This is a genomic window from Giesbergeria giesbergeri (assembly GCF_054779375.1).
Genome location: NZ_BAAGYJ010000006.1, coordinates 1 through 56,625, shown reverse-complemented (window position 1 = coordinate 56,625; position 56,625 = coordinate 1). Strand labels below are relative to the sequence as shown.

General features: G+C 57.8%; 55 protein-coding genes and 1 tRNA gene (1 of these 56 only partly in view). 15 read left to right on the top strand and 41 right to left on the bottom strand.

Annotation, left to right across the window (positions count from 1 at the left end; all coding sequences use genetic code 11):
• Together ACYVB2_RS11110 and ACYVB2_RS11105 are read left to right on the top strand one after the other, a co-directional pair.
• Window positions 1–167, top strand: partial view of an ABC transporter substrate-binding protein gene (locus tag ACYVB2_RS11110; protein ID WP_382432904.1) — the 3' end only. Its footprint begins 850 nt before the window's first position; only the last 167 of its 1,017 coding nucleotides appear in the window; its start codon lies off the left edge, out of view; its stop codon occupies window positions 165–167.
• A 12-nt stretch (window positions 168–179) separates the two neighbouring features.
• Window positions 180–1,403, top strand: a complete 1,224-nt coding sequence (locus ACYVB2_RS11105; protein WP_382432902.1) for a GGDEF domain-containing protein — start codon at window positions 180–182, stop codon at window positions 1,401–1,403.
• A 24-nt stretch (window positions 1,404–1,427) separates the two neighbouring features.
• Here the strand turns inward: ACYVB2_RS11105 and ACYVB2_RS11100 are convergent, their stop codons facing one another.
• Both ACYVB2_RS11100 and ACYVB2_RS11095 read right to left on the bottom strand, forming a co-directional pair.
• On the bottom strand, window positions 1,428–3,236 hold the full coding sequence (locus tag ACYVB2_RS11100) for an MFS transporter (RefSeq protein WP_382432900.1): 1,809 nt from the start codon (window positions 3,234–3,236) through the stop codon (window positions 1,428–1,430).
• A 129-nt stretch (window positions 3,237–3,365) separates the two neighbouring features.
• On the bottom strand, window positions 3,366–4,430 hold the full coding sequence (locus ACYVB2_RS11095; protein ID WP_382432898.1) for an RNA-guided endonuclease InsQ/TnpB family protein: 1,065 nt from the start codon (window positions 4,428–4,430) through the stop codon (window positions 3,366–3,368).
• Between the two features lie 95 nt (window positions 4,431–4,525).
• Between ACYVB2_RS11095 and ACYVB2_RS11090 the strand changes: the two genes are divergently transcribed.
• Window positions 4,526–5,257, top strand: a complete 732-nt coding sequence (locus ACYVB2_RS11090; RefSeq protein WP_382432896.1) for a helix-turn-helix domain-containing protein — start codon at window positions 4,526–4,528, stop codon at window positions 5,255–5,257.
• Between the two features lie 127 nt (window positions 5,258–5,384).
• The gene (locus ACYVB2_RS11085; RefSeq protein ID WP_382432894.1) at window positions 5,385–5,609 is read left to right on the top strand and encodes a YdcH family protein; all 225 of its coding nucleotides are present in this window, start codon (window positions 5,385–5,387) and stop codon (window positions 5,607–5,609) included.
• A 92-nt stretch (window positions 5,610–5,701) separates the two neighbouring features.
• On the opposite strand, the gene ACYVB2_RS11080 is transcribed toward ACYVB2_RS11085, so the two are convergent.
• From ACYVB2_RS11080 to rplN, 25 genes are all read right to left on the bottom strand, one after another.
• Entirely contained in the window at window positions 5,702–6,979 is a 1,278-nt protein-coding gene (locus tag ACYVB2_RS11080; RefSeq protein ID WP_382432892.1) for an FIST signal transduction protein, read from the bottom strand.
• 28 nt (window positions 6,980–7,007) lie between these two features.
• Window positions 7,008–7,781: a PhaM family polyhydroxyalkanoate granule multifunctional regulatory protein gene (locus ACYVB2_RS11075; protein ID WP_382432890.1), complete on the bottom strand. Its 774-nt coding sequence runs from the start codon at window positions 7,779–7,781 to the stop codon at window positions 7,008–7,010.
• A gap of 82 nt (window positions 7,782–7,863) precedes the next feature.
• The gene (locus tag ACYVB2_RS11070) at window positions 7,864–8,352 is read right to left on the bottom strand and encodes a copper chaperone PCu(A)C (RefSeq protein WP_382432888.1); all 489 of its coding nucleotides are present in this window, start codon (window positions 8,350–8,352) and stop codon (window positions 7,864–7,866) included.
• Window positions 8,353–8,433: 81 nt separating this feature from the next.
• Window positions 8,434–8,841, bottom strand: a complete 408-nt coding sequence (locus ACYVB2_RS11065) for a hypothetical protein (protein WP_382432886.1) — start codon at window positions 8,839–8,841, stop codon at window positions 8,434–8,436.
• A gap of 19 nt (window positions 8,842–8,860) precedes the next feature.
• Window positions 8,861–10,921 (bottom strand): exodeoxyribonuclease V subunit alpha, encoded by a 2,061-nt coding sequence (recD, locus tag ACYVB2_RS11060; protein WP_382432884.1) that lies wholly within the window; start codon window positions 10,919–10,921, stop codon window positions 8,861–8,863.
• Between the two features lie 26 nt (window positions 10,922–10,947).
• Window positions 10,948–14,646 (bottom strand): exodeoxyribonuclease V subunit beta, encoded by a 3,699-nt coding sequence (gene recB / locus ACYVB2_RS11055; protein ID WP_382432882.1) that lies wholly within the window; start codon window positions 14,644–14,646, stop codon window positions 10,948–10,950.
• The gene (recC, locus tag ACYVB2_RS11050; RefSeq protein WP_382432880.1) at window positions 14,643–18,128 is read right to left on the bottom strand and encodes an exodeoxyribonuclease V subunit gamma; all 3,486 of its coding nucleotides are present in this window, start codon (window positions 18,126–18,128) and stop codon (window positions 14,643–14,645) included. Before recC ends, recB begins: the two co-directional genes overlap by 4 nt.
• A 124-nt stretch (window positions 18,129–18,252) precedes the next feature.
• A tRNA-Met gene (locus ACYVB2_RS11045) sits at window positions 18,253–18,329 on the bottom strand.
• 28 nt (window positions 18,330–18,357) lie between these two features.
• Window positions 18,358–18,756, bottom strand: a complete 399-nt coding sequence (gene rplQ, locus ACYVB2_RS11040; RefSeq protein WP_382432878.1) for a 50S ribosomal protein L17 — start codon at window positions 18,754–18,756, stop codon at window positions 18,358–18,360.
• 98 nt (window positions 18,757–18,854) lie between these two features.
• On the bottom strand, window positions 18,855–19,850 hold the full coding sequence (locus ACYVB2_RS11035; RefSeq protein WP_382432876.1) for a DNA-directed RNA polymerase subunit alpha: 996 nt from the start codon (window positions 19,848–19,850) through the stop codon (window positions 18,855–18,857).
• A gap of 110 nt (window positions 19,851–19,960) precedes the next feature.
• Window positions 19,961–20,584: a 30S ribosomal protein S4 gene (gene rpsD / locus ACYVB2_RS11030; protein WP_382432874.1), complete on the bottom strand. Its 624-nt coding sequence runs from the start codon at window positions 20,582–20,584 to the stop codon at window positions 19,961–19,963.
• A gap of 94 nt (window positions 20,585–20,678) precedes the next feature.
• Window positions 20,679–21,083 carry a 30S ribosomal protein S11 gene (rpsK, locus tag ACYVB2_RS11025; RefSeq protein WP_382432872.1) on the bottom strand — a complete coding sequence of 135 codons (405 nt, stop codon included), beginning with the start codon at window positions 21,081–21,083 and terminating at the stop codon, window positions 20,679–20,681.
• A gap of 18 nt (window positions 21,084–21,101) precedes the next feature.
• A complete protein-coding gene (rpsM, locus tag ACYVB2_RS11020) occupies window positions 21,102–21,467 on the bottom strand; it encodes a 30S ribosomal protein S13 (RefSeq protein ID WP_091457140.1) in 366 nt (121 codons plus the stop codon).
• 23 nt (window positions 21,468–21,490) lie between these two features.
• Window positions 21,491–21,604 carry a 50S ribosomal protein L36 gene (gene rpmJ, locus ACYVB2_RS11015; RefSeq protein WP_011793797.1) on the bottom strand — a complete coding sequence of 38 codons (114 nt, stop codon included), beginning with the start codon at window positions 21,602–21,604 and terminating at the stop codon, window positions 21,491–21,493.
• A 161-nt stretch (window positions 21,605–21,765) separates the two neighbouring features.
• Complete coding sequence (gene secY / locus ACYVB2_RS11010) at window positions 21,766–23,085, bottom strand: preprotein translocase subunit SecY (protein ID WP_382432868.1); 1,320 nt, start codon at window positions 23,083–23,085, stop codon at window positions 21,766–21,768.
• 22 nt (window positions 23,086–23,107) lie between these two features.
• Window positions 23,108–23,539: a 50S ribosomal protein L15 gene (gene rplO / locus ACYVB2_RS11005; protein ID WP_382433075.1), complete on the bottom strand. Its 432-nt coding sequence runs from the start codon at window positions 23,537–23,539 to the stop codon at window positions 23,108–23,110.
• Between the two features lie 10 nt (window positions 23,540–23,549).
• Window positions 23,550–23,732 carry a 50S ribosomal protein L30 gene (gene rpmD, locus ACYVB2_RS11000; protein WP_091457148.1) on the bottom strand — a complete coding sequence of 61 codons (183 nt, stop codon included), beginning with the start codon at window positions 23,730–23,732 and terminating at the stop codon, window positions 23,550–23,552.
• 14 nt (window positions 23,733–23,746) lie between these two features.
• The gene (gene rpsE / locus ACYVB2_RS10995; RefSeq protein ID WP_382432866.1) at window positions 23,747–24,265 is read right to left on the bottom strand and encodes a 30S ribosomal protein S5; all 519 of its coding nucleotides are present in this window, start codon (window positions 24,263–24,265) and stop codon (window positions 23,747–23,749) included.
• 17 nt (window positions 24,266–24,282) lie between these two features.
• Window positions 24,283–24,648, bottom strand: a complete 366-nt coding sequence (gene rplR, locus ACYVB2_RS10990; protein ID WP_382432864.1) for a 50S ribosomal protein L18 — start codon at window positions 24,646–24,648, stop codon at window positions 24,283–24,285.
• Between the two features lie 11 nt (window positions 24,649–24,659).
• Window positions 24,660–25,193: a 50S ribosomal protein L6 gene (gene rplF, locus ACYVB2_RS10985; RefSeq protein WP_382432862.1), complete on the bottom strand. Its 534-nt coding sequence runs from the start codon at window positions 25,191–25,193 to the stop codon at window positions 24,660–24,662.
• Between the two features lie 25 nt (window positions 25,194–25,218).
• Complete coding sequence (rpsH, locus tag ACYVB2_RS10980; protein ID WP_300077652.1) at window positions 25,219–25,614, bottom strand: 30S ribosomal protein S8; 396 nt, start codon at window positions 25,612–25,614, stop codon at window positions 25,219–25,221.
• A gap of 20 nt (window positions 25,615–25,634) precedes the next feature.
• On the bottom strand, window positions 25,635–25,940 hold the full coding sequence (gene rpsN, locus ACYVB2_RS10975; protein WP_382432859.1) for a 30S ribosomal protein S14: 306 nt from the start codon (window positions 25,938–25,940) through the stop codon (window positions 25,635–25,637).
• Window positions 25,941–25,948: 8 nt separating this feature from the next.
• Entirely contained in the window at window positions 25,949–26,488 is a 540-nt protein-coding gene (rplE, locus tag ACYVB2_RS10970; RefSeq protein ID WP_460536552.1) for a 50S ribosomal protein L5, read from the bottom strand.
• 10 nt (window positions 26,489–26,498) lie between these two features.
• The gene (gene rplX / locus ACYVB2_RS10965) at window positions 26,499–26,819 is read right to left on the bottom strand and encodes a 50S ribosomal protein L24 (protein ID WP_382432855.1); all 321 of its coding nucleotides are present in this window, start codon (window positions 26,817–26,819) and stop codon (window positions 26,499–26,501) included.
• Between the two features lie 10 nt (window positions 26,820–26,829).
• A complete protein-coding gene (gene rplN / locus ACYVB2_RS10960; RefSeq protein WP_382432853.1) occupies window positions 26,830–27,198 on the bottom strand; it encodes a 50S ribosomal protein L14 in 369 nt (122 codons plus the stop codon).
• A 283-nt stretch (window positions 27,199–27,481) separates the two neighbouring features.
• Between rplN and proC the strand changes: the two genes are divergently transcribed.
• Window positions 27,482–28,315 carry a pyrroline-5-carboxylate reductase gene (gene proC / locus ACYVB2_RS10955; RefSeq protein ID WP_382432851.1) on the top strand — a complete coding sequence of 278 codons (834 nt, stop codon included), beginning with the start codon at window positions 27,482–27,484 and terminating at the stop codon, window positions 28,313–28,315.
• 60 nt (window positions 28,316–28,375) lie between these two features.
• Here the strand turns inward: proC and ubiA are convergent, their stop codons facing one another.
• The 4 genes from ubiA to ACYVB2_RS10935 form a co-directional block, all read right to left on the bottom strand.
• A complete protein-coding gene (gene ubiA / locus ACYVB2_RS10950) occupies window positions 28,376–29,248 on the bottom strand; it encodes a 4-hydroxybenzoate octaprenyltransferase (protein ID WP_382432849.1) in 873 nt (290 codons plus the stop codon).
• Between the two features lie 147 nt (window positions 29,249–29,395).
• Window positions 29,396–30,958: a CYTH and CHAD domain-containing protein gene (locus tag ACYVB2_RS10945; protein WP_382432847.1), complete on the bottom strand. Its 1,563-nt coding sequence runs from the start codon at window positions 30,956–30,958 to the stop codon at window positions 29,396–29,398.
• A gap of 1 nt (window position 30,959) precedes the next feature.
• Window positions 30,960–31,460, bottom strand: a complete 501-nt coding sequence (locus ACYVB2_RS10940) for a Dps family protein (protein ID WP_382432845.1) — start codon at window positions 31,458–31,460, stop codon at window positions 30,960–30,962.
• 78 nt (window positions 31,461–31,538) lie between these two features.
• Entirely contained in the window at window positions 31,539–32,504 is a 966-nt protein-coding gene (locus ACYVB2_RS10935; protein ID WP_382432843.1) for a LysR substrate-binding domain-containing protein, read from the bottom strand.
• Between the two features lie 339 nt (window positions 32,505–32,843).
• Here ACYVB2_RS10935 and htpG point away from each other — a divergent pair, with 339 nt between their 5' ends.
• The gene (htpG, locus tag ACYVB2_RS10930) at window positions 32,844–34,802 is read left to right on the top strand and encodes a molecular chaperone HtpG (RefSeq protein WP_382432841.1); all 1,959 of its coding nucleotides are present in this window, start codon (window positions 32,844–32,846) and stop codon (window positions 34,800–34,802) included.
• An 80-nt stretch (window positions 34,803–34,882) separates the two neighbouring features.
• Here htpG and ACYVB2_RS10925 read toward each other — a convergent pair whose 3' ends face one another.
• Both ACYVB2_RS10925 and ACYVB2_RS10920 read right to left on the bottom strand, forming a co-directional pair.
• Complete coding sequence (locus tag ACYVB2_RS10925) at window positions 34,883–37,342, bottom strand: adenosylcobalamin-dependent ribonucleoside-diphosphate reductase (protein ID WP_382432839.1); 2,460 nt, start codon at window positions 37,340–37,342, stop codon at window positions 34,883–34,885.
• A gap of 115 nt (window positions 37,343–37,457) precedes the next feature.
• A complete protein-coding gene (locus tag ACYVB2_RS10920; protein WP_460536544.1) occupies window positions 37,458–40,145 on the bottom strand; it encodes a sensor domain-containing protein in 2,688 nt (895 codons plus the stop codon).
• A gap of 55 nt (window positions 40,146–40,200) precedes the next feature.
• On the opposite strand from ACYVB2_RS10920, the gene purU reads away from it, so the two are divergent.
• A complete protein-coding gene (purU, locus tag ACYVB2_RS10915) occupies window positions 40,201–41,049 on the top strand; it encodes a formyltetrahydrofolate deformylase (protein ID WP_382432835.1) in 849 nt (282 codons plus the stop codon).
• Window positions 41,050–41,072: 23 nt separating this feature from the next.
• Here purU and ACYVB2_RS10910 read toward each other — a convergent pair whose 3' ends face one another.
• The 4 genes from ACYVB2_RS10910 to ACYVB2_RS10895 all read right to left on the bottom strand — a co-directional run bounded on the left by ACYVB2_RS10910 (window position 41,073) and on the right by ACYVB2_RS10895 (window position 44,773).
• Window positions 41,073–42,350, bottom strand: coding sequence for a DUF445 domain-containing protein (locus tag ACYVB2_RS10910; RefSeq protein ID WP_382432833.1), 1,278 nt, complete (start codon window positions 42,348–42,350; stop codon window positions 41,073–41,075).
• Window positions 42,351–42,393: 43 nt separating this feature from the next.
• The gene (locus tag ACYVB2_RS10905; protein ID WP_382433073.1) at window positions 42,394–42,678 is read right to left on the bottom strand and encodes a BTH_I0359 family protein; all 285 of its coding nucleotides are present in this window, start codon (window positions 42,676–42,678) and stop codon (window positions 42,394–42,396) included.
• Window positions 42,679–42,776: 98 nt separating this feature from the next.
• Window positions 42,777–43,991: a DUF3108 domain-containing protein gene (locus ACYVB2_RS10900; RefSeq protein WP_382432831.1), complete on the bottom strand. Its 1,215-nt coding sequence runs from the start codon at window positions 43,989–43,991 to the stop codon at window positions 42,777–42,779.
• Entirely contained in the window at window positions 43,988–44,773 is a 786-nt protein-coding gene (locus ACYVB2_RS10895) for an IclR family transcriptional regulator (RefSeq protein ID WP_382432829.1), read from the bottom strand. The genes ACYVB2_RS10900 and ACYVB2_RS10895 overlap by 4 nt, the downstream gene beginning before the upstream one ends.
• A 102-nt stretch (window positions 44,774–44,875) precedes the next feature.
• Between ACYVB2_RS10895 and ACYVB2_RS10890 the strand changes: the two genes are divergently transcribed.
• The 6 genes from ACYVB2_RS10890 to ACYVB2_RS10865 all read left to right on the top strand — a co-directional run bounded on the left by ACYVB2_RS10890 (window position 44,876) and on the right by ACYVB2_RS10865 (window position 50,019).
• Window positions 44,876–45,889: a fumarylacetoacetate hydrolase family protein gene (locus tag ACYVB2_RS10890; protein ID WP_382432827.1), complete on the top strand. Its 1,014-nt coding sequence runs from the start codon at window positions 44,876–44,878 to the stop codon at window positions 45,887–45,889.
• Window positions 45,890–45,959: 70 nt separating this feature from the next.
• Window positions 45,960–46,937: a Bug family tripartite tricarboxylate transporter substrate binding protein gene (locus tag ACYVB2_RS10885; RefSeq protein WP_382432825.1), complete on the top strand. Its 978-nt coding sequence runs from the start codon at window positions 45,960–45,962 to the stop codon at window positions 46,935–46,937.
• 209 nt (window positions 46,938–47,146) lie between these two features.
• Complete coding sequence (locus tag ACYVB2_RS10880) at window positions 47,147–47,635, top strand: YiaA/YiaB family inner membrane protein (RefSeq protein WP_382432823.1); 489 nt, start codon at window positions 47,147–47,149, stop codon at window positions 47,633–47,635.
• Window positions 47,636–47,672: 37 nt separating this feature from the next.
• Complete coding sequence (locus ACYVB2_RS10875) at window positions 47,673–48,143, top strand: hypothetical protein (protein WP_382432821.1); 471 nt, start codon at window positions 47,673–47,675, stop codon at window positions 48,141–48,143.
• A gap of 14 nt (window positions 48,144–48,157) precedes the next feature.
• Window positions 48,158–48,961: a DUF2145 domain-containing protein gene (locus ACYVB2_RS10870; protein WP_382432820.1), complete on the top strand. Its 804-nt coding sequence runs from the start codon at window positions 48,158–48,160 to the stop codon at window positions 48,959–48,961.
• A gap of 20 nt (window positions 48,962–48,981) precedes the next feature.
• Window positions 48,982–50,019 carry a double zinc ribbon domain-containing protein gene (locus tag ACYVB2_RS10865; RefSeq protein ID WP_382432818.1) on the top strand — a complete coding sequence of 346 codons (1,038 nt, stop codon included), beginning with the start codon at window positions 48,982–48,984 and terminating at the stop codon, window positions 50,017–50,019.
• Window positions 50,020–50,040: 21 nt separating this feature from the next.
• Here the strand turns inward: ACYVB2_RS10865 and ACYVB2_RS10860 are convergent, their stop codons facing one another.
• The gene (locus ACYVB2_RS10860) at window positions 50,041–51,819 is read right to left on the bottom strand and encodes a methyl-accepting chemotaxis protein (protein WP_382432816.1); all 1,779 of its coding nucleotides are present in this window, start codon (window positions 51,817–51,819) and stop codon (window positions 50,041–50,043) included.
• Window positions 51,820–52,142: 323 nt separating this feature from the next.
• Between ACYVB2_RS10860 and ACYVB2_RS10855 the strand changes: the two genes are divergently transcribed.
• Window positions 52,143–53,129 (top strand): tripartite tricarboxylate transporter substrate-binding protein, encoded by a 987-nt coding sequence (locus ACYVB2_RS10855; protein ID WP_382432814.1) that lies wholly within the window; start codon window positions 52,143–52,145, stop codon window positions 53,127–53,129.
• Between the two features lie 78 nt (window positions 53,130–53,207).
• Here ACYVB2_RS10855 and ACYVB2_RS10850 read toward each other — a convergent pair whose 3' ends face one another.
• Window positions 53,208–53,546, bottom strand: a complete 339-nt coding sequence (locus tag ACYVB2_RS10850) for a DUF1840 domain-containing protein (RefSeq protein WP_382432812.1) — start codon at window positions 53,544–53,546, stop codon at window positions 53,208–53,210.
• 88 nt (window positions 53,547–53,634) lie between these two features.
• On the opposite strand from ACYVB2_RS10850, the gene ACYVB2_RS10845 reads away from it, so the two are divergent.
• The gene (locus ACYVB2_RS10845) at window positions 53,635–53,943 is read left to right on the top strand and encodes a polyhydroxyalkanoic acid system family protein (RefSeq protein ID WP_382432810.1); all 309 of its coding nucleotides are present in this window, start codon (window positions 53,635–53,637) and stop codon (window positions 53,941–53,943) included.
• 12 nt (window positions 53,944–53,955) lie between these two features.
• On the opposite strand, the gene ACYVB2_RS10840 is transcribed toward ACYVB2_RS10845, so the two are convergent.
• The gene (locus ACYVB2_RS10840) at window positions 53,956–55,158 is read right to left on the bottom strand and encodes a M20 aminoacylase family protein (protein WP_460536532.1); all 1,203 of its coding nucleotides are present in this window, start codon (window positions 55,156–55,158) and stop codon (window positions 53,956–53,958) included.
• Between the two features lie 70 nt (window positions 55,159–55,228).
• A complete protein-coding gene (locus ACYVB2_RS10835) occupies window positions 55,229–56,398 on the bottom strand; it encodes an iron-containing alcohol dehydrogenase (protein ID WP_382432806.1) in 1,170 nt (389 codons plus the stop codon).
• Between the last annotated feature and the right edge of the window lie 227 nt (window positions 56,399–56,625).

The window sequence follows — 56,625 nt, the reverse complement described above, 5'->3', positions numbered from 1 at the left end:
CTGCAGGTAAAAAGGCCGCACTGGTACTCAAGGGAGCCGCCGTTGGCAATATTCCTTGGGGGCCGGTAGAAAAATTCAGTCTGGCCATCAACCTGCGCGCGGCCAAAGCGCAAGGCGTGGAACTAGCCCCCGCGCTGCTAAAAAAGGCGGACAAGGTGCTTGAGTAATCCGCCGCCGTCATGAAGCTTCTGGGCAGCATCTATATTGCCATTGCCATCTTGGTTCTGACCACGGCCATTGGCTGGTATGTAGACATACACAACGAGCAGATGCACGAACGCCATCTGACCGTACATACCCAACTGGAGCGCATGGCACGCCTACAGCAAGAACTCAACGGCATGTTGAGCACGGCAGTGCTAGAAGAAAACACTTTGCGTGCCAGCACCTATGACCGGGTAGGAACGGATCTGGACAGCACACTGCAATCGGTCAAACAGCTGACAGCCACTTTGGGCCTGTCTGACGAGATCACGGTGGTACAGGCAGACCATGACAAATTGCGCACCATTGAAGCCCATGCCATTGCGGCCATGCGACAAGAACAATGGTTGCAGGCGCGGCGCTTGTTGTTTGATGACGACTATCTGCTCACCAAAAAGCTCTACGAGATCAACAGTGAAACCGCCGTTGGCGCCCTCACGGCAGAGCTGGGCGCACAGGCCCAGCGTTTTGCCAAGGCCCGCACCGCCGCCCTGGGGTTGCGTGTGGGGGCAGTGCTGTTGCTGATTGGCGTGAGTGTTGTATTCTCGCGCCGCTTGCGCGAAGAACTGCGCGAACGCGAACGTCTGGGCCAAGAAATCCAAGCGGCCAATGCCATGCTGGAAGACAGTGTGCGCAAACGCACTGCCGAACTAGAAGCGGCCAACCACCAGCTAGCCACCCTGAGCACCACCGACAGCCTGACCGGATTGGCCAACCGACGCAAGTTTGACGAAGTCTGGCAAACCGAATGGCAGCGTGCCACCCGACAAGGCACGCCACTGGCAGTCATCATGCTGGATGTAGACTTTTTCAAGCGATACAACGACCACGATGGTCATCAGGCGGGCGATGTCTGTTTACAACAAGTAGCGCACATTCTGTCTGGAGGCATCCACCGGGCTGGCGAACTGGTAGCCCGCTATGGTGGCGAGGAGTTTGTGTTGGTGCTGCCCGGTGCAGATATTGCCGATGCCTATGCCAGCGCCGAACGCATCCGTGTGGCCGTGCAAGCCGCAGCCATTGCACACGCCGACTCCCCTCTGGGGCCAGTAGTGACTGTCAGTGTCGGTCTGGCCGCAGGCATCCCCCGTATCGGCACCCACCCCGAACATCTATTGCGCGCTGCCGATGCCGCCCTCTACCGCGCCAAGGCCCAAGGGCGCAACTGCTGTTGCCTCAGCCCAGCAGACCTGGCGTAATGGCCTCCTCGGCACCACACCAGCTCAGGGGCGCAGAGCATCCAGACGCTGGCGCAGCCCCTGCGGAGTGCAATCTGTGGGGGCCAAGGCGGCCCCCACCTGCAACTGCACCCGCCCCCAAGCCGCATGGGCAGGTTGGTGCAGGGCCAAAGGTACACAAGACACGGCAATGCCTGCTGCGTGGGCTTGCGCCAGCAATTGCAGGCTGTCTTGCTCTGAGGTCACGGCCAATAAATCACCTTCGCGCAGCACCTGCAACGCTGTAGCCTGCGCTTGCTGGCGTGCCAGTGCATCGTTTGGCCCAGACGCCCAGGCAATGGCTTTGGACAAACGCAACAGCCAACCACCCCAAGGTTGATGCAACAAAGCAGGCTCCACCACAAAACAAATAGGCCGGGGGCTGGCCGCCATCAGCAAGACCCGATCCACAAACCCCGCATGGTTGCACACCAATATGGCGGCACCACTGGTAGGCAGATGCTCATCGCCCTTGACCTTGAAGTGATACACCAAACGCGACAACACCCAGGCAATAAAGCGCAACAGGTATTCAGGCACCAACAAGAAGATATAGCCAGCCACCACAGCATTAGCCAACCCAGTAGCCAAAAACACCTCGGGCACCGTCCAGCCAGCCCCCAACAAAGCCCCCGCCAATACAGAGCTGGCAATCATGAACAACGCATTGAGGATATTGTTGGCCGCAATGATGCGTGCGCGGTGCGTGGGCTGGCTGCGCATCTGGATCAACGCATACATGGGCACGCTATACAACCCGGCAAACAAACTCAGCAGCAGCAAATCCAACATCACCCGCCAATGGGCAGGCTGGGCCACAAAGGCGGTCACACCCATCTGCGCGACTGTGGGCAAGCTGTGTGCTGCCGCATACAGATCGACGGCAAAAACCGTCATGCCAATAGCACCCAGCGGCACCAGTCCGATCTCTACATGGCGGCGCGACAACACTTCACACAACAGCGAGCCTGTGCCAATGCCCACCGAAAACACCACCAGCAGCAAGGAGGCCACATGGGCGTCGCCATGCAACACATCGCGGGCAAAGCTGGGAAATTGGGCCAAAAACACGGCACCAAAGAACCACATCCAGCTAATGCCCAACAACGAGCGAAACACCACAATGTTGCCATGTGCCAGCTTGAGGTTACGCCAAGTCTCGCTGATGGGGTTCCAGTTGATCTGCAGATGGGGATCGGTGGCCGGAGCTGCCGGAATAAACTGCGCCAGCACCCGCCCGGCCAAGGCCAACCCCAAGCAGGCCAAGGCCACCATGGTCGGGCCTATATTGGGCAGGGCCACCAACAAACCACCGGCCACATTGCCCAACAAAATAGCCACAAAAGTGCCCATCTCAATCATGCCGTTACCACCGGTGAGTTCGCGCTCGTTGAGTGCTTGGGGTAAATAAGCAAACTTGACCGGGCCAAACAGGGTGGAATGCACCCCCATCAAAAAAGTACACAGCAGCAGCACCCCGACACTGCCCAGCATAAAACCCGCCCCAGCCAGCAGCATGATGGCAATCTCTAGGCTTTTGACAAAGCGGATGATGCGCGTCTTTTCAAACTTGTCGGTAAGCTGGCCTGCTGTGGCCGAAAACAGCAAAAACGGCAAAATAAACAACGCCCCAATCACCAACCCAGCCAATGTGGGCGACAGCCATGCCACTTGCAGCTGGTAAGTCACCAGCACCGTAAAAGCAAATTTGAACAGGTTGTCGTTGGCCGCCCCAGCAAACTGCGTCCAGAAAAACGGTGCAAAGCGGCGCTGGCGCAGCAGGGCAAACTGGTTCGGGTGCTCGGAGTGGGGCATGGCAGGCTCGTAAGAGGATGGCGGGAAGGCGTGTTGCAGATTGTGCCCACCTGCCGCTACAACAAAGCACAAAACCCTGCACCAGACGCATCTGGCGATACTGGCAGTATCTTTGACATCCTCGCCGCCCTAAAGGACGGCGATTCCCTCTACAGGCGCTCGATGTCCCGAGCGGGCACTGGATTTATTCAGAATATTTTTGGCGGCATTTACATCACGGTCATGCGCACCACCACACTCCGAACAAACCCAGTGCCTTATTCCAAGGTCTGCGATACCTTTCGGCCTCGAATCGGGCAGTGCGCCGCAATGCGAACAGACTTGGGAAGAAAACGCTTCATTCACTTCTTCATACCACGCGCCATTCGCCACCGACTTGTACGCCAGCATGGTTTTGAAGGAATGCCAAGATGCGTCATACACGCTTTTGGCCATCTTGGTCTTAGCCAGTTTGCCGCTGCTGACGTTACCCACAGCGATGTAATCAAAGCGGCGCACGATGTCCGTGCTAGCCTTGTGCAGAAAGTCCATACGGCAATTGGCCATCTTGGCATGGATGTTGGTCACTTGGCATTTTTTGTGCGCCCGCTGCGCTTGGGCCAGCTTGGCTTCCCATTGGCGAAGGTAACGCGGGTGCTCGATTTTCTCGCCGGTGGACAGGGTAGCCAACTCTTTCAAGCCCAAGTCAATCCCGACACCGCGCAAAGGCTGCCGGGTGGGTGCGTCTGGCATTTCGACCGCGATGTTGAGGAACCAGTTACCACGCCGATCTTGAGCAAAGCAGGTGCCATCCTTTATCTTGCCTTCAGGCAATGGGCGCGAATCAAAGACGCGGAAAGTGTTACCGGCAAAACGAAAGGCATTGCCCTCGCGCTTCAACTCCCGGCCTTTGCGTGGAACCCAGCCCAGCGTGCGTTTGCCACGGTAGCGCAGATAGGGGCGCTTGAACTGCTTGCGCGACTTGGCGTATTGCTCACACACTGCATTCACTGTGCCCGAGTGGATGCCCAGCTCTTTACTGCTGCCGGTCGTGAGCTTATTCAAGTCAAAGCCGGTAGGCCAAGGCTTGCGCCACTTCAAGGCGCGCTTTTGCGTGTCGTTGCAGAAGTTCCAGACAAAGTTCACCGCCCGCGCCTGCTGGTTCAGCAAGCCGTTCAAAGACTTGACGCGGTAACGGTACACCTTGGTGCTCATCCGGGCATGGTAGCCCGTTTTTTCAACCCAGTGCAGCCTCTCGGCTGCGCTCCTTTCCTTCCCGGCATAAATGCCGAGGTTTCTCGGAGCATTCGATGAGCACCACTGCCGACCTCGTCATCGCCCTCAAGCAAGAACTCAAGGCTGCCGGGCTGACCTATGCCGATGTAGCCCAGGCACTGGGCATGGCCGAATCCAGCGTGAAACGGATGTTGGCCAAAGGCGACATGCCCCTGTCACGCATGGATGCCATCTGCCGCGTACTCAAACTGGATTTTGCCGATTTGGCTCGGCGTGTGCTGGAGGCCCAGCCCCTGCTGGCCCAACTCAGCCACGCCCAAGAGCAAGCGGTAGTGGCCGACCGAGTGCTGCTGTTGGTTGCCATTTGCGTGCTCAGCCAATGGACACTAGAACAAATCACCCACAGCTACCGCGTGACGCAGGCGCAGGCCATTGCGGCACTGGCCCAACTAGACCGCATTGGCATCATCGAATTGCGACCGCTGAACCGCTATCGCCTCAAGCTCGCCAAAACCTTCCGCTGGCGGCCCCACGGGCCCGTGATGCAGTATTTTCGGGAGCATGCACTGCTGGACTATTTTGGTGGCAGTTTTGACGGCCCCGGCGAGGGGCTGCTGCTGGTGCATGGCAGCATCAGCCAAGCTTTGGCTCCCGCCTTCATGGAGCGCCTACAACGGGTGGCGCAAGACTTTGCCCAACAACACCTGGCCGACCAGAAACTGCCTGAAAATCAACGCGAAGGCTACACCCTGTTGCTGGCCGCACGCCGTTGGGAATTTGCAGCTTTGGCAGCCATGCGCCGCTGACTTGCGGCCCATTGCAAGGCCCGTGCGGCACTCGGGTTCTTGGGGTCTGGTTCAAGGGTGGGTATAGTTGCAAACAGTGGCGCGTCGATGTCCGGCGCCCCGAACTCCCCCTTTACAAGGATTACCCATGTTTCCCGAGTACCGCGAGCTGATCACCCAACTCAAGCATGTTGACCACCACTTCACTCGCCTGTTTGACGAACACAACGACCTGGATCACAAGATCAAGGCCATGGAAGCCCGCACCATTCCTGGCACCGATGTTGAAATCGAAAACCTGAAGAAAGAAAAACTCCACCTCAAGGATCAACTGTATGTGATCCTGCAAAAGAAGGCCGCCGAACAGGCCTGATGCCAGCACCGAGACCGGCCTGACCACCAGCAGCCCCCGGTTTCATGCCATCACCAAGGCGCCTTCGTGGCGCCTTTACTGTGTGGGGCTCTTCAGTCCTCGTCTATCTCTGGTGCCGTCAACACCGTCAGCACAGCGGTATAGCCATACAGATGGTGGCCTGCAATCTCACCGCCCGCAAAAACCCCGACCAAAGGCACATCGCCCAAGGCATGGCGCACCCATTGCAGCTCAGCACCTGGCGCACCAAAATGGCTGCCACCACGCCCCGAACAGCTCACATAAATAGCCCCAGTGATGTGCTTGGGTAGCACGGGCGATGGCACCGTATGGGCAGGAGCTACTTCCAGCATGTCTGGCGTCAGCTCTTCGCGCACTTCCGCACAGATACGCACCAAATCTGCCCGTGCTGCCGCAGGGCTGCGCTGGCAAAACTGTAAGCCCATACCCGGATGCACATGATCGGCCAAGGCAATACCCCGTCGAGTGCCATCAAGCCCCACGATGTGGCGCACCCGCACCTCTGCGCCTAAATGACCGGGGTGCTGCACGGTAGGCATGGAGTGGCTGTTGGGCATATCCATCAGACCGGCCAAGATGCCCCGCACCTTTTCAACCGCTTGGTGCGGATCGGCCTGGAGTGACACGCCCAATGTGCGCAGCAAAACGTCTAGGGCTGGTTCGTCATCCAGCGCCAGCACCACATTGTCTTGTGCAGCCGTGATCTGGTAACGCGGCCCCACGGGTTGGCAACCCTGGGTGACACGCGACACCAGCCCCAGTTCCGCCCCCCAAGCTACGCCAGAAAGCCCCCCGTCAAACACACCACTGGCAGCACCCTGACCCGCTACCGTGCCACTGCTACTGACAGCAAACTGCACACTGCGACCACGGCTGGCTACCAAACCACCAAAGACAGCGCCACTGTCTGTGCGCTCGGCAATCTCAGCAATCAAGCCTGGCAAATCAGGGGTACGGCCATCGGCATGTACCAGTGCTGTGCGCGCCGTAAAACCACTGTGTCCAGTGCGGGGCAGTGGCGCTACCCCCGAAAACACACGGTATTGGTCCACTGGCAGCTCCAGCAACATCACCGACAGCGCAGGCTCATCAAAATACTCTGCCCCACTGGCACAAACACCGATACCGACCATGCCACTCCAATCGGTGACGGTAGGCAACTCGGCACTGAAAAAATCCAGTATGCCCTGCGCCTCGCTGGCATAGTGATCCGTGATGTAGAGCAGCCCCAAATTGGGCGTATCAGCATAACCAGGCAGGGCCATGTGCGCCCGCAATTGGGCCAGCGCCAACGCAGCAGCCATACGCCACTGGGGATGTGTCGCATGGCCTGTGGGACAGCGTTTCATAACAGGCCGATCCAACCAGCAAAGACGATCAACGGGCCGCCTTGGTACGGCGCACCGCCGCTTTGCGCGGCTCTGTATCGGACTCAGCCGGAGCATCTTCTGCGCCCGGTGTGCTCTGTGTGGGTGCCGCCTTGCGTGCTGTGGCCTTCTTGACAGGTGCTGCCGCCTGACTGGCCTGTTGTGCCGCTGCACTGGCCACTGTGGCTGCCTGCAGGGTGGCCTCCTTGACCGTTTGCACACTCTTGGCCGCCATATCGGTAGCCGTCTTGAAGGCTTCTGCCGCCAGATCGGTGGCTCCCGCCTTGGTCGCTTCGGTCATGGCCGTTGCAGCAATTTGCTGAAACTGCTGAGTCAATGCCCCCCACCATTGCATGGGGTCTACCACACTGGGAGCTGCTTCGGCAGACGCGGTACTGGCCGTTTCACTGGCAGCGTCCGGTGGTGCTGCCGGAGCAGCAGCCTGCGCAGGGCTGGCACTGGCATCCGTCTTTTTGATAGTGAAGGCGTTGGCCATGTCCGCCATGCTGAAATTCATTCCCTTGAGCGTGGCGAGCGTCATTTTCTGCACTTCGAGGGCTTGGATGGTGGCCGTCAGTGCGCGGGAGTTTTGCTCTAACCAAAACTGCACGGCCTTCAGCTCGGTAATGCGTTTTTCCAACTCCTCTACGCTGATGGTGGGTGCTATCCAACTCGACATATTGGGCATCTGCGGCAAACTGCTGGCCGCCCCCTGGGTCAGGTTTTGCAAAAAGTCAAAGCCTGGCAAAAAATTGCCAAAACCGAAAGAGGATGTATCGCTCATGGCCGCTCCGCTGGGTGATCAAAAGATGCCTACAGCTTAACCCAAGGCAGTGACAAGCCACAGAGCGATACAGTCTACTTTTTTAGTGGTGGTGGGCTGTCCCATGCACTGGGGCATTGCTTGGCATCTTGGCACTGACTGGCAACTGCAAAGACAACTGTGACTGTGCCCCTTGGGCATCTTGGAACACCAGCGTCAAAGGCACCTGTGTGCCTTGGGCCAAGGGAGCCTTCAAATCCATCAACATGACGTGGTATCCGCCCGGCTTGAGCTCTACCACGGTGCCTGCTGGCAGGTTCAAACCAGCCACTGCCCGCATTCTCATCACATCACCATCCATCTTCATTTCATGGATCTCGGTCACACCGGCTACAGGAGACTCTGCCCGCACTAAACGGGCGGCACTGCTCGCCGTCAAGCGCATGAAAGCACCCGTAGCCTTTTGGCCCACGACACTGGCACGCACCCACGCATTTTCTGCCACCACAGGAGCAACCGTCTGGGCATGAACCACACCAGCACACAGCACAGCGGTCAGGAATAAAGGGGAAACAAAGCGTTGCAACAACATATAGATACTCCGGTGCCACCGCATGTAGCACCTCTCAAAAAACCAATCCACAGGCAACCCGGCTGGGTGCCCTCCAACAAACTACAGGGTCTGTAGCACCCGCATCACAAACGCTGCGGTGCCCAGTGCTGTCGTGGGCGGCCCACGGGCAGGCAACGCCGCCGCTGCCCGCCACACCCAAGGCGCAGCGTCCATCAGCACCTGTCTGTTCTCTGTCTCTTGTCTGGGGGCACTTGGTACAGAAGCGCCTGTGGGTGGAGCAGCCGTGCCCATGCACAAGGGGCAATCGAGCAGGTGGTCTACCGCACCCACCAGCAGTCCATCCTGATATCCCACCCAGCGGGCTGGCCCCATTGCAGAGCAAACCTGCTCCAGCCCCACCGGACGCAACAGGGGCGAGGCCACAGCCCCCCCTACTATGGCCAGCCACACGACCAGCACGCAGCGGATCAGCCAGCACCTGCGCAGCACAGAAAGGCGGATGGGCACCAACGGCAGCCACAGCACTTTAGGCAGCCCACCCGTGCTGCAACAAGTCTTGCAAGCCGCTGGCGCGTTGCGTGCGCTGCTGCATGGCGGCTGTCAACAGCCCCGGCTGGGCCGACACCAAGGTGAAGGCCAGACGAGCGCGGGTGATACCGGTATAAACCAACTCTCGGCTCAGCACCGGCCCCGCTTGCGGGGGCAAGACCAGCACCGTGTGCTCAAACTCCGAGCCTTGGCTTTTGTGAACAGTCATGGCAAAGGCCGTTTCCACATGGGCCAAACGGCTCACACCCACCGAGCGCAACTGGGGGCCATCAGCAAAATACACACGCAAGCTGCCTGCAGCCCGCCCAGTCTCCTGAATAGCGGGCAATGTGATACCAATATCACCGTTGAACACCCCCAACACAGGGTCGTTGCGTGTAACCATAACTGGACGGCCAAGATACCACTCGCCACGGGGATGCAACAGCCCTGCACGCTGCAAAGCCCGCTCTACGGCCCGGTTCAGACCGATGGCTCCCCAATCTCCTTCGCGTACAGCACACAACAAACGAAAGCGTTCGAACTCGGCCAGCACACGCCGCACCCAATCTTCCTGCTCAGGCACACTCCCTCCTACAGGGCGCTGCGCCAACTGTTCCAGATAACACCGATAACAGGCCAAAGCGCCTGGACGCCCCTGCACTGCCAACGGCAATATTGCACCCGCATCGCTGGCATCCAACCGCCACAGCACCTGCGCAGTACCGTGGGCTAATAAACGCCGTGCGGCGGCCACCTCACCCGTGTTTACGGCCAAAGCCAATTGACCAATCGGGCCAACAAAGCGGCGACTCTCGCGCAGCATCACCGTATGCTGCGCTAAAGGGGGCGCTGCGCTGCCCGATGGCACCAGATACTCCACGGGCAACGACTGCCCTGTAGCAGCCTGCGCATAATCCGCCGTCTCTGCGCTATAGCGCCCGGCTTGGGCGTCGCGGCACAAATCACCCAGCACGGCCCCTGCCTCCACCGAGGCCAGTTGGTCTTTGTCTCCCAGAAAAATCACACGTGCCGAAGCAGGCAAGGCCGCCAGCAAGGCCGCCATCATCTCCAGATGCACCATAGATGCCTCATCAACGATCAGCACATCCACATCCAACAAACGGCCCGCGTGGTACTGAAATTGGCGCGTATCGGGCCGCGCCCCCAGCAAGGCATGCAAAGTACGGGCTGGCCCCATGCGCTGGGTGAGCATAGGCAAATTGAGAGTAGCGCCCAAGCGTTCGTGCAACCCAGCCAAAGCCGCATCAATGGACTGTTTGAGTCGTGCAGCTGCCTTACCCGTTGGGGCAGCCAACGCCACCCGTAAACGCTCGGGGTGCTCATCCACTGCAAACAGCAGCGCCAGCAATCGGGCTGCGGTATAGGTTTTGCCTGTACCTGGCCCCCCCGTAATCACCGACAGCCGCCCCCGCAACGCCATGGCGCAAGCCAATTTTTGCCAACCGAAGGTGGCCTCGCCCACCGAAGTGGCCCCAAATAGACGATCTAGCCAGCCCCGCACCATAGCAGGCTCTACCGGCACAGGAACTGCCGTCCGTTCCGCAATCTGCTGCGCCACTGCCTGTTCATAAGTCCAATAACGGCGCAAATACAGTCGGGGCGCCTCCACTGCACCACTGAGCACCAGCGGCTGACCGGTATCTTGGCCTAGTCCAGCAGCGTCATACACCACGGGGCTGTTGAGCAAAGCGGCACGCCAGCCAGACAACGTGGAAGGCAAGACTGCCCAAAGCAGTTCCAGCGCACTCAGGGCATCGGCAGACCACCCCAGCACAGCCGCTGGACGTTGTAACAACGGTGCCAATGGCAGGCAGGTATGCCCCCGGCCTTCCAAGTGCGTGAGCAAGGCCGTAGCCACCAACAAGGCCGGTTCAGCTTGGGCGTCCAGATCGGCCACCCAAACGGCCAGGGCGCTGTCCAGACGGCGCAGCCAACCCACTTCGCTCCACTGGCGCAGGGTTTGCAGCGTGTCTGCCACAGTGGCAGGCACCAAGGCAGGGGCGGTATCTACAGGCAACTCAACAGAAAAGGACATGACAGGCTGCTCCAACGCCAGGGTACTCACACAGAAAGGGACGGCTCGCCCAGCAAAGCATCCAGTGCCTCTACCAAGGCCAGATTGGCCTCCACCATGACCACACCAGCCTGTGGCCCGTCAATACCACGCAAGAACAGGTACAAGCCCCCGCCCAAATGCTGCTCTGGCACATACTGCCCCCCCAACCGCTGACGCAGCAGGCGGTGCAATGCCAGCAGATACAGGGCGGCCTGCACGTCATAGCGGTGGGTGAGCATGGCACCATCGAGCGCCGCTGCATGGTAGAACGTTGCATCTGGGCCAAGGTAGTTGGATTTGTAATCGAGCACCCAATAGCGCCCTCCCTGTTCAAATACCAAATCGGCAAAACCCATCAACATGCCATGCAGAGTGCGCTCTGGCAATCGCGCACGCGCCTGCCCCACCAGCACATACTGCTGGCACAAAGCATCCACCTGCACAGCCGGCAACTGGCTCGTGGGCAACCAAAACTCCATCTCCGGCAAAGCGTGCTCCAATGCCTGCAACGACACGCCCACGCCCGGCAGCGGCGTGCTGACCACAGCACTGAGCCACTGCACTACGGCCTCTGCCTCCTCTGCATAACCCGCCCGCACGCAACGCTGGCGCAGACGATCAGCCAGTGCAGACTCTCCATCCAAGGCAAAACCTTCGCGCGCCAACCACTCCAATTGCTCATGCAAAAAGTTGCCCACGACTGGGCCACGCTTGAACTGGTGCCAAACGGGTGCATCACCCGCGGCCGGAACCAACACACGCACGGCCCCACCCTCTATTTCGGCGGTGGGCAGCGGTTGCTCATCATCTGCCGGGCGCGGCAACGGCACCACTGCCCCCAAGGGCACAAGACCAGCCGCACCACGCACCAATTGCGAAAAACTGCCCACATTCCAGCGCCGGTCAAAATGGGCCGTGTAAACCCCTTGCTCGTGCAACGGTGCCAAATTGGTGCGCACCATGAGCCTCGTACAAGGCACTGTGCCACGCACATCCCCACCAGCCACCGCATGCAAGGCTATACCGGCCTGCCCTTGCGCCAACGCCTCCAGTGGCGCACGCCAATCGGCAGCATCACGGGCCTGGTTACCTCCCAACAAAGTGCCTAACGCACTTTGGTGCGCTACGCATTGCTCGCTGTTGCGCGCCTTGGTGGTCGCAAATCCTAACCACAGCGCATGGCGCGCACGCGTCAGGGCCACATACAACAAGCGCATATCTTCGCGCAAACGTTCACGGTCAGCCTGTGCGATGGCGGTATCGCTCAGTGCCAAGTGCAAGGTACGCGCCCCTGTACTCTCGTCCGTCAGTTGCAGAAACGACGTACTGCGCCGCTCCACTGGACGAAAGCTATTGGCAAAAGGCAGGCACACCACCGGATATTCCAGTCCCTTGCTTTTGTGAATCGTCACCACCTTGACCAAATCGGCATCGCTCTCCAAACGCACAATCTGCTCATCGCTGCTACTGCGTTCAGCCTCCAGTTGCTGCCCCAGCCAACGAATCAATGCCTGCTCCCCATCCAATTCAGCACTGGCAGCCTGTAACAACTCGGCCAGATGCAAAAAGTTGGTCAGGCGGCGCTCGCCGCCTACCTCCGTCAGCCAACGGGCGGGCAAATCCAATTGGTGCAAAGTCTGGTGCAGCATGGTCAACACCCCTTGGGTTTGCCAAGTGGCTTGCAGGCCGCGCAGTTGCTCGGTGCGTTGGTCTAGCACCTCATCGTTGCTCGCCAGCTGCAGCAACTCTGCCAGCGACAGGCCAATAGTGCACGTAGCCAACCCTGCACGCAAACGACGCACATCCAACGGTGCCGATACCGCCTGCAACCAATGCAGCAAATCACGCGCTTCATTGCTGTCAAACACCGAATCCTTATCGGACAGATAGACCGAGGCAACACCCCGTCGGCCCAGCTCGCGGCGTACTGCTTCAGCCTCGGTGCCGGTGCGTACCAACACCGCAATATCGGCTGGCCGCAGCCGTTGCAAGGGCTGCCCCGGTATGGCAAAACCAGCCTGCGCATCATTGAGCCAAGTGACAATGCGCTCGGCACACAAAGCAGCAAACAAACGCCGATGTTGCTGTGCCTTACGCAACTCTAAGTCGTAGTGCAATGCCACTGCGGGCACCGTGCCTTGTGCGTCCTGAAACTGCTCCATACGCCCCTTGGCCTGCACTGGCACAAATGGCAATGGATTGTCTTGCGATACCGCCCGGCGAAACAAAAAAGCACCGGCCCCAGGGCGCTGCTCCGCCCAAGCAAACAGATGGTTAACGGTTGCCACCAAAGAGTCACTAGAGCGGTGGTTGGTGCCCAGCATGTAATGCCGCCCCTGCGTGGCTTGGCGTGCCGCCAGGTAACTATAAATATCAGCCCCCCGAAAGCCATAGATCGATTGTTTGGGGTCACCAATCAACAGCAGCGCAGAGCGGGGATCATTGTCTGCTGGACTGTAGATCTGCACAAACAATTGGTATTGCTGTGGCGAAGTATCCTGAAACTCATCCAACAACGCCACTGGATATTGCGCCACGATACGCTCGCGCAGGCGTTCACCATTGGCCCCTGCCAGAGCCTGATTCAGGCGTTGCAGCATGTCAGCAAAACCAAAACTGGCAGCCTGTTGCTTCAGCTGCGCCATCCGGGCTTGCACTTGGGCACTGGCGTGCAAGCGCATAGCCACGGCCACCGAAGGCAATGCCTCCAAAGCCGCCTTCAAGTCTGCCCACGCCTGAAAATACCCCGGTAACACCACAGATGGCGCGTCAGACTTGCGGGCCTCCCACAAGCCCTCAGGGCTGAGCCGGTGCCAGGCAGATGCTGTCAAATCCAACCCATCGCTGGCTGGACTCTGCGCCCAGGCGCTCACTGTGCCCAACCAGCCACTGTAGTGGCGCGTAGCCAACTTGCGTTTGTCCCAATCACAGGTTTTGGGCGCAGTCTGATCATCAAGCCATTGCTGCATGGCCTGCGCACGCTCAGCCCACCCCGCTTTGAGTGCCACCATCGCGCGGTGGCGCTCGGCCAAGGTGCGTTGTACACAATCAGCCAGCGTGCCTGCACCAACCCCGGCGGGCAAAATCTGTCCGCTCAGGCTGCGCATGTCTTGCACCAACGTCGCCACCTGGCCCCACACCTGCAAAACCGTGTCCAGCAACTCCCCCCGCAAGGGATAACAGTTCTGACGCCAGTAATCCTGAGCCGCAGCGGTTTGGATAGCACGCTCATCGGCGGCCAACTCTTCATCAAACGGGCAACCACTGTCAAAAGCGTGCTCACGCAACATGCGCTGGCACCAAGCATCAATGGTGTGTATGGCCGCATCGTCCATGCCCTCGGCGGCCACCGCCAAACGCCAAGCGGCACTGGTACGGTCTGGGCCTTCTGGGTAAGCAGCCAGCAACTCGGTCAGAAAATGGTCACCTTCGGCCACCGGTATTTCGTCCCGAAAACACCGTGCAGCCTCCAACAAACGGGAGCGGATACGGTCAGACAACTCCCGTGTGGCCGCACGGGTAAATGTCATGACCAAAATATCTGCAGGTCGCAAAGGCCGTACAAAGCTGTTCTCACCACCGTGGCCCAAGATCAAGCGCAAATACAAAGCCGCAATAGTCCAGGTTTTGCCAGTGCCTGCACTGGCCTCCATCAACCGACTGCCCCACAGCGGAAAATCAATAGGATGCAAAGCAATGCTCATGCTGCCACTCCTGCCATCTCAGAGCTGGCATGGCGCGTGATCTTCACGGTGCGCGACCAAGCCAGCAAAGGGGCACACAACTGCTGCGCCAATAAGGAAAAACGGCCATCAGCACTGAGCGCCTCAAAGTCTGGGAAACAACGCGCCAGACAAGGCTCGGCCACATCGCCATCACGCTGAAAATCACCATCGTAGGCCAGCGCAGGCTCCCCTCCCTCTGCATGCGCCAGTGCGGTATGCAGCGCCAGTGGCAATGGCTCCTGCATACCATCATGCCAAAGTTGCAGCAAACGCTGTAAGACTTCCTGGGCCTCCTGCGGCTGCACCGCAGGCAAATGCAAGGTCGCATCGCGGCCCACCAACAAGCCCTCCACAGGCACACCACTGGCTGCCGCAGCCAGACTGCGCACCCAGGGCTGCAACAATCTGTCGGTACGCACCTTAGGGTCACGTCCCGGTTGTAATAAACGCGATGGCGTCAGCTCCAGCCATACCACGCCCCCCTCTGCCCCTCGACGCAACGATTCGAGCCAATCCTCAAGCACCAGAGCAACAGCCAGCTCTGTTTGGGCAACACAACGCAGCGGCACCCGCTCGGCAGCTTGCGGGTATTGCGCTTGTGCCACTTGCCAAGCATGCAATAAAGGCAAAAGCGCCTCAGTCAGTTGGGCTTGCGTTCGGTCTGCAAAACCACCCAGAGGCAACTGCCCCGCAGCCCGCAAACGTTGTACATGCATCGTCACCAACCGACCAACCTCGTCAGGCGATGTGTCTGGTGCTGCCCCCCCTCCTAACTGCGGTGCCAGTGCCAGCAACACCTCCTCCATCAGGGTGCGCACCACGCCGTACTCTTGCAAACCATCCAAGCCAAAAGACTCCTCGTCGGCCAACTCTTCGTCCCAAGCATCCCACACCACCCCTAAGCGTTCGCGAAAAAACGTCTTCACGGGATGGCGTAAAAAAGCGGCCAACTTCATCACTGTCAATGGCACCTGCACATCGGGCACCCAAGCCCCAGTTGCCGCGGCAGGCACCACAGACTCTGGGGAGGCATGTGCAGCACGCCACTCTCGGGCATAAGTCCACAAATCTGGCTTTCCCTCAAAATAACGGCGACTGAAAGGCTGCAATGGATGTTCAGTCGTGCGCTGGGCCAAAGCCTCGTTGCCCCAGCCCGCTGCCAAATAGTCGCGCAACTGGGATACCAATACCGAGGGAGGCTGCTCACTGTGGTCGCGCACGCTACGCCCGCTCCAACTGATGTACAACATCCGCCGTGCCGACAACAACGCCTCCAACATCAACTGTCGGTCATCACTTTGGCGTGAACGATCTCCCGGACGGTGCTGACGAGGCAAAGCCATCAAATCGAAATCACTCCGAGGCACGCGGCGTGGATAGTCACCATCGTTCATGCCCAACAAACACACCACCTCAAAAGGCACCGCACGCATGGGCATCAGGGTACAAAAGGTCACACCCCCAGCCCTGAAACGCGCATTCAACGAGGGCTCCTGCAAAGTATCCAACCAAGCCTTGCGCACCACCGACAACGGAATCGATTCGGCAAACCCAGCTTGGACACAAGCATCCTGCCAACGCACCAAGGCATCTTCCAAGGCCGCCAACATATCGCGATCTGCATCGTCAACCGCCTGCACCATCTCTGCCAGTAAGATTCGCAAACGCTCAGCCCACTGTGCTGGAGTACCAGACACATGCGCTTGTTCTCGCCACCACTCCAGCCGGTGCAACAGACTGGCGAGTGCGCCTGCCAGTTCTGCCTCTAGCCCACCGATTTCTGGGTAAGGCTCCATACCGGCAAAACAGGTATTTCCATTGGCATAACCGAGCAACATACGCTGCAAACCAAACATGGCCGTGTTTTGTGCGCCACAAGCATCCAGCCCCAAATCAGCCCGCTGATCGGCATTCAAACCCCAACGAATACCAGCCCCGCTCATCCACTGTGTCAGGCGTGGCAAAGCATCCTCTGCCACGCCAAAACGGGCTGCCACCGCCGGAATATCCAACAGATCGCGCAACTCGCTCAGTCGGCAACGTTGCTGCGGCAGCCGCAACAACCACTCCAGCGCCGTGACCAACGAACTCTTGGCCCGCGCACTCAAGTCGGTAATATCAAAAGGGATGTAGCGTGCATCATGGCGCCCATACTGACCAAACACCGCCCGAATGGCAGGTGCCATCGTGTCAATATTGGGCACCATCACCACCACATCACGAGGCTGCAAAGCAGCTTGTTCTCCAGAAGACTGGGCTAACAAGCGCAACAACTGATCGTGCAAAACCTCCACTTCCCGCAGCGCACTGTGGGCCACATGAAACACAATCGACCGATCTGTAGGCAACAGCGTGCTGGCTGGATGCTCTATCAATGGAACCAAATCCCGAATGCGGTGCTGCACTTGGGTCAGCCAAGGGGTTTCGGGGGTGTCATCCTCCTCATCAAACAGATCCACACGCGGCAAAGAAAATCGTTGCTGCGCTTGCTGGGCATCATCAAACTCATCCAACTGGCGAACAAAATCACGTCCTTGGCGACCCCAAGCGGCCAACAATGGATGGGCATGGGCGTGCATCTGCTCCAGTGGCAAGGCCGCCAGGTCACAACCACTGCGCAAAGGTTGGCGTCGGCGCTCCATACGCAGCAACTCGCGTCCATCAATAATGTCTGCCCAATGGAAGCGACAGGGATTGGGAATCGCCAACAACACCTGGCTGTATTCAGCCAACGCTGCCAACACCTGTAACACCGACAGTGGCACATGGGTCATGCCAAACAGCACCACGCGCCGCGCTACAGGCTGTGCCAGCACGCCTGCGCGGTGCAACACCTGCAAAGCCCGCTGATGAATATGGGGACGAATCGCACTGCGCTCACGTTCACCCAGAGTGTCCAACACGGCACGCCACAACAGCGGCTGCCAATATTGGTCTGGTGGCAGCGCCACGTCTGGCCGCCCCGGAGCTGCCAATACATCACGGCCCGCACTCCAATCAGCCAACCAATCAGGACGATAGACCTGATACTGATCAAACAAATCGGCCAATCGACTGGCCAATGACAACAAACGATCCGGCTCCCCCGACTGCAGAAAACGGGCCACCGGCTGAAAATCAGGCACATCCAACAGCGCAGGCAAATGGCGCATCAAACGCCAAGTCAGTGGCGTTTTGTCCATTGGCGATTGGGCCGGCACCTGCGCCCAACCCAACACTTGGCGATACGTGCGCCACAAAAAGCGTGATGGCAACTCCACACGCGCCGCAGCACATACACCATCACCACGGGCCTGCAACATCTTGAACCACTCGGCCATGCCATTGCTCTGCACCAGCACCACCTCCTCTTCCAGCGGTGCCAGAGGATGCTGACGCAACCAAGCAAACACCGTGGCTGCCAAAGTTTCGGCACGGTTGCCATGTAAAGCGATCAAGCCAGGCTGAATGTGGGTGCTCAAGGTGGTCTCCTGCGGGAGCTACACCATAGCGCAAAATAGGTTGGCGGCTTTGAACACCTTGAATGTGGTAGCCGGGATTTTTGAGGCAAAAAAAAGCCCACTTTAAAGTGGGCTTTTCAGTATTTGGTTGCGCGAGAAGGATTTGAACCTCCGACCTTTGGGTTATGAGCCCAACGAGCTACCAGACTGCTCCATCGCGCGGTATTGATTATAAGCTGATTTTTACGACTTATGCGGCTTCAGCAGCATTATTTTGTTCGGCAGCTACTTCTGTACGCTCCACCAGCTCAACAAAAGCCATAGGCGCGTTGTCACCCACGCGGAAACCCATCTTCAAAATACGGGTGTAACCACCGGGACGGGTGTTGAAACGAGGGCCGAGCACATTGAACAGCTTGGTCACGCTGTCACGGTCACGCAGACGGTCAAAAGCCAAACGGCGGTTGGCCACGGTGTCTACCTTGGCCAAAGTGATCATGGGTTCTACCACGCGGCGCAGCTCTTTGGCCTTGGGCACGGTGGTCTTGATGGCTTCGTGCTCGATGAGCGAATTCATCATGTTGCGCAGCATCGCGAGGCGGTGCGAAGAGGTGCGGTTGAGTTTGCGAAGGCCGTGTCCGTGGCGCATGGTGCTTTTCCTTATTGATACAAATTAAATCGGGCAGCCGTATCAGGTACTGCCCGAGGCACTGCCCCAGCGTAGGGGCACAAGATTATAGCGACAGCTTAACGCTTGTCCAAACCGGCCGGAGGCCAGTTTTCCAGCTTCATGCCCAAAGTCAGGCCACGCGAAGCCAGCACTTCCTTGATCTCGTTGAGCGATTTGCGGCCCAAATTGGGCGTTTTGAGCAATTCGTTCTCGGTACGTTGAATCAGGTCGCCAATGTAGTAGATGTTCTCAGCCTTGAGGCAGTTGGCCGAACGCACGGTGAGTTCAAGCTCATCGACCGGACGCAACAGAATCGGATCGAAGCTGGCACTGCTGCGCGCACCACCAGAGACTTCGCCCAGACCAGGCAGCTCGCCACCGTCGAGTTGGGCAAACACCGCCAATTGCTCCACCAAGATACGAGCCGACTTGCGCACTGCATCTTCGGCCGTGATAGCGCCATTGGTTTCAATCTCAACCACCAGCTTATCCAGATCCGTGCGCTGTTCTACACGGGCGCTTTCGACGGTGTAGCTCACGCGCTTGACTGGAGAGAACGAGGCATCCAGCACAATGCGGCCAATGGTCTTGGTAGGCTCATCGGCATAGCGGCGCATAGTACCGGGCACATAGCCACGGCCTTTCTCTACCTTGATCTGCATGTCCAGCTTACCGCCTTGCGACAGGTGGGCAATGACATGGTCAGGGTTGATGATTTCCACGTCATGCGGCGTCTGAATGTCACGCGCCGTCACCACGCCTTCACCATCCTTGCGCAGACTCAGGGTCACTTCATCGCGGTTGTGGAGCATAAAGACCACGCCCTTGAGGTTCAGCAAGATGTTGACCACATCCTCTTGAACACCATCAATCGACGAGTACTCGTGCAGCACCCCTGCAATGGTCACTTCTGTCGCTGCATAACCCACCATCGACGAGAGCAGAACACGGCGCAGGGCGTTGCCCAGGGTGTGACCATAGCCACGCTCGAACGGCTCCAGCACTACCTTGGCACGGTTGTGCCCCAGTTGCTCGACATTGATCGCCTTGGGTTTCAGCAAATTGGTTTGCATGCAGACTTCCTCTCAATACCCCCAGCTCGTTACACCGGTAAGGCTGGTGAAGCGCCTAAACCGCGATGCCTCGCGGTTCAGGTACGGTTTTCAACTATGTCGCGGGGCGATTAACGCGAATACAACTCAACGATCAGGGATTCGTTGATGTCAGCACCGAATTCATCGCGGTCAGGAACCTTCTTGAACACGCCCTCGGCCTTGTCCAAACTCACTTCTACCCAAGCAGGGAAACCCACTTGCTGGGCCAGTTGCAAGGCTTCAACAATGCGATTTTGCTTCTTCGACTTTTCACGCACTGCCACTACATCACCAGCCTTGACCAGATAGGAAGGGATGTTGACCGACTGACCATTGACCGTGATAGCCTTGTGCGACACCAACTGGCGAGCTTCAGCGCGGGTGGAGCCGAAACCCATGCGGTAAACCACATTGTCCAGACGGGATTCCAACAGACCCAACAGGTTGGCACCTGTGTTGCCCTTGCGGCTGTCAGCAGCTTCAAAGTAGCGGCGGAATTGCTTTTCCATCACGCCGTACATGCGCTTGACTTTTTGCTTTTCGCGCAGTTGCAGACCGAAGTCAGAAGTACGGGCACCCGAGGTGCGGCCGTGCTGACCGGGCTTGGAATCGAACTTGGCCTTGTCCGCGATGGAGCGACGGGCGCTCTTCAGGAACAGGTCGGTGCCTTCACGGCGGGAGAGTTTGGCTTTGGGGCCGAGGTAACGTGCCACGAGAACTTCCTTTTATGTCATCTACCGCAAATCAATTGCGGGAGCCGCCTGAAACGCTGCAATGCAGCGCAGGCGGCAGTGGGCTTGCAATAAATTAGATACGACGACGCTTTTGTGGGCGGCAGCCGTTGTGCGGCACTGGCGTCACGTCCGAGATAGACGTGATACGGATGCCCAGGGCGCCCAGAGCGCGCACCGAAGACTCACGACCAGGGCCGGGGCCTTTGATCTCGACGTCCAGGTTTTTGATACCTTGTTCGATAGCAGCGCGACCAGCCATTTCCGAAGCAACCTGAGCTGCAAAGGGAGTCGACTTACGCGAGCCCTTGAAGCCTTGACCACCGGAGGAAGCCCAAGACAGGGCGTTACCTTGGCGATCAGTGATCGTGATGATGGTGTTGTTGAACGACGCGTGCACGTGGGCGATGCCGTCCGAAACGTTCTTACGAACCTTTTTACGAACACGCTGGGCTGCGTTGTTGGCAGGAGATTTAGCCATATTGATCTTTCAATCTCTTTATTTCTTCAGTGCAGCAGCGCCCTTGCGCGGACCCTTGCGGGTACGGGCATTGGTACGTGTGCGCTGACCACGCATCGGCAGACCGCGACGGTGGCGGAATCCCCGATAGCAACCGATGTCCATCAGACGCTTGATGTTCATCGTCGTTTCACGGCGCAGATCACCTTCGATGGTGAACTGTGCGATCTGGTCGCGAATCTTTTCAAGGTCGCCGTCCGTCAGATCTTTGATCTTCTTGGAGTAGGCGATGTCGCAGGCTTCGCAAATCTTGCGTGCGCGTGTGCGACCAATGCCATAAATGGCGGTCAGGCCAATTTCAGCATGCTGATGTGGCGGAATATTGATACCAGCGATACGTGCCATATGCGTCCTCTATACTTTTCTCATCAACCCTGACGCTGCTTGTGACGCATGTCAGTGCAAATCACACGCACCACACCCTTGCGGCGGATGATTTTGCAATTACGGCAGATTTTCTTGACCGAAGCAGAAACTCTCATTTCATTCTCCTAAAACTTTTCGCGCTTCCAAACCAGCTTGGTACGAAACACAAGGTAGTTCCGCAATTTGTTGCGGTTTCTTGATCGACATTAACATCGAACCTTGCCGCATCCAGTGCGGCTGGTTGCTTTGTGTCTGTGCGCCAGTGCTCACCTATCACTCAAATACCTGAACCTGCTTTGAAGTTGGCCTTTTTCAGCAGCGATTCGTATTGTTGAGACATCAGGTAGTTCTGTACTTGGGCCATGAAGTCCATAGTCACTACCACAATGATCAACAACGACGTACCACCAAAGTAGAAAGGAACGTTGTACTTCAGGATCAGAAACTCAGGCAACAAGCAAACAAAGGTGATGTAAGCCGCACCAATCAGTGTCAGACGCAGCAGAATCTTGTCGATGTAACGTGCTGTTTGTTCACCAGGCCGAATACCAGGAATAAATGCGCCGCTTTTCTTGAGGTTGTCTGCTGTTTCGCGACTGTTGAATACCAGTGCCGTATAGAAGAAGCAGAAAAACACAATGGCTGTGGCATAGAACATCACATAGATGGGCTGACCAGGAGTCAACGTTCCAGCAATATCCTTGAGCCAGCGCATGGACTCACCTGCACTGAACCAGTTCACAATCGTTGCTGGCAGCAAGATGATGGAAGAAGCAAAGATGGGAGGAATGACACCCGCCATATTCAGCTTCAGGGGCAAGTGCGAAGACTGACCACCATACACCTTGTTGCCCACCTGACGCCGAGCATAATTCACCAGAATCTTGCGCTGCCCACGCTCCACAAACACCACGAAGTAGGTGACAAACGCCACCAACAACACAATGATGATGGCAGCGATGATGCTCATGGCACCAGTACGCACCAACTCTAGCAAACCACCAATCGAGCTGGGCAAGCCTGCAGCAATACCCGCAAAGATCAGGATGGAGATGCCATTACCCAGACCACGCTCGGTGATTTGCTCACCCAGCCACATCAGAAACATGGTACCAGCGGTCAAACTGACCACAGCCGTCATGCGGAAGCCAAAACCGGGGGACAAAACCAAACCAGCCGAGCTTTCCAATGCAACTGCAATACCCAGCGACTGAAAAATGGCCAAACCCAAAGTTCCATACCGAGTGTATTGCGTGATCTTGCGGCGACCTGCCTCGCCCTCTTTCTTCATTTGTTCGAAAGCGGGCACAGCATAAGTCATCAGCTGCATGATGATCGATGCCGAGATGTACGGCATGATTCCCAGTGCAAACACCGTGAAGCGGGACAGGGCACCACCCGAGAACATGTTAAACAGGTTCAGGATGCCGCCCTGCTGGCTACTGAACAGCTGCTGCAGCTGGGCTGGATCAATACCAGGAACAGGAATATGTGCCCCGATCCGGTACACCACCAACGCCAACAAGAGAAAAACCAGTCGACGACGTAAATCGCCGAATTTTCCGGTTTTTGCCACGGAAGCAGTGCTAGTAGCCACAGCTTTTTCCTTCAGGAAGGCGTCAGGCTACGCTGCCGCCAGCAGCTTCAATAGCTGCCTTGGCACCAGCAGTCGCAGCGATACCGCTGAGTTTGACTGCTGTTTCAATGGCACCGCTCTTGATGACCTTCACGGTACGGGTCAGATCATTGATCAAACCCGCTTGCTTGAGTGCCAGCTGATCGACTTCTGCCAGACCCAAACGGGCCACGTCAGTCAGTGTGACTTCGGCATTGAAGCGCAATGTCAGCGACTTGAAACCACGCTTAGGCAGACGGCGCTGCAAAGGCATTTGACCGCCTTCAAAGCCCACTTTGTGGTAGCCACCCGAACGCGACTTTTGACCTTTGTGACCACGGCCTGCGGTTTTGCCCAGACCAGAGCCGATACCACGACCCACACGGCGCTTGGCGTGCTTGGCACCGTCTGCGGGTTTGATGCTATTGAGTTCCATCATCAACCTTTCAGACGATTTTGACCAGATAACTGATCTTGTTGATCATGCCGCGCACTTCGGGAGTGTCTTGCAATTCGCTGACACTGTTGAGTTTGCGCAGGCCCAGACCACGCACGGTGGCGCGGTGGGATTCTTTCGTGCCAATCGGGCTGCGAACCAGCTGGATTTTCACGGTTTGTTGTGTAGACATCGTCAAAGCTCCTGTCAGGCGAAGAGGTCTTCGACCGACTTGCCGCGCTTGGCCGCCACATCACCGGGGGTGGTGGAGTTGGTGAGCGCATCAAAAGTGGCACGAACCATGTTGTAAGGATTGGACGAACCGTGGCTCTTGGCCACGATGTCGGTCATACCCATCACTTCAAACACAGCGCGCATAGGGCCGCCAGCGATGATACCGGTACCCTTGGGGGCCGGTGCCATCATCACGGAAGCAGCACCGTGGTGACCTGTCACTTGGTGGTGAATAGTACCGTTCTTCAACGACACCTTGACCATGTTGCGACGGGCTTCTTCCATGGCCTTCTGCACTGCAGCTGGCACTTCTTTGGATTTACCCTTGCCCATGCCGACGCGGCCTTCGCCATCACCCACCACAGTCAGTGCAGCAAAGCCGAGGATACGACCGCCCTTGACCACTTTGGTGACGCGGTTGACCGCGATCATCTTCTCGCGCAGTCCGTCGTCGCGGCCTTCGTCTTGCACTCGGGGTTGAAATTTAGCCATTTTGTATTCCGTTCCGCTTAGAACTGCAGACCTGCTTCACGGGCTGCGTCGGCCAGGGCCTTGACGCGACCGTGGTAGGCAAACCCTGCGCGATCAAATGCAACTTTTTCGACGCCTGCGGCCTTGGCCTTTTCAGCAATACGCTTGCCGATGACTTGAGCTGCAGTGGCATTGCCACCCTTGCCAGAGCCGCCCAGTGCGCTGCGCACTTCGGCTTCGGCAGTGGAAGCACTGGCCAGCACTTGGGTGCCGTCGCCAGAAACCACGGTGGCGTAAATATGGAGGTTCGTACGGTTCACCGACAGACGGGCAATGCCTTGCTGTGCAATGCGAATGCGGGTCTGACGGGCACGACGAAGACGCTGCTCTTTCTTGGTCAACATATTGCAGCTCCTTATTTCTTCTTGGTCTCTTTGATCGTGACGGTTTCGTCCGCATAACGGATGCCCTTGCCCTTGTAAGGCTCGGGTGGACGAACAGCACGGATCTCAGCAGCAATTTGACCCACGCGCTGACGATCGGCACCCTTGATCAGGATTTCGGTCGCGGTAGGCGTAGCCACTGTGATGCCTTCTGGCATATCAAAATTGACAGGGTGAGAATAACCCACCGCCAAGTTCAGCTTGTTGCCGCTGGCTTGGGCTTTGTAACCCACACCAATCAAAGTCAGCTTCTTTTCGAAGCCCTTGCTAACACCGATCACCATGTTGTTCACCAACTGGCGGAAGGTGCCGCTCATGGCATCGGCTTCACGGGATGGGTTGATGGGCTCAAACGAGAGCTTGCCATCGGCATTGGTGACCTTGACCAGAACATTCTGGGTCAGGGCCAAGGTACCGCCAGCGCCCTTGACGCTGATCTGGTCGTCTTTGATCGACACATCCACGCCTGCGGGGATGACGACCGGCGATTTTGCTACACGGGACATTTCAGTTTCTCCTCAATGTCACGGCTTAAGCCACGTAGCAAAGCACTTCACCACCGACACCGGTAGCACGCGCCTTGCGGTCGGTCATCACGCCCTTGGGGGTGGTGACAATGGCCACGCCGAGGCCATTCATGACCTGGGGGATGGCATCGCGGCCCTTGTACACGCGCAGGCCGGGGCGGCTCACACGCTCGATACGCTCGATGACCGGACGGCCAGCGTAGTACTTGAGGGCGATTTGGAGTTCGGATTTGCCGGCTTCGGTCTTGACCTCGAAACCGTCAATGTAGCCCTCGTCCTTCAGCACTTGGGTGATGGCGATCTTCACTTTGGAAGAAGGCACGCTCACGGTGGCTTTGGAAACCATTTGGGCATTGCGGATGCGGGTCAGCAAGTCAGCGATGGGATCACTCATGCTCATGTTGTATCTCTCCTGCCTGCTTACCAGCTGGCCTTGGTGACACCGGGGATGTCGCCTGCAAAAGCCAGTTCGCGGATCTTGGCACGGGCCAAGCCGAATTGACGGAAAGTACCACGGGGGCGACCGGTGATTTCGCAACGGTTACGCTGGCGCGTGGGGTTGGCGTTGCGTGGGAGCTTTTGCAGACCCAAACGGGCTGCATCACGCTCTTCATCGCTGCGCTTGGCGTCAGAGGCGATGGCCTTGAGTTCGGCGTATTTGGTGGCGTACTTGGCCACCAGTTTTTCGCGCTTGAGTTCGCGCTGGATCAAAGCTTGTTTTGCCATACGCCGCCTCAGTTCTTGAAGGGGAAACGGAAACCGGTCAGCAGTGCTTTGCACTCTTCGTCGGTTTTGGCCGTTGTGGTGATGCTGATATTGAGACCGCGCAGGGCATCGACCTTGTCGTACTCAATTTCAGGGAAGATGATTTGTTCTTTGACGCCGATGTTGTAGTTGCCACGGCCATCGAACGCACGACCGGAGATACCCCGGAAGTCACGCACGCGGGGCAGTGCCACGGTCACAAAGCGGTCCAAGAATTCGTACATCTGCACGCCACGCAGGGTGACCATGCAACCGATGGCCTGGCCTTCGCGGATCTTGAAACCGGCGATAGCTTTTTTGGCCTTGGTGACGACAGGCTTTTGGCCAGCAATCTTGGTCAGATCAGCCACGGCGTTGTCCATGACTTTCTTGTCAGCGACGGCCTCGCTCACACCCATGTTGAGCGTGATCTTGGTCAGACGCGGCACCTGCATAGGCGAGGTGTAGCCGAACTGCTTCATCGGTTCGGGAGCGAGCTTTTCGCGGTAGATTTTTTGGAGTCGTGCCATGTTTTACCCCTTAGGCCGTCTTGATTTCGGCGCCGTTGGACTTGAACACACGAGTACGTGTGCCGTCAGCCTGCACCTTGATACCGACGCGATCGGCCTTGCCAGTGGCAGCATTGAAAATGGCCACGTTGGACTGGTGAATGGGCATCGCCTTATCGACGATACCGCCAGTCGAACCCTTCATGGGGTTGGGCTTGACATGCTTCTTGACCAGGTTGATGCCTTCGACCACCAGGTGGGAATCATCAGCGCGCAGCGTTACGGTGCCGCGCTTGCCTTTGTCGCGTCCTGTGAGTACGACGACTTCGTCGCCCTTGCGAATCTTGTTCATCGCGCCGTCCTTAGAGAACTTCGGGAGCCAGAGACACGATCTTCATGAAGCGTTCGGTACGCAGTTCACGCGTCACGGGCCCAAAGATGCGGGTGCCGATGGGCTCCAGCTTGGAATTGAGCAACACTGCTGCGTTGCCATCGAATTTGACGAGCGAGCCATCGCCACGGCGGATGCCCTTGGCTGTACGGACAACCACTGCGCTGTAAACCTCGCCTTTTTTGACGCGGCCACGTGGAGCGGCTTCCTTGATGCTCACCTTGATGATGTCGCCAACACTGGCATAGCGACGCTTGGATCCGCCCAGCACCTTGATGCACAGGACGGACTTGGCGCCGGTATTGTCGGCAACGTCTAACCGGGTTTCTGTTTGGATCATTTCAATATTCCCAACTTGCACCAACAAGATCAACAGCCCCAGAGAAACTCTCAAGCGCTGCCAACCAGCCAGTCAGTCTTGGGCCCGTCGTCAGCGACGCAAACCATTTGCAACGCTTCTTGTGGGGCAGAAACTTCGCTTTTTGACAGCGAAGCCCGCGATTGTTTCAAAAAAATGTTGGGGTGTCAATGCTTAGATCCATTTGTCGCAGCAAAAAGACAACCGGCGATGCATCGCAAGCCGCTACCATGCCAATCTTTACTTGACGATGGAGACTCCCCGCATGTCAACAACTACTGCAACCCGTTTTCCACAGATCGCCTTCATTGGTGGAGGCAATATGGCCAGTGCCATTCTGGGAGGACTGATCCACCAAGGGCTGCCTCTGGGCCAGATCGAAGTAGTAGAGCCTTGGGAACAAGCCCGCACCGCATTGCAACAGCAGTTTGGTGTGGTGGCACACGCCGGTGCTGGCCCCCAGTTAGAACGCGCTGAAGTGGTCGTCTGGGCCATCAAGCCCCAAAACTTCAAAGATGCCGCCTTGGACACCCAAAGCTATACCCGCAATGCCTTGCATCTGAGTGTGGCCGCAGGTATTCGTAGCAGCAGCATTGCCCATTGGCTGGGTAGTGAGCGGGTCGTGCGGGCCATGCCCAATACGCCGGCCTTGATTGGACAGGGCATCAGCGGGTTGTATGCCCGACCATCCGTCAGTGAGACAGAGCGGCTGTTGGTGGAGCAAATCATGGCCTCGACAGGCGCACATCTGTGGGTAGAAGCAGAGGCGCAGTTGGATGCAGTGACTGCTTTGTCAGGCTCTGGCCCAGCGTATGTGTTCTATTTTCTGGAAGCGATGGTGCAGGCTGGCGTGGACATGGGTCTGAGTGCTGCACAGTCGGAGCAACTGGCTATTGCCACTTTTGCCGGTGCCTCCGAATTGGCCAAACGCTCGCACGAATCCCCCGCAGCCTTGCGGGAACGGGTCACGTCCAAGGGTGGCACCACCTATGCGGCGCTAGAAACCATGCGTGGCGCTGAGCTGGATCGGCACTTCATTGCCGCTTTACGTGCAGCCCAAACACGCGCCCAAGAACTGGGCGATGCTTGTGGTGCCTGAGAGGTCAGGGGGGCAACCTGCTCAGTGCAGAACTGGCACTGGCAGCCGCTGCCTCCCGCTTCAATGGCGCACGATATAGCTGGCCACGATACCCAGAAAGACCGTAAACCCCAACCAATGGTTGACGCGAAAAGCATGGAAGCAGCCTTCGCGTGTTCGGTGGTGGATCAGCTTCCAATGCCAAACTACCTGGGCCAAAGCAACTGCCATTGCTATCTCAAACAGTCCTCCTAAGGCCAAGGGTGCCACAGCAACCCGCCATAAGCCAAGGAAGAACAGGTAGAACACGACGATAGCCACCACGTCGAACCGGCCCAAGGTGATGGCTGAAGTCTTGATACCAATCTTCAGGTCATCATCGCGGTCTACCATGGCGTACTCGGTGTCATAAGCGAGCACCCAGAACAAATTGCCCAACCACAACAGCCAAGCCCACCACGGTACGGTGCCTTGCACCGCAGCAAAGGCGATCACGATACCAAAATTGAAGGCAATGCCCAATACCGCCTGTGGCATAGCCAGAAAACGCTTGGTAAAGGGGTAGAGTACCGTGACCAACAAAGCCGGCACTGACCAAGCGACTGCAACGACATTGGTGGTCAACACCAGCGCCAACGCCAGCAAGCTCAACACAACACCGACTGCAATGGCCTCCTGCACCGACACTTGACCAGAAGTGATAGGGCGTTGGGCTGTGCGCTTGACATGGCGGTCAAAGTGACGGTCGGCGACGTCATTGATACAGCAGCCAGCACTGCGCATCAAAATGGTGCCCAACACAAAGACGACCAACAAATGCCAGCCAGGAAACCCTCCAGCGGCCAACCACAGGGCGCTGAGCGTGGGCCAGATCAAAACCAGCCATCCTGCGGGCCTGTCCCAACGGATCAAATCGAGATAAAGAGACAGGCGGCTACGACTCACAGTGGACATGCGAAACAGAAATCAAACAGAGAAAAATCAGAAATGCACACTGCCGCACGCAACGCACGCACGCCACAGCCAATGGTGTGATTGACGGATAGAAGGCACGGGTGGCACCTGCATCGGCGCAGGCGAATTATCTCCGCCTCACCAGCGTCAGGACTGCGGGCTGTTGAGTGCTTGGGCAGCGGCCACACCTTGCAAGAAGGCCTGCCACAAGGGTGAGCCGCCCCAACGCGCCACCAGATGACGCGCCTGCAACAAATCACGGGCCGCCCCCAAACGCTCTTGCAATTGTTGGGCGGCGCGGTGTTGCTGCTGCAAACGTTTGGGCAGCACCGGCGCCAGAGCCTGAACGCTATAGCGCAAACGCTTGGCCCAAATACGCACTTGGTGCTGACGCTCTATGCCCTGAGGGGTGTGATCGTGCTCACAGTCTCGTAGAGCCTGATCTAAGCGTTTAGACCACCGAACCGCTCGGCGGCGCAGAATTTTGATGCCCCGCTCTTGGGCTTTGGCGGAGGGTGAAAGCACACCGACCATCAGCGGCCCATCCAAAGTTTCGAGCCAATGGGACAAAGCCAACAGAGCGGCCCCCACCGATGGCTGCACCAATGCGGCGCGCACAGCAGCCCGCTCTTGGCTAGCCACCTGTGTGAACACCTCTTGCAGATGCTGCCACTCCTTGGAGAGGCTGTCTGTAGCACCATGCAGATGCTGAGCAGCGTAAGCTTGTGCCAAGGGGGGCAGGGTCTGGGTACGTGCCACATCCAAATCACGCAGAGCTCCCAGACTGTCCCAAAGGGGCTGCAATGCCTGCAAGGGCGGCAAGGCCACGCCCGGCAGCAGCGGACGCAACATGCGCCACACGCTGCGAAAACGACGCCAACCAACCCGTGCCTGGTGAACTATTTCTGGAGCTTCGTTGTGCTGTAGCAGGTACAAATTGGCTGTGAACTGGGCAAACGCCTCCCCCAATACACGCCGGGCGATGGCACGCAAGGTGTCTGCCCCCACAAGTTGCGGTGGCCGGGCCTGGACAGGAGCCGCAATGGCCGACTGCTGCAACGCAAATCCCCGCTCGGCCTTGCTGGCAGCCAAGGGCAACACCGCAACGGTGCGAGCGATACGGCTGGCCAAGGCAAAAAGCGCCGAGGGCGGCCCAGCGAGCAACTCTAGCTCCAACTCGCACAAGGGCTCACTGCGACCGGCTGCCGTGATGGTGCCTATGTCTAAGGCTACCTCTATTTGGCTACCGTCACGCTGGCGCACGACCCAAGTGGTGCGCTCAAATTCAGTAACAAAACAAGGCTGCAAGGCAGCCGACAGCGTACCATCAACATCCATTTGCGGCCAGGGAGAATGTTGCAGTAACTCCAGCACCAGCGCCGGGCCAGGCACAGCCATTTCCCACTCACCACGCACGCTGAAAGCAGAATCGCCTTGGCCGGCAGTTTTGAGCGTTTGACGCCACTGTGGCTGCTCTGGGCTACCCAAACGGCGCAGACGCAAAGCAGTGCGCTGACAACGCAGCGCCTGATCAGGGGTGTCAAAATACTGGCTAAATACCGTCTGGCGCTGGGCTTTGCGCCGCGCCAGCACTGGACTGGCTGCCAAAGCGGAAGCCACCACCTGCGGATCGGCACCGGGCAGGGCCAGTTTGATCTCGATTTCGGTGGGTGCTGCGGTGGCAGGCACCGTGCTGGGGCGGCGACCCATCTCAGTCTTCCAACAAAGAGCGCAGCATCCAAGCCGTCTGCTCATGCACCGTCAGGCGCTGGGTAAGCAAATCGGCGGTGGGCTCGTCACTGGCCTTGTCGACCACAGGAAACAAGGCTCGCGCTGTGCGAGCCACCGCCTCGTGGCCTTCCACCAAAATGCGCACCATTTCGAGCGCCTTGGGGGGCTTGGTGGGCACGTCGGGCACACTGGCCAACTTACCAAATTCGGCGTAAGAGCCGGGAGCCGGATGGCCTAGGGCGCGGATGCGTTCGGCAATTGGATCCACCGCATTCCACAGTTCGGTGTACTGCGCCATGAACATGGTGTGCAGGGTATTGAACATGGGGCCAGTGACGTTCCAATGGAAATTGTGCGTGGTCAGGTAGAGCGTATAGGTATCGGCCAGCAAGTGCGACAACCCCTGGGCAATGGCAGCACGGTCTTTGTCGCTAATACCAATATGGATAGCGGGGGCGGTGGTTTTGGGACTCTTAGCCATGATGCTTCTCCTGAAAAAAGGTAGGCTTCCAATGTAGCGCAGCCAGCGCCTTTGTGGCGTTTTGGCCCAGAAAGCCGATTAGGACAACCTCTGCACGCCAGGCAGCTCACAGGCATAGATGGCATTGCGCAAGGCGGCAATGGCCTCATAGCGGGTAAAGCTGCGCCGCCACACCAGCACCACGCGACGCATGGGCGGTGCGCTACCGTCCACCTCTTGCATGGGCAAGTAACGGATATAGGTCTCGTCACTTTTGCGCCGGCGCACGGTGTTGATCAGGGCATCACGGGGCACCGACATCCGGGGCACCAACGTCACGCCCATGCCAGCGGCCACCATGTGTTTGATGGTTTCGAGAGAAGAGCCTTCGAACGATTTACGAATGCCTTCCGCATTGCTGGAGAAGCGGGCAAACTCAGGGCATACTTCCAACACATGGTCACGGAAACAATGACCGGCCCCCAACAAAAGCATGGTTTCGTTGCGCAGGTCATCGGCACTGACGCTCTTTTGGGTGGCCAGTGGATGGGTGCTGGGCACCGCCGCCATAAAAGGCTCATCGTAGAGCGGTGCCATCGCCAAGCCCGTGTCGGGGAACGGCTCGGCCAAAATAGCGCAATCGATCTCACCCGTGCGCAGCATCTCCAGCAAGCGCACGGTAAAGTTCTCTTGCAATAGCAATGGCATCTGTGGCGTGCGCTCAATGGAGCGGCGCACCAGTTCGGGCAAGAGGTAAGGGCCAATGGTGTAGATCACACCCATTGTCAAAGCCCCTGCCAAGGGGTCTTTGCCACGCTTGGCAATTTCTTTGATGGCGGCTGCCTGTTCTAGCACGCTCTGCGCTTGACGCACGATTTCTTCGCCCAACTGCGTCACCGCCACCTCACCCACGCTGCGCTCGAACAGCTTGACGTCCAGCTCTTCCTCGAGCTTTTTGACAGCCACCGACAGCGTAGGCTGGGAAACGTAACAGGCATCTGCGGCTTTACCGAAGTGCTTTTCGCGCGCAACCGCAACGATGTATTTGAGTTCAGTCAGGGTCATGGGAGTATTGTGCTGCGAAGGCCCGTAGCGAGGCCAGACCTATATGTACACACCACCGATGCACCAAGGGGTTGGATGATTGGCTGCATGGTGGCTGAATGCAGCAAGTCTACGTCCTTATAGCGTGTATCGACGCAATTGCCTGCGCAATGCCCCCAACACAATGGGCAACGGAGGCCACACAGCAAGGCTGTGCCGCAAATTTCTTCCTATCGGCTGGCTTGAAACTGCACTCAATGCCCATAACTGCGCGCCTGCCACAGCCGCCCGCCAACACCTGTTAGCAAGGCGCTTTTGTATCTGTGCCATTTTTACACACTGGTCTTCTGGAGAGAACCTATGAGCAAACAAACTATGCACTTTCAGGCTGAAGTAGCCCAGCTGCTGCATCTGGTCACCCATTCACTGTATTCGAACCAGGAAATCTTTCTGCGTGAGCTGGTCTCCAATGCCTCCGATGCTTGCGACAAACTGCGTTTTGAAGCACTGAACAACAATGCGCTGTACGAAGACGCTCCCCAGCTGGAAGTGCGCGTGAGTTTTGACAAAGAAGCCAAAACGCTCACCATCACTGACAACGGCATTGGCATGAGTGCGCAAGAAGCCATCGACCACCTGGGCACGATTGCCAAGAGCGGCACACGCGACTTTATGAACCGCCTAGAAGCGGACAAAAAAGCCGATGCTAAAGAACAAGGCCAGCTCATCGGCCAGTTTGGCGTTGGGTTTTACTCGGGCTTTATCGTGGCGGACAAGATCACGGTCGAGTCGCGCCGTGCCGGACTGGCCCCGGAAGAGGGCGTACGCTGGATCAGTGGTGGCACTGGCGACTTTGAAGTCGAGACCATCACCCGCACCCAGCGGGGTACCAGTGTAATTTTGCATCTGCGTGCCGATGCCGAAGAGTACCTGAATGCCTGGAAAATCAAGTCCATCGTCAACAAATACTCCGACCATATCAGCCTGCCCATCCTGATGGAAAAGGAGGAATGGAAAGAAGGCGAAAACGACCAACCTGGTGGCATGGTCAAGACCGGCGACTGGGAAACCGTGAACAAGGCCAGCGCCTTGTGGACACGGCCGAAAAAAGAGGTCACTGAGGAGCAATACGCCGATTTCTACAAGGCCATCAGCCACGATTTTGAAGCCCCACTCACTTGGAGCCACAACCGGGTTGAGGGCAACACCGAATACACGCAACTGCTCTACATTCCGGCCAAAGCCCCGTTTGACCTTTGGAACCGCGACAAAAAAGCGGGGGTCAAACTGTATGTGAAACGTGTCTTTATCATGGACGAGGCAGAAGCTCTGTTGCCTACCTATCTGCGTTTTGTGAAGGGGGTGATTGATTCGGCCGATCTGCCACTGAACGTGAGCCGCGAACTGCTGCAAGAAAGCCGCGATGTGCGTGCTATCCGCGAAGGCAGCACCAAGCGCGTGCTGTCTATGCTGGAAGATTTGGCCAAACACGACAAACACGAAGCCGCTGAAGGCACCGATGGTGTGACCGATGTGGTGGATGCAGACGACAAAGCCAAAGAAGGCAAGTACAGCAAGTTCTACGCCGAGTTTGGGGCTGTGCTCAAAGAAGGCTTGGGTGAAGACTTTGGCAACAAAGAACGCATTGCCAAGCTGCTGCGCTTTGCCTCCACCAGCAGTGACAGCACCAGCGTTTCACTGGCTGACTACAAGGCCCGCATGAAGGAAGGCCAAGATGCCATCTACTACATCACTGCCGACAACTTGGCCGCGGCCAAAAACAGCCCGCAGTTGGAAGTGTTCAAGAAAAAGGGCATCGAAGTGCTCCTGATGACCGACCGTGTGGATGAATGGGCGCTGAACTACCTGCAAGAGTTTGACGGCACCCCCTTGCAAAGCGTAGCCAAGGGCGCGGTCGATCTGGGCAAGTTGCAAGACGAAACCGAGAAAAAAGCGGCGGAAGAAGCCGCCGAAGCCTTCAAGCCCATGCTGGCTAAACTCAAAGAAGCCCTGAAAGACAAGGCCGAAGATGTGCGCGTGACCACCCGTTTGGTCGATTCCCCAGCCTGCTTGGTGGTGCAAGATGATGGCATGAGCACCCAACTGGCACGGATGCTCAAACAGGCAGGCCAAAAAGCACCAGACACCAAACCCGTGCTAGAAGTCAACCCTGAGCATGCACTGGTGAAAAAGCTCGATGGCAGCGTGCACTTCCACGATCTGGCGCACATTCTGTTTGATCAGGCCTTGCTGGCCGAGGGCGGTTTGCCCGATGATCCCGCCGCTTATGTCAAGCGTGTGAATGCACTGCTGGCCTAAACACGCCCACTAGCCCGACCTGCCACAGACCGGGATTTACAAAGAAACCAGCCTTGCGCTGGTTTCTTTGTATGCGTGTCTTAACCGCAGGTGCCCAAGTGACCGCATTGGGTGCAGTAGTCGCAGCCATCCTTGCGAATGACCGCATGGGCACCACACTCACCGCATTTTTTACCCGCCATGACTGGGGGCGCAGCCGGTGCCAAGGTGGCTGGCTCGGCCTGGGGCAGAGTAGCAGCCCCCTGCTGGCGCAATTTGGCGCGGCGGGCCAGAATGTTTTGGATAGCGTAGGCTACAGCGGCCACTTCGGAGTCGTGCCACATGGGCACTTGGGTGCCATCGGCCTTCTGGTGCGTGCCTAGGCGTACTGGGCCACGGTCCCACACCACCTTGCGCATATCGCTCAAAGCGCGTTCCAAAAAGCCCCCACGCGCAGCCAACGAAAGCAGACGCATGCTGGAAGTCATCCATTGCTGCGATTCGCTGCTCTGGCCTACCGGCATGAAGAACTCAATGGCGCGATCCACGGTGCCGGTGCCCTCAGCATTGGATACTGGCAAGAACGACACCACCAAATAAAGGCGTTTTTTACCTTCCTGCGTCCAGTATTCGACCTTTTCTGCCACCGCCGACAATGCGCCCTTGGGGCGGCTTTCAATGACGGTGCGCATGGGGTCAATCGGTACTGCATTGGTTTCAGTCACAGCGGCAGCGGCGCCACTGGTAGCGGGCGCAGTGGTGCTGTGTACCTCTAGCACCGAACCCAAGATGTTGTTGGGGCGGTAGGTAGCCAGCCCCTTCAAACGGGCGCGCCAAGCTTGTAGGTACAGGCCTTTGAAATCCTCATAGGGATAGTCGGCCGGAATGTTGACTGTTTTGGAAATGGCGGTATCGACAAAGGGTTGCACCGCTTCCATCATGGCAATGTGATCGCCCGCAGACATCTCCAGCGCCGAGACAAAATACTCGGGGAGCTTGTTCACATCGCCACCCAACTCACGGTACAAGCGCCAAGCATGGTCTTCTACGGCATATTCCAAGGTGCTGCCATCGGCCTCACGCTTTTTGCGTTTGTACATCCAAGAGAACGGCGGCTCAATGCCATTGGAGGCGTTGTCAGCAAACGCCAAACTCACCGTGCCAGTGGGCGCAATCGACAACAAATGGCTGTTGCGAATGCCGTGTTTGCGGATGTCTTTTTGCAGCGCGGCGGGCAGGCGGCTGGCAAACGTACCGGGAGCCAAATAGCCCTCTGCATCAAACTGGGGAAACGCCCCTTTCTCGCGCGCCAACGCCACCGAGGCGGCATAGGCAGCGTTGCGCATGCGCTCGGCAATCTGGGCGGCCATTGCACGGCCTTCGGGGGCGTCGTAGCGCAGGCATAGCATAGCCAGCGTGTTGCCCATACCCGTAAAACCCACACCAATGCGGCGCTTGGCGTGGGCCTCGTCACGCTGCTGTGGCAGGGGCCAAAAAGTCACGTCCAGCACATTGTCTAGCGCCCGCACTTGCAGAGCTACCGACTTCTCAAAGGCGTCAAAATCAAAGCTCGGGGCCCCATCAAAGCCGAAGGGGCTGCGCACAAAATGGGTCAGGATGATAGGGCCGAGGTCACAACAGCCGTAAGACGGCAACGGCTGCTCGCCGCACGGATTGGTGGCGGCAATGGCTTCGCAATAGTGCAGGTTGTTGTCGGTATTGATGTGGTCTAAAAACAGAATGCCCGGTTCGGCAAAATCGTAAGCCGACTTCATGATGGTGTCCCACAAATCGCGGGCCTGCACGGTTTGATAAACCCACAGGCCATCTTCGCGCTGGTAGGCACCTTCAGCCAACACGGTAGCACCGGGAGATGCTTTGTGCACCAACTCCCAGGATTGGTCATTTTGCACAGCATCGATAAAAGCATCACTGACGCCGACCGAGACATTAAAGTTGTTCCAGCGTCCTGGCGTACGCTTGGCAGTGATGAAATCGAGCACATCGGGATGGTCAATGCGCAACACGCCCATTTGCGCCCCCCGACGTGCGCCCGCGCTTTCTACTGTGGAGCAAGACTGGTCAAACACATTGATATAGCTGCATGGGCCAGACGCCATCGAGGCGGTGCCCTTGACCTCCGCACCACGTGGGCGGATGCGGGAGAAGTCGTAGCCCACGCCACCCCCCCGGCGCATGGTTTCGGCAGCTTCACGCAGGGCTTCATAGATGCCCGGAAAGCCCTCATCGTCCATACCTTGGATGCAATCGCCCACAGGCTGCACAAAGCAATTGATCAAGGTGGCCTGGATGTCGGTGCCCGCCGCACTCATGATGCGCCCTGCACCAATGGCACCAGCGTGCAAGTTGGCCAGGAACAAGGCTTCGTATTGTTCACGCAGCTCGGCCTTTTCCACACTGGCTAAGGAACGGGCGACACGGCGAAACAAATCTTCGGCGCTGGTCTCCCCGGCCTTGAGGTATTTTTCCTTGAGTACATCCAGGCTGATGGGCTGGGTAGCCGTAACGTCCTGCGCGCGGCCGAGGTTTTCGCGTTTCATGGGGGAATCCTGCAAAGATCAAAAAGATGGGGAATAGGTAGCTGGGGCGGCGCAATGGCACCCCAGTCTGTCGGGTGTGGGTGGCACGCACGCTAGGCACCGACAAAGCCCCCGATTATCCCACTGCTGCCATTTCTGCGTTGGGCGCCACAGTCTGCGCTTGCTGCTGTAGCAGCAGAGCAAACTCATCAGCGGGCAATGGACGACTGAGCAAATAGCCCTGGTAGCTGTCGCAGCCACGCTCTACCAGAAAGGCCAATTGATCTTCGGTTTCTACGCCCTCGGCCAGCACTTTCAGCGTCATGCTGTGCCCCATCGCAATAATGGCAGCACTGATAGCCATGTCATCACTGTGGTGAGGAATGTCACGAATAAAGCTCTGGTCGATCTTTAAGACATCAATCGGGAAACGCTTGAGGTGGGCCAATGAAGAATAACCCGTGCCAAAGTCATCCACCGCCAAATGCAACCCCAGCCCCTGTAAGCCTTCCAGCACCTTGAGCACTTCCTCAAAACGCTCGGCCAAGGCACTTTCGGTGATTTCTAACTCCAGATGACTGGCAGGAAAGCCGGTCTCTGCCAGTACGGCACGGGTGCTGGCCACCAGATCGGTGAGCTGAAACTGCCGGGGCGAGACGTTGACCGCTAGCGTCACGGCAGGCAAGCCAGCATCCAGCCAACGCCTGCCCTGTTGACACACTTGGCGCAACACCCATTCACCCAACGGTGCTATCAAGCCCGAAGATTCGGCCACCGGAATAAAGCGGGCTGGAGAGATGGCACCTTCTTGTGGGTCATTCCAGCGCAGCAAAGCCTCGGCACCAAGGATACGGCCCGTGACGATATCTGCTTGCGGTTGGTAATGCAATTCCAACTGCTCTTGCGCCAACGCTTGGCGCAGACGCGACTCCAACTCCAATCGTTCGCGGGCTGCAATCGTCATCTCTTCGGCAAAAAAGCACAACGCCCCCCGGCCCCGTGCCTTGGCACCATAAACGGCTGCATGGGCACCTTGCAACAGCAACTCGGCGCTGTCGGCATGCTCAGGGTACAGGCAAATACCAACGCTGGCCCCCACCACCACTTCCAACCCCTGTGGAGAATGCCAAGGTTCAGCTACCGCAGCCAGCAGTTGGCGGGCCACCGCTGCGGCCCCATCGGCATGACGCAAATTGCGGGCCACTACAGCCAGTTCGTCACCGGCCAGCCGCCCCAGCAGATCCCCTGGGCGCAAGGCACTGCGCACCTGCCGTGCCAAGTGTTGCAGCACCTCATCGCCTACGGCATGGCCATAGCTGTCATTGACATCCTTGAACCGATCCAGATTGATCAACAGCACGGCCAAATGTTCACCACGGGTCTGTGCCTGCGCCACAGCCCCTTCCAATTGCTGACCAAACCAGACACGGTTGGAGAGCCCCGTCAGGGCATCACGGTGGGCCAAGTATTCAAGACGCTCTTGTTGCGCCTTGGCCTCAGAGATGTCAGAGAAGATGCAAACGTAATGCGTAATGGCCCCCGCATCGTCGCGCACCGCACTCAAAGACATGTGCTCGGGAAAAATCTCACCGTTCTTGCGCCGATTCCAGATTTCACCCTGCCAATGGCCCGTGCGGTGCATGGTGGCCCACATCGTCCGGTAAAAGTCCTGGTCGTGGCGTCCAGACTTGAACTGGCGCGGCGTTTTGCCCAGTAACTCGTCTTCGGTGTAGCCCAGCACCCGCGTAAACGCTGCATTCACCGACAAAATACGGCTCTGCGCATCCGTAACGACCACCCCTTCGAGGGTGTTGTCTACCACGGTGGCTGCAAGGCGCTGACGCTCCTCGGCCATATAGCTGTGGGTCAAATCGGTCAGAATGCCTGAAAATCGCTCGGGCTGCCCCGCAGCGTCCAAGTGGCGCTGGCCCCGGGCCATAAACCAACGCTCTTGCCCATCAAAACAGCGCAAGCGCAGACTCTGGTGAAAAGGATCGCCAGTGGCAACGGCCAAGCGCACAGCGGCCAGCACCCGTTTACGCTCCTCGGGATGCAACCGCGTACGCAAACAGAAGTCATGCAAAAAATCAGCGCCTTGGTAGCGCAACAGGCGCTCTAGGCTGGGAGAGACCGTGCCTTGGTGGGTACGCAAATCCCAATCCCACATGCCGCTGCCGCTGCCTTCAAGGGCCAGATGCAGCCCCGCCTCGCTGCGCTCCAGAGCGGCCCGTGCCGCATGGCTGTCACTGATATCCTGCACCACACAGATCAGATGGGCAGGCTCTCTGGCTGCGCGGGGCACCAGCGTGACGGTACACATCACGGGCACGATCACACCGGTGTCGGGCCGGCGGCATTGGCGCTCGCCTCGGTAGTGATCAATCTCGCCCGCCAGCAAGCGGGCGCGTTGGCGCTCGGCCCAGCTGTTGTCCGCAGGCTGCACGACATTGCGAAACTGGTGCTGGCGCAACTCCTCCAAAGACATGCCGGTCAACTCACACATGCGCTCGTTGGCCCATAGGATCTGGCCGTTGCTGTCGGCGCGCACAATACCGGCTGGGGCGTGGCGCAAAATCAGGGCCGTACGCCGAAAGGCACGCGCTCGCGCATGGTCGCTGCGTTGGAGCAACCACCAAGCCATGCCCCCAGTGACTAACAGGTACAGACTGTCCGCCAAGATATGGTAGCGCGCACCCTCGACAGAATTGGTGGCCAAACCAGCCAATAGATGGTTGATGCCCAGCACCCAGCCTGCGCCCACGGCAAAGTACAGCAGTAGACCCTGCACTGCCCGTTTGCCTCCAGATTCACGGCTTTTGTCCATCAATAGTCCCATTGCGCCCTTGTTTACCAGATCATGCTGCGACAATCCTGTCGCTATGACCCAAGCCTACGTTCTTACTCTTTCATGCCCTGACCGATTAGGGCTGGTACATGCCGTTTCGGGCTTTTTGTTGGAACACGGCGGCAACATTGAAGAAGCCGCCCAGTACAACGATTCTGCTACGGGCCTGTTCTTCATGCGGGTGCAGTTTGGCTGTGCCCAACATGACCATGCCACTCTGTCTGAGCACATGGCCAGCTTTGCCCAACACCACCAGATGCACTGGAGCCTGCATGCCACAGCACAGCCCATGCCCACCGTGATTCTGGTCAGCCGCGAAGGCCACTGCCTTAACGACTTGCTGTTTCGCTGGAAATCGGGGCTACTGCCTGTCGATATCCGCGCCATCATCAGCAACCACCGCGACTTCTACCAGCTTGCAGCCAGTTACAACGTTCCTTTCCACCATATTCCAGTCACCGCTGCCACCAAGGCCCAGGCCGAAGCACGGCAGTACGAAATCATCCAGGCCGAAAACGCCGAACTCGTGGTGTTGGCACGGTATATGCAGGTGCTCTCGAATGACCTGTGTACCAAGCTCGAAGGCCGTGCCATCAACATTCACCACAGCTTCTTGCCCAGCTTCAAGGGAGCCAAGCCCTACTACCAAGCGCATGATCGGGGGGTGAAGCTGATTGGTGCTACGGCCCATTACGTGACGGCAGATTTGGACGAAGGCCCGATTATCGAGCAAGACGTCACACGGGCCGACCACACAGACACAGTGGAAACGCTGACGGCCCGGGGCCGCGACACCGAAAGCCAAGTGCTGGCACGGGCCGTGAAGTGGCACAGCGAGCACCGCTTGCTGCTCAATGGCCACAAGACCGTCATCTTCCGCTAACGGCCCCACCACATTCATGGTGTTCATAGCGCCCGCCAAATCGCTGGCGCATGTGACAAACCAAACAGGGCCAGCCCAATCAGCCCGCCCACCACAGTACCATTGATACGGATGTATTGCAGGTCGGTGCCAATATTGAGCTCAATCAGGCGGGCCATCTCTTGGGCATCCCAGAGCCGTACCGTGTCTTGGATATGCTGGGCCACAAACTGCGACACTTCGGGGGCTAGGGTGTGCGCCCACTGTTGCAATCGCTCATTGAGTGCATCGCGCAAGGCTGCATCCTGAGCCAGCGACTGACCCAACCACAGCCCCATCGTGCGCACATGGCGGGCCAACGCCGACTGCTCATTGGCCAAATCCCGTTGCAGGCTGCTGCGCAAACTTTGCCACAACTCCTGCACATAGCGGCCCAAAGTGGGATCGGTTTGAAGATAGCGCCGCACCTGCTCACCCTTTTGCCCCCAAGCCGGGTCGCTTTGCAGTCTGGCTATAAACAGTTGCATGGCTTCATCAAACTTGTCACGCAATTGGTGCTGTGGATTGTGTGCCACTTCGGCCAATAGCCCCTCCAATGCAGTAGCGACCATGGCTGCCCCCTGATCACTGAGCCAGTCGGTGGGCAACATCTTTTCCTTGAGCGGATGCTCTTTTTTCAACCAATGGACAATGGTGCGGGCAATCAGGCCACGCGTGTCCGGGCTTTGCAACAAGGCCACCAAATGCAATAAGGCATCATCCAGCAGCCCCTGGTGACGGCCCTGGTGGGTGAGCGCCCCCAACACACGGGCCAGGGTTTGGGTCAGGTCTATTCGTCCCAACAAAGCCCGAGCCGCCTTGCGGATCAAGTGCTCTACCTGCCGATCTTGCACCACCTCCAGCGCAGCGGCCAACATCCGGGCCACCTGTTGACCCAAATAACGGGCATTGTTTGGCACCAACAACCATTGGGCCAGCCGTTCCACCAAATCATGGCGGCGCAACAAGCCCACCAGTGATGCTGGATCCAGAAAACGCTCACGGACAAATGTGGCCAAGTTCTCGCCAATGCGGTCTTTGTTGCGCGGGATGATGGCCGTGTGTCGCTCGACGAAGGGAATTGGCACGCGATGGAACAAGGCCCGCACCGCAAACCAATCGGCCAAGGCGCCCACCATGGCGGCTTCGGCAGTGGCTTGCAATGCCTCTGTCCATAGGCTGCTAGGCAACACACTGCTAACGCAGAACACCCCCGTGACCAACAGCAACAAACCCAGCGCCTGGCGCTTGGCACGCCGCAGGGCAGCTGCTTGTTCGCTCATGCCGGGCCTGCGTCAATGCCTGTCGCCAAGGTAGCCAAATACCTCAATGCACAATCACAGGGTTTTGCGCCAACCCCGTATAGCGATCCAGTGCCTCCTCCACCTCTTCCTGTGTAGGCGTATTGCGTTGCCAAGCCAAAATCTGTTGCTGGAACATCTCAGCCCAAGAGCCATCCAGATACACCTCTTTGCCCGAGCGTTTGTCCACAATTTCAAAACCGTGCCGGGCCAGCCGAGGTACGGGTGCGGCATCGCCAGCGGCGGGCTCCACAGCATCGGCCAACAGATGAACCACCACAAAAGAGTCTGAGTCGTAGAGCATGTGCATGGCGTTTTCCGGGTTGGTAGAGAGGTAGTCCATCAATATCTCAGATAACAACGTATCAGCACAGTTCAAGGGTTTTTTGGGCCAATAGGCCGCATTGTTCAGGGCTTGCCATGACCGCGCAAACGCAAATCGGCAAAATCGCCTTGACCTTGCGTCAATCGGATGCGGGCAGGCAAATAATCCAAACTGGGGGCCAGCCACAATTGGGCCTGCTGTTCGTCGTCTTGCGCATCGCGGGGTAGGCGTTGCAATTTCAGGGTGCTCATCGGCCCACTGGGCAACTCCAAAGTTTCGGTGCCTTCGATGCGAAAAGTCCAACGGTCGGTGCTGCGCCCGCCCACCGTCGCTAGCTGGAGGCGCGTGCCCGTTCGGTAGCGTTCGGGAGCTGCTGCCAGCAAAGCGCCTATCTGGATAAACACGCTCAGCCGATCCTGCGTTCCGGGTAGCAATACGGCTTCTGGGGTATCGGTGCTAAAGCGAACAACCCCCTGTTCATAGTCAAAATGGGCCACTTGTTCACGGCGAGAACGGTCGGCAAATTGCAGTGGTTGTAAGCCACTGGGGGTGATGGTGCCACTGCTGCTCTGGGTGCGCGAGCCCAAGAACAACACCTTGATCTCCTGCCGGGCTTGGTAATGCGTACCATCGTGTTGCCATAGCAGTTCGGCAGTAGCCCGATACTGAAACTTCTTCGACTGCCCCACCACATCAAACTCCAGCCGCTGTGGTGCCGGGATATGCACCGGCACTGCACTGGCTGCCTCCTGCACAGTGCCGCGTTGTGCCTGCTGGCGAGTGCCTGCGGCCGCCCAAAGGATGTCCTGCCCCGACACGGCAGCAGCCACCGTCTCTATGGGGTCGGCCACAGGGCTGGGCGCAACAGTAGCAGCGGCATGCAGCTCCTGTGTCGTCGCCACGGGAGGCGCCTGTTCTGTGCTCAAGGCTCCCAAATTGGTTTCTTCTTGCAGATCGGCCACTGTTGCAGCCAAAGCATGACCATCATCGGTGGCGATGGCGCTTGCCACCAGTGGCGATGGAGTCGGTGTGACGGCTATGGCTGGGTGCTGGCGTGCAGGGGCCAGATGCCCTTTGCGCTGGGGTGGCGCAGCTACCGATGCCCCTGCCAGTGGAGAAACCACGGGCTTGGCCACAGGCGCAGACACCTCTACAGTACGGGTGCTAAACACCGGCACTGGCGGTGCTGTGCCAATATCGTCGGTAGCCAGTGGCATCGCCTGCAAGACCAAGGCATGGGCTACCAAAACACCAGCGGTGATCCACAACAAAGGATGGGGAATGCTCAAACTGCTCATAGCGTATTGCGATAGCCCAGATCGTAGGAAAGATGAGACGCTGCCACCCGCAAGGGCGCATCAATCGCACCACCCCAGGCCGAATCGAAGGTAGCAATGGAACCCAACGTGGTAATACCCAACACCAAGTGCCCACTGGCATCAAACACAGGAGCACAAAAAGCGACGATGCTTGGCAGCAAGGTATCCACGACCCTGGCCGTACCGTGTTCGCGCACCTCCTGCAACAGCATCTGCGCAGCCTCTAGGCTGACGGGAACGTCTGGATGACGGGTTTTGGCAGCCCGCGCCAACTCCGCTTGCAATAAGGGTGCCACCACCTCTGGTGCCATGTAAGCCGCAAAGCAGCGCCCAGTGGCCGAGGACAGCAGTGGCATAACATCACCCAAGCGCAGATTGGCTACCACCGCCTGGGGCGACTCCTCCCAATGCACGATGGTCGGGCCGTGGTTACCCCAAACAGCCAGCGCCAGCGTATGCTGTATATCCTGCATCAGGGCAGGCAGGCGTTCGCGGGCCAGGCGCACCGCATCCACCCGCGACAAAGCGGCCAGCCCCAATCGCAGCGCGGCAGGGCCAAGATCGTAATGGGCTGAGCGGCTGTCTTGCACTACCAGTCCCAAACGCTGAAAACTCACCAGATAACGATGCGCCTTGGCTGCACTCATCTGGGCGGCTGCGGCCAGATCCTTGAGCATCAGGGGGCCGGGGGAATGTGTCAGCGCCTCCAGCAGGGCAAAACCCACCTCTACCGACTGGATGCCAGCGCGTTCCTTGTCCATGTGTAATAGAATTTTGATGTTTTGTTTAGTTAAATCAATTTACTCAAGCGTAATTTGCGCTAGCAAGCCTGTGACCTTGACCTCCAAAAAGCCTTTTTTGCCATGAAGCTAGCCACTTATCGGGATGGCTCACGCGATGGGCAACTGGTGGTTGTCTCTCGGGATTTGGGCTTGGCCCATTATGCGACTGGTGTTGCCAGCCGTTTGCAGCAGGTGCTAGACGACTGGGATTTTCTAGCGCCCCAGTTGCATGATCTGTATGTGCAGCTCAACACCCACCGCGCCCCCCATCCTTTTCCCTTCGATCCGCGCCAGTGCCTGGCACCATTGCCACGGGCCTACCATTGGTCGCAAGCCGCCGCCTATCTGGCAGCACAAGAGCGCCAATACCAGTTGCGCCAACAAGCCTTGCCAGCCCATTTCCGTACCCAACCGCAACTGCACTGCGGCAGCGGCGACGCCTTTTGGGGGCCAACAGACACGGTAGTACTGCCCAGCCACACCCCAGGTCTTGATTTGCAAGCAGGACTGGCAGTCATCACGGGAGATATTCCCCGTGGCAGCTCCCCTGCACAAGCCCTCACCGCCGTGCGCCTGCTGATGCTCACGGGCAGTGTGGTTTTGCCCCCACCAACACCCCACGCAGCGGCCACGTCCGAATGGTTGGCAAACCCACTGGGCACCGCATGCAGCCCCGTTGCCATCACACCAGACGAATTGGGCCCAGCGTGGCAAGAAGGACGGGTACACCTCACACTGCAAATGGCCTGCAATGGCCGCAAGATCGGTCTGTGTGACACCGGCCCCACCATGCACTTTCACTTCGGTCAATTGCTGGCACATGGGTGCAAAACACAGCCGTGGCACGCAGGGGCCGTATTGGGTAGTGGCCCCGTCAGCCATTCAGGCACCGCCACGCCCCAAGGCCCAACCGACTGGCCCCAAGGGGCTTGCAGTTTGACCGATAAACGGGCCATAGAAACCTTGCACCAAGGCCGGGTTCGCACCCCCTATTTACGCCACACAGACACCGTGCGTGCCGAAATGAAAGGCCGAGATGGCCACAACCTGTTTGGCACACTCGAATTGACGATGGCCGCCCCTGACGAAACGTAGGGCAAAACGCGCTGTCAGGGTGGTTCCGCCCACACCGACAGCGATTCTTTGGTAGTTGAAGGAGACACAAATGCAACGCAGAACCTTATTGACCGCTCTGGCTGGCGCTGGTGCCAGCGCAGTTGCCCCGTGGGCCCAGGCCCAAGCGGATTTTCCCAACCAATTGATTCGCTGGGTTGTCCCCTATCCTGCTGGCGGTGGCACCGATGTATTGGCCCGTACCGTAGCCGAAGCCATGCGCCAAAGCTTAGGACAGCAGATCGTGGTAGACAACCGCCCCGGTGCTTCTACCAACATCGGCGCCCAGGCCGTGGCAACCGCCAAGGCCGATGGTTACACCATCATGTCGGCAGACAATGCCGTACTCGCCTTCAACGAACATCTGTTCAGCAAGCTGCCATTCAGCCCAGAAAAAGATTTCACCTATGTCGGTGGCATCAGCCGTTTTCCGCTGGCACTGGTGGTGCATCCTTCCTTCGAAGCCAAGACAATGAAGGAGTTTCTGGACTATGTGCGCACCAATCCGGGCAAGATCAACTATGCCTCCCCCGGCAACGGGTCACCGCACCATCTGGCGATGGAGATGTTCAAGAACCGCACTAAAACCTTCCTCACGCACATCCCCTACCGGGGCGCAGCCCCAGCAATGGCCGATGTCATGGGGGGCCAAGTGCCCTGCATGTTCTTGGATTTGGCATCAGGCTTGTCACTGATCCAATCCGGCAAAGTGCGGGCCTTGGCTATCGGTTCTGCCAAACGGGTGCCCACTCTGCCCGATTTGCCCACCCTGGCCGAAGTGGGGGTACCCAATACCGAGGTGTTTGCCTTCCAAGGCATTCTGGCCCCCAAGGGTCTGCCCGCCAACGTAACCCAGCGCCTCAATGCCGACCTGAACAAGGCACTGGGCAATCCTGCTGTGGTCAAGCGCATGCAAGACTTCGGCATGGAAGCCCTCCCAGGTACGCCCGAACAGTTCCGCACACTGGCCCGTGCCGAAGCCAAACGCTGGGGAGAGATCATCAAGGCTGCTGGCGTCAAGCTCGATTGAGCACCATCAGTGCCTTGCCATAGCAACCAAGGCACTGTCCTGCGCCAAGGCAGTACCCTTACCTTGGCCTCATAGCAAAAATACTGCAGGAAAGTATCAATTTAAGATACTTTCTGCAAAGCGGATCGATACCGCCCTACAAATTCATCGACTCTGGCCGCACAAAGCGGCACTATCACGCCATGTTCAACCCCTTCGCGGAGACCAGCATGGCCACCCCACCCCTCCCCTCTGTACAACGCGATTCACGCGCCTGGCAATTGCAGGTCTGGATTTCGTTTGGCATTGCCGTTTTCCTGTGTGCTGTGGGCTTGGCTTGGCTGCCAGGCGAGCCACTGGAGCAAGCTTTCATGGTGATGGGCTATGTGTTTTGCCTGACTGCGGTATTTGGTCTGTCCAAATTTATCCGCGACAACGAAGGTGGCCGCCGTGGCAGCAGTACGGGCGATACCCCCATGTGGCGCTTTGTGGTCTGGGGTGGCTTTGCTGTCGCCATGCTGCTCACTGGCTGGGGGCTGCTGGGCATGGACATCAACGTTACCTACAAAGCATTTTTAGGGGTGAGCTGGCTGTATCTCATCACCACCGCTTTCACGCTAGCCAAAATGCTGCGCGACCAGCACGAGGCCAACCTGCGTGAAGCCCGTCTCCAAGGCCGCCGCGATGCCGCCTCCATCGATATTGCGCCGCTCGATTGAATGCCCTGCATCCCCTTCCCACTTACAGGAGTTGATCATGTCTTTCACCAGCCCTCTTTCCCATCCTCTGGGCCGCTGCCTGCTGGCGGCCAGCCTTTGCGGCCTGTTGTGGACTGCCAGCCCAGTGCAGGCACAGAGTGAAGCTTCGGTAGCCCTGTCGCTGCTGCCGTTGGCCTCGGTGGTCGGTACCGTCTCTACAGGTGTTGCACTGGCGGAGGCCTCGGTCGTACTACCGGCGGCGCTCTCAATCGCTGGTGCCATTCTCACCATCCAAGCGGTGCAGGTGTCTGCTGTAGGCACGGTGTATGTGCTAGAGCGTGCGTCTGATGGAGCACGAGTCAGTATCGAAGTCAGTGCCAGAGCTGGCGTGGCCTCAGCCCGTGCAGTTGGAGAGGCCGTAGCCTGTAGCGTGATTGGTACCGGGGTGATCCTATCGGTGGCTGGTGAGGTGTTGGCTTTTATACCCAATACCCTGGGCAAGGCGTTGCTATACAACGAGCCCCTATAAGAGGAAGTGCTGTCATGTCCATACACCAGCACACTATTTTGGTCACCCTGCTACTGGCCCTACCCCAAGCCTATGCGGGTCACCCCTGCAAACCGGCCCAGCCCCCTACTACGCAAACCATTACGCGCAGCATGGCGCTGGCACAACGCACAGCACAGGCATTAGAAGCAGAACACACCCGCACAGGCACCCAAGTCGTACTGCTGGGGCGGGCCGGGCAAGACCTTACCGCCTATGGCTTGCGCTACTCCCATCTGGGCTGGGCCTACCGCAACCCAGCGGGCACTTGGCGGGTGGTTCACAAGCTCAACCGCTGCGGTACCGCTGTTGGTACGCTGTATCGCCAAGGTTTAGGCGAATTCTTCCTAGACGACCTGTGGCGCTATGAGGCCGTTTGGGCCATCCCCACACCGGCGGTGCAGCAAGCCCTGCACGCCCTGCTCCAAGACAATGGCCGCGCTACCCTGATGCAGCACCAGCCCTACAGCCTCGTCAGTTATGTTTGGGGGCAACGTTACCAACAATCCAACCAATGGGCCATCGAGACACTGGCCGCCGCCATAGAGCCGCGCAGCATCCACACCCGTGATCAGGCCCAAGCATGGTTGCAATTCAAGGGCTACACCCCCAGCACCTTGCAGATTGGAGCCTGGCGGCGCATGGGGGCACGCGCCGCCTCGGCCCATATTGCCTTTGACGACCACCCCTCGCGCCAACGTCTGGCTGGGCGCATCGACACCGTTACCGCCGATTCCGTACTGGCTTGGCTACAACGAACGCAGCTGGCCCAAGCCCCAGTGGTGTTGGCTGAACAATAAACCCGTGAAGGAAACACACCATGCTCAAAGCATTGCGCCTTTCTGAAAAATGGTTTCGCCGGGGCCTATGGTTGGTGTCCTTGGTATTTGCCAGCTTCCTCATTGGACTGGGCGGCACCGTGGTGGGGGATTTGCCCAAGGTAGAAGCACCACTGCGGCTAGATGACTTTCTAGACAAAGAAAGCACCCAAGCCCTGCGCAACCAAGTCAAGGCAGCACAGCAAGCCGAGCAAGATGCCCAGACCGCACTGGAGCAAGCACAATTGCAACGCAACAAGGCCCGTGGCGAGGTGCAAACCACCCGCGAAAGCCTACAACACTGGCTGGCAACGCGCAGCGTGACACAACGATCAGACCACGATCCCGAGGTACTGGTACGCACCCAAGCCCTTGACCTACTCAAACAAGCCGAACGCCAAGCCCAACGCGCAGTAGAGGCCCAACAACAGGCTGCGTTGGATGCACGCCAAGCCGCTGCCGCCGCCCAGCAGCAACTGAGCGCATTAGAAAACGAGGGCTACACACAGCTCAATGCCCAGCGGCGCAAAGTGGAGTTGCGGGTATTTCTCTACCGACTGGCCTTAACCCTCCCCTTGCTGGCACTGGCCGGTTGGTTGTTTGTGCGCAAACGCCAAAGCACCTACTGGCCGTTTGTCTGGGGCTTTATCTTCTTTGCCCTGTTTGCCTTTTTTGTGGAACTGGTGCCCTACCTGCCCAGCTACGGTGGCTATGTGCGTTATGTGGTGGGCATTGCCATCACCGTACTGGTGGGACGCTACGCCATCGTAGCCCTCAACCGGTATCTGGAACAACAAAAGCTGGCGGAGGCACAACCCGAAGCCCAGCGGCGTGAAGAACTCAGTTATGACGTAGCCCTGACCCGGTTAGCCAAAGGCATTTGTCCCGGTTGCGAACGTGCGGTAGACCTCAAAGATGATCATATCGACTTCTGCCCGCACTGCGGCATTGGCCTGTATGACCACTGCACACAGTGCAGCACCCGCAAGAGTGCCTTCGCCCGGTTCTGCCACGCTTGTGGCGCAGCAGCCCGGCAGTAAACCCACCAAGCCCGCCATCGTTCAGAATTGTTCCCAATCATCGTCGTGGGATGGGCCGGTGGCGCTACGACCCAGAGCAGGAGCTGTTGGACGGGTCAAGGGGGCCGCCTGAGATACCGCTGGACGGGGCACCGCCTTGGCTGGTGCGCCAGCCACTGTACCGTTGCGGGGCAAAGTGGGTTGGCGTGACGCTGGTCGCGTGGGTGCCAAGGCGGGTTGTGTGGCACGTTCCTGCTGACCCAACTTAAATACCGCCACCGCCTGCACCAACTGCTGGGCTTGGTGGTTCAGACTGTCAGCGGCAGCAGCAGACTGTTCTACCAATGCCGCATTTTGTTGCGTTACCTGATCAAGTTGGGCCACTGCAGCACTGATCTGACCAATCCCCGAGGTCTGCTCTACCGTGGAAGCACTGATCTCAGCAATCAAGTCGGTCACCCGTTGCACCTCACGCACAATGTTCTGCATGGTCTGACCTGCTGCATCCACCAGCTTGCCACCAGCCTCAACTTTATCGACGCTATTGCCAATTAATGCTTTGATTTCCTTGGCTGCCTCAGCACTGCGCCCCGCCAGGCTACGCACCTCACTGGCCACCACGGCAAAGCCGCGTCCCTGCTCACCGGCCCGGGCGGCTTCTACCGCAGCATTGAGCGCCAAAATATTGGTTTGAAAGGCAATGCCATCAATCACGCCGATGATGTCGGCAATCTTGCGCGATGCCTCGTTGATGTCAGCCATGGTAGTAACCACCTGCCCCATCACTTCACCGCCACGATGGGCCGTTTGGCTCGCATTGTTGGCCAATTGCGTGGCCTGCCGAGCCGTGTCGGCATTGGTCTGCACCGTACTGGCAATTTCTTCCATCGATGCTGCGGTTTGCTCCAAATTGCTGGCCTGCTCTTCAGTACGTTGCGACAGATCGGCAGTGCCACTGGAGATTTGGCCTGCCCCCGTAGCAATGCTGTCACTGCTAGCCCGCACTGTGCCTACGATGGTGCGCAAGGACTCCTGCATACCATGCATAGCCCGCACCACACTGCCGGGGGCAGCCCGGCTGTCATCAATGGTGTGACTCAAATCTCCCGCCGCAATCGCGTTGGCAGCTTGGGCCACATCACCGGGCTCACCACCGAGCTGACGCTGGAGACTATGTGTCATCCACACCCCAATCACCACCCCTGTCAATACGCCCGCTGCTGTCAACACCAACATCCACAGGCGCAGCGTGGCATAAATCTCGTCCCCTTCCTTGTCCAATTCTTGCGCGTTCTTGGTCTTGCGCACTACGAGTGCTGTCAATAAATCATCAGCCTTATTGGCCAATGGCACTGTCACCTTGAACAAGTGCTCAACCGAACCACGCGGCTCGGCCAAGGCCTCCTCCTGCAACAAGGTCAAAGCCACCTTGGCATCGGCTTCGTAGGCTTGCAGGGCAGCCCGTGCTTCGGCCACTGTGGCTTTGCCCTGGCTGGTGAAGAACGTGCCATCTGCCAGCTCCAGCTCTTTCTTGATTTTCTGGAAACGCTGCAAAGTCTCATCTATGTATTCCTTGCGCTGCTCTTGACTGGTAGCCAAGACGGCACTGCGGGTGGCACGGGCCGCAGCCATGAGTTGAATATTGGCTTCAGCTGCATGGTGCAAGCCCATCAAATCACGCTCATACATCACATTGCCCAAATCATTGACCTTGCTGGTTCCCATGAGGCCCAGCACACCGATGATGGCCCCAATCACCGCCACGACCATGAATCCCACCAGCAGTCTGGTACCTACTGTCAATCGATTCAACCAGTTCATTTTTTTCCTTGCATCGGTTTGGAGATAGCACCAAAAACACATACCCAAGCTACTGCCAGGCGCAACACCAGCATAAGGATAAACCCTCTCCAAGGTTCTCCGTATTGCCATAGACCATAGGGTGATTGTGCTCACCAGGGTGGCACCACAAACCTCGGAAAAGCAGCCACCCAAGATTCGGGCATCGATCTGGGCCTCAAGATCAGAGCCAATATTTCAAGTAGGGCAATCACCTAAGCAACTTGCTTGCATTTCACTGACAGATACAGTCTGAAGCACGCCTTGTGCCCCTATCATCGCTCACCTACTTTCGGAGTATCTCCATGTCCTCTTTGCTCAAGCTCACCTTGGTAGCATCTGCTGTAGCGTTGGCCAGCGGTGCCCAAGCCACCGACTTTCCCGCCAAAGGTAAAAATGTGACCATCGTGGTGCCATTCTCGGCCGGTGGCCCCACCGACCGCGTAGCCCGCGATCTGGCAGAAGCCCTGCGTAAGTCATTGGGTGCTACTGTCGTGGTAGATAACGCGGCAGGAGCAGGCAGCTCCATTGGCACCGCTCGGGTAGCCCGTGCCACCCCCGATGGCTACACCCTGCTGCTCAATCACATCGGCATGGCCACAATGCCATCCCTGTACCGTAAGTTGGCTTTCAGCGTGCCCAACGATTTCGAGTATCTGGGCATCGTCAACGATGTCCCCATGACATTGATTGGCCGCCCCAACCTGCCTGCCAACAATTACAAAGAGCTGAGTGGCTGGATTGCCCAAAACAAGGGCAAGATCAACCTTGGCAATGCAGGTCTGGGTTCAGCCTCGCACCTGTGCGGCCTGATGTACCAAAGTGCACTCAAGCTAGACATGACGGTAGTGCCCTATAAAGGCACAGCACCAGCCATCACCGATCTGATTGGTGGGCAAATCGACCTGCTGTGCGACCAAACGACCAACACCACGAGCCAAATCGAGGGCCAGAAAGTCAAAGCCTATGCAGTCACCACCACCCAACGCCTACAAACAGCTTCGCTGAAGACACTGCCCACGTTGGCAGAATCCGGACTCAAAGACTTCCAAGTCACTATCTGGCATGGCCTCTACGCCCCCAAAGGCACACCTGCCGACGTATTAGCCAAGATCAACACTGCACTAAAAACGGCGCTGAAAGACCCAGAATTCATCAAGAAACAAGAGGGTTTGGGTGCTGTGGTTGCCACCGACCAACGCATCGAACCAGCCGAACACAAAAAGTTTGTGCAGGCTGAAATCGACAAATGGGGCGTGGTGATCAAGGCCGCAGGCACCTACGCCGACTAAAACAGCACCAGATAGCCACGGCCCCAACCGCCCTGTCTCCGATCCCGAGACAGGGCTCTTGTGTCTGTATACCCTCTGTCACCGCCCCCAGATTACCTCATGATCTTCGGCCAAAGAGCGGCGCAGCATCTCTAACAAAGGCGTGGCCCGCTGGTGCAAATGCACCGTATTGCGCTCCAACAGTTCCGCCTCTGCGTCGTCCAACCCGGTGGAATGGTGGGCAGCGCGCGCTTGTGCGCACTGCTGCTCATCCAGCGCAATGGCAGCTTGTAGTGCAGCTATTGTCGCAGGCAACTGCTCCAAGGTGATGATGCCCTGGGGTTCAGGATCTTTGCCAATAATGTGCAAAATCCGATGGGCGTGGGGCTCCAACAAAATCAGATCAGCCGCAGCGCGAGACTTGAACTTGTACAGCATAAAAGGCCTTTCCAAAAACAACCACAGTCCAGCACAGCATAAACCGATGGTGTGGCTAATGCTCAAGCACCGTACACTCCCGCTCCTTATGTCTGCGATCCATATCCACCGCCACCACCAACTGGGTCTGCCCCAGGCCCGTGAAATTGCCCGCCAATGGGCCCACAAGGCCGAACGCAAGTTTGATCTACGCTGCCACTACCTGAACGGTGATACACAAGACACCGTACGCTTTGAGCGATCAGGCATTCAAGGCACACTGCAAGTGCGGGCCGACCAGTTTGAACTCGCAGCCCAACTGGGCTTTCTGTTCAGTGCGTTTGCGCCACGCATTGAAGCAGAAATTGCTGCACAAATCGACAGCCTGCTACAGGCCCAAATCCACCATCGCCACTAACACCCACCCACGTCAACGGGCCTGAGCCAACCACTGCTGCGCCAACCGCACCCAATAAGTCGCCCCCAACGGAATCAACCCATCATTAAAATCGTAGCTCGGGTTATGCAGTGTGCAAGGGCCGCCACCGTGATCCATATCCCGGTGCTGGCCGTCGCCATTCGCAATAAAGCAATAAGCACCCGGCTTGGCTTGCAACATAAAGGCAAAGTCCTCCGCACCCATCGTCGGCTCCTGCACCAACACCTTGTCTTCGCCCACAATCGCGGCCATCACAGTGCGGGCAAAAGCCGTCTCAGCAGCAGCATTGATGGTGGGGGGGTAGTTGCGCTCAAATTCAAACGTGCAGCTAGCCTCATGCGCAGCGCAAGTGTGCTCCGCCACTTGGCGCATACGGCGTTCAATCATGTCGAGCACCTCTAGGCTAAAGGTGCGCACCGTACCCTGCAATTCACACACATCGGGCACCACATTGGTAGCCTCGCCAGTATGAATCATCGTGACAGAAATGACGCCTGCATCCACCGGCTTTTTATTACGGCTGATGATGGTCTGAAACGCCTGCACCATCTGGCAAGCCACTGGCACCGGATCAATGCCAGTATGCGGCATCGCCGCATGACCACCCTTACCCCGAATAGTGATCTTGAACTCGTTTGACGAAGCCATCACTGGCCCCGGACTGATGGCCATCGTCCCCGCAGGCATGCCAGGCCAATTGTGCATACCAAACACGGCCTCCATCGGAAACTGCGTGAACAATCCATCACGTACCATTTCACGAGCACCGCCCCCTCCCTCTTCAGCAGGCTGAAAGATCAGGTACACCGTCCCATCAAAATCGCGGTGCTCAGACAAATAACGGGCCGCTGCCAACAACATGGCAGTATGCCCATCATGACCACAAGCGTGCATCTTGCCAGGGTGGCGACTGGCATGGGCAAAGTGATTGTGTTCCTGCATGGGCAAGGCATCCATATCAGCGCGCAAGCCCACCGCCCGTCCACAAGTACCACCATCGCGCCCCTTCACAATACCCACCACACCTGTCTTACCCAGTCCCTGCTGAACCGTAATCCCCCATTCCGTCAGCTTTTGTGCTACCAACTCCGCAGTGCGCCACTCCTCAAAACACAGTTCAGGATGGGCATGAATATCGCGGCGCAAGGCAGCCATCTCTTGCGCTTGTGCCACGATGGAATCGATCAGATGCATACAAAAACTCCTCGGTTGACCACAGTCTAGCCGGGTAGCCTGCAAACTGCACGCAGCCCACCACGTATGCTTATAACGCCGCCAACAAGATGCGCCGACTCACATCAAGAGTGACATGGCGCCGTTCACCCAGCTTGACCATGCCATGCTCTTGTAACTGAGCCACCAAGCCATCGATAGCTTCCTCGCCAATGCCATAGGCCGACAAACGCGTGGCAATGCCCAAACTCTCAAAAAAGTCGCGCGTGCAAACAATAGCTGCGTCGATGCGCTGCTCATCCGTGCCAGCATCAGAGTTCAAACCCCAAATCCGTTCAGCGTACTGCAACAGCTTTTCTCGCTTAGTTTGGCGGCATTCTTGCAACAAAGCAGGCAACACGATGGCCAAAGTACGGGCATGGTCAATCTGAAACTTGGCCGTCAGTTCATGACCAATCATGTGGGTAGCCCAATCCTGAGGCACACCGGCACCAATCAAGCCATTGAGTGCCATGGTTGCCGCCCACATCAGATTAGCACGATCGTCATAAACCGGCTCAGGGGCAGACAACAAACGTGGCCCCACCTCGATCAAAGTGTGCAACACCCCTTCAGCCCAGCGGTCTTGCACCCGCGCCTCCACAGGGTAAGTCAGATACTGCTCCACTGTATGCACAAAAGCATCCACCACCCCATTAGCCAACTGTTGGGCAGGCAAGGTATATGTTTTGGTCGGATCAAGCACCGAAAACGCAGGGTAACAATGAACACTACTAAAAACCAACTTGGCGCCCAAAGTTTGGCGTGTGATTACGGCACCATTGTTCATCTCCGATCCCGTAGCAGGCAGGGTCAACACCGTACCAAACGGTAACGCACCGCTGATATTGCGCCCACGTCGCTCCAAAATAGCCCACGGATCTCCCTCGACAAATGGCACCGCTGCTGCAATAAACTTGGCAGCATCAATCACCGAACCACCACCAACAGCGAGTAGAAAATCAAAACCCTCAGCACGGATTTGCTCCACTGCCCGCATCGCGGTTTCATAAGTCGGATTGGGCTCAATACCACTGAAAGTGGCATGCTGGCGCTGACCTAAGGCGGCACGTACCTCCGCCAAAGTGCCGGTTCTTTCCGCACTGCTACCACCTACCAGAATCAAGACCTTGGCTTGTGCGGGTACCAAGGTAGCCAAATCGGCAATACGGTTTTGACCAAAGACGATACGAGTAGGATTTTGAAAATCAAAATTCAGCATGGGCGCTCCAAAGATTCAGAAGAATGCCCCACACTGTATCCAAGACACGAAAAAAATGCCCCAGATGCTGAAATTCTCGCAAATTCAACAATAGATTCCCAAAAAGCGAACCCCCTCTGACCGTAGAGATCAGAGGGGGTAGCTTGAATAATGAGCCTGACGATGACCTACTTTCACACGGGAACCCGCACTATCATCGGCGCGAAGTCGTTTCACTGTCCTGTTCG

What these genes read in the sequence shown, in the direction of transcription:
- purU (WP_382432835.1), top strand. Translation starts at nt 40,201, where the DNA reads ATGACCCAAGCCTACGTTCTTACTCTTTCATGCCCTGACCGATTAGGG.
- ACYVB2_RS11080 (WP_382432892.1), bottom strand. Translation starts at nt 6,979, where the DNA reads ATGAAACGCTGTCCCACAGGCCATGCGACACATCCCCAGTGGCGTATG.
- ACYVB2_RS10880 (WP_382432823.1), top strand. Translation starts at nt 47,147, where the DNA reads ATGGCCACCCCACCCCTCCCCTCTGTACAACGCGATTCACGCGCCTGG.
- ACYVB2_RS10920 (WP_460536544.1), bottom strand. Translation starts at nt 40,145, where the DNA reads ATGGACAAAAGCCGTGAATCTGGAGGCAAACGGGCAGTGCAGGGTCTA.
- ACYVB2_RS10865 (WP_382432818.1), top strand. Translation starts at nt 48,982, where the DNA reads ATGCTCAAAGCATTGCGCCTTTCTGAAAAATGGTTTCGCCGGGGCCTA.
- ACYVB2_RS10885 (WP_382432825.1), top strand. Translation starts at nt 45,960, where the DNA reads ATGCAACGCAGAACCTTATTGACCGCTCTGGCTGGCGCTGGTGCCAGC.
- rplX (WP_382432855.1), bottom strand. Translation starts at nt 26,819, where the DNA reads ATGAACAAGATTCGCAAGGGCGACGAAGTCGTCGTACTCACAGGACGC.
- proC (WP_382432851.1), top strand. Translation starts at nt 27,482, where the DNA reads ATGTCAACAACTACTGCAACCCGTTTTCCACAGATCGCCTTCATTGGT.
- ACYVB2_RS10840 (WP_460536532.1), bottom strand. Translation starts at nt 55,158, where the DNA reads ATGCATCTGATCGATTCCATCGTGGCACAAGCGCAAGAGATGGCTGCC.
- recB (WP_382432882.1), bottom strand. Translation starts at nt 14,646, where the DNA reads ATGAGCATTGCTTTGCATCCTATTGATTTTCCGCTGTGGGGCAGTCGG.
- ubiA (WP_382432849.1), bottom strand. Translation starts at nt 29,248, where the DNA reads ATGTCCACTGTGAGTCGTAGCCGCCTGTCTCTTTATCTCGATTTGATC.
- htpG (WP_382432841.1), top strand. Translation starts at nt 32,844, where the DNA reads ATGAGCAAACAAACTATGCACTTTCAGGCTGAAGTAGCCCAGCTGCTG.
- ACYVB2_RS10945 (WP_382432847.1), bottom strand. Translation starts at nt 30,958, where the DNA reads ATGGGTCGCCGCCCCAGCACGGTGCCTGCCACCGCAGCACCCACCGAA.
- ACYVB2_RS11070 (WP_382432888.1), bottom strand. Translation starts at nt 8,352, where the DNA reads ATGTTGTTGCAACGCTTTGTTTCCCCTTTATTCCTGACCGCTGTGCTG.
- rplO (WP_382433075.1), bottom strand. Translation starts at nt 23,539, where the DNA reads ATGGAACTCAATAGCATCAAACCCGCAGACGGTGCCAAGCACGCCAAG.
- ACYVB2_RS11090 (WP_382432896.1), top strand. Translation starts at nt 4,526, where the DNA reads ATGAGCACCACTGCCGACCTCGTCATCGCCCTCAAGCAAGAACTCAAG.
- rpsN (WP_382432859.1), bottom strand. Translation starts at nt 25,940, where the DNA reads ATGGCAAAACAAGCTTTGATCCAGCGCGAACTCAAGCGCGAAAAACTG.
- rplE (WP_460536552.1), bottom strand. Translation starts at nt 26,488, where the DNA reads ATGGCACGACTCCAAAAAATCTACCGCGAAAAGCTCGCTCCCGAACCG.
- rpsM (WP_091457140.1), bottom strand. Translation starts at nt 21,467, where the DNA reads ATGGCACGTATCGCTGGTATCAATATTCCGCCACATCAGCATGCTGAA.
- ACYVB2_RS11100 (WP_382432900.1), bottom strand. Translation starts at nt 3,236, where the DNA reads ATGCCCCACTCCGAGCACCCGAACCAGTTTGCCCTGCTGCGCCAGCGC.
- ACYVB2_RS10940 (WP_382432845.1), bottom strand. Translation starts at nt 31,460, where the DNA reads ATGGCTAAGAGTCCCAAAACCACCGCCCCCGCTATCCATATTGGTATT.
- ACYVB2_RS11075 (WP_382432890.1), bottom strand. Translation starts at nt 7,781, where the DNA reads ATGAGCGATACATCCTCTTTCGGTTTTGGCAATTTTTTGCCAGGCTTT.
- rplQ (WP_382432878.1), bottom strand. Translation starts at nt 18,756, where the DNA reads ATGCGCCACGGACACGGCCTTCGCAAACTCAACCGCACCTCTTCGCAC.
- ACYVB2_RS10890 (WP_382432827.1), top strand. Translation starts at nt 44,876, where the DNA reads ATGAAGCTAGCCACTTATCGGGATGGCTCACGCGATGGGCAACTGGTG.
- ACYVB2_RS10860 (WP_382432816.1), bottom strand. Translation starts at nt 51,819, where the DNA reads ATGAACTGGTTGAATCGATTGACAGTAGGTACCAGACTGCTGGTGGGA.
- ACYVB2_RS11035 (WP_382432876.1), bottom strand. Translation starts at nt 19,850, where the DNA reads ATGCAAACCAATTTGCTGAAACCCAAGGCGATCAATGTCGAGCAACTG.
- rpsE (WP_382432866.1), bottom strand. Translation starts at nt 24,265, where the DNA reads ATGGCTAAATTTCAACCCCGAGTGCAAGACGAAGGCCGCGACGACGGA.
- ACYVB2_RS10910 (WP_382432833.1), bottom strand. Translation starts at nt 42,350, where the DNA reads ATGAGCGAACAAGCAGCTGCCCTGCGGCGTGCCAAGCGCCAGGCGCTG.
- rpsH (WP_300077652.1), bottom strand. Translation starts at nt 25,614, where the DNA reads ATGAGCATGAGTGATCCCATCGCTGACTTGCTGACCCGCATCCGCAAT.
- rpsK (WP_382432872.1), bottom strand. Translation starts at nt 21,083, where the DNA reads ATGGCTAAATCTCCTGCCAACAACGCAGCCCAGCGTGTTCGTAAAAAG.
- recD (WP_382432884.1), bottom strand. Translation starts at nt 10,921, where the DNA reads ATGTCCTTTTCTGTTGAGTTGCCTGTAGATACCGCCCCTGCCTTGGTG.
- rplN (WP_382432853.1), bottom strand. Translation starts at nt 27,198, where the DNA reads ATGATCCAAACAGAAACCCGGTTAGACGTTGCCGACAATACCGGCGCC.
- ACYVB2_RS11085 (WP_382432894.1), top strand. Translation starts at nt 5,385, where the DNA reads ATGTTTCCCGAGTACCGCGAGCTGATCACCCAACTCAAGCATGTTGAC.
- ACYVB2_RS10905 (WP_382433073.1), bottom strand. Translation starts at nt 42,678, where the DNA reads ATGCACATGCTCTACGACTCAGACTCTTTTGTGGTGGTTCATCTGTTG.
- rplF (WP_382432862.1), bottom strand. Translation starts at nt 25,193, where the DNA reads ATGTCCCGTGTAGCAAAATCGCCGGTCGTCATCCCCGCAGGCGTGGAT.
- ACYVB2_RS10835 (WP_382432806.1), bottom strand. Translation starts at nt 56,398, where the DNA reads ATGCTGAATTTTGATTTTCAAAATCCTACTCGTATCGTCTTTGGTCAA.
- ACYVB2_RS10845 (WP_382432810.1), top strand. Translation starts at nt 53,635, where the DNA reads ATGTCTGCGATCCATATCCACCGCCACCACCAACTGGGTCTGCCCCAG.
- ACYVB2_RS10855 (WP_382432814.1), top strand. Translation starts at nt 52,143, where the DNA reads ATGTCCTCTTTGCTCAAGCTCACCTTGGTAGCATCTGCTGTAGCGTTG.
- rpmD (WP_091457148.1), bottom strand. Translation starts at nt 23,732, where the DNA reads ATGTCTACACAACAAACCGTGAAAATCCAGCTGGTTCGCAGCCCGATT.
- rplR (WP_382432864.1), bottom strand. Translation starts at nt 24,648, where the DNA reads ATGTTGACCAAGAAAGAGCAGCGTCTTCGTCGTGCCCGTCAGACCCGC.
- ACYVB2_RS10935 (WP_382432843.1), bottom strand. Translation starts at nt 32,504, where the DNA reads ATGACCCTGACTGAACTCAAATACATCGTTGCGGTTGCGCGCGAAAAG.
- ACYVB2_RS10850 (WP_382432812.1), bottom strand. Translation starts at nt 53,546, where the DNA reads ATGCTGTACAAGTTCAAGTCTCGCGCTGCGGCTGATCTGATTTTGTTG.
- ACYVB2_RS11105 (WP_382432902.1), top strand. Translation starts at nt 180, where the DNA reads ATGAAGCTTCTGGGCAGCATCTATATTGCCATTGCCATCTTGGTTCTG.
- ACYVB2_RS11095 (WP_382432898.1), bottom strand. Translation starts at nt 4,430, where the DNA reads ATGAGCACCAAGGTGTACCGTTACCGCGTCAAGTCTTTGAACGGCTTG.
- ACYVB2_RS10900 (WP_382432831.1), bottom strand. Translation starts at nt 43,991, where the DNA reads ATGAGCAGTTTGAGCATTCCCCATCCTTTGTTGTGGATCACCGCTGGT.
- ACYVB2_RS10895 (WP_382432829.1), bottom strand. Translation starts at nt 44,773, where the DNA reads ATGGACAAGGAACGCGCTGGCATCCAGTCGGTAGAGGTGGGTTTTGCC.
- ACYVB2_RS10870 (WP_382432820.1), top strand. Translation starts at nt 48,158, where the DNA reads ATGTCCATACACCAGCACACTATTTTGGTCACCCTGCTACTGGCCCTA.
- ACYVB2_RS10875 (WP_382432821.1), top strand. Translation starts at nt 47,673, where the DNA reads ATGTCTTTCACCAGCCCTCTTTCCCATCCTCTGGGCCGCTGCCTGCTG.
- rpmJ (WP_011793797.1), bottom strand. Translation starts at nt 21,604, where the DNA reads ATGAGAGTTTCTGCTTCGGTCAAGAAAATCTGCCGTAATTGCAAAATC.
- ACYVB2_RS10925 (WP_382432839.1), bottom strand. Translation starts at nt 37,342, where the DNA reads ATGAAACGCGAAAACCTCGGCCGCGCGCAGGACGTTACGGCTACCCAG.